The following is a 55,673-nucleotide window of genomic DNA, read 5'->3' as shown; positions in this document are numbered from 1 at the left end:
CGATTTCGCCGAGACCGCCCAGCGCGACGATGCGCAGGCCCCCGTCGGCCAGCGGCGGCGGGTCCGCAAGGTCAGGATGCGGATGGCTCATGATCTACCCGCCTGGTGACATAGTGTGCGCAAAACTTCCTTGTCCTCCCCGTTCTATATGTCGGTCAACTTCACCCCGCCGGCCACCAGGCAGGCCCGCAGCTCGGCGATCTGCTTGTCATCCGCTTCCACGAGCGGCAGCCGTACCGGCCCTGCGGGCACCCCGACGAGGCCGAGGGCCGCCTTTGCCATGATCGCCCCGCCGGCGCGCTGCATGATGCCGTCGACCACCGGGATCAGCTGGCGGTGGATGGCCTGCGCCTGCTCGGCGTGGTTGTTTCGGTACAGCTGGATCATCTGGGCCAGCTCCGCGCCGACCACGTGCCCGACCACGCTGACGAACCCGGCTGCCCCCACGGCCAGCCAGGCCAGGTTGAGCAGGTCGTCGCCCGAGTAGAAGGCCAGCCCGGTGGCGAGCATGACCTGCCCGGCGGCGAACAGGTCCCCCTTGGCGTCCTTGACGGCCACGATGCGGTCGTGCTGCGCGAGCCGGATCAGCGTTTCGGAGGCGATGGGTACCCCGCTGCGCCCCGGAATGTCATAGAGCATCACCGGCAGCCTGGTGGCGTCGGCCACCTGCGTGAAGTGCTGGTACAACCCCTCTTGAGGAGGCTTGTTGTAGTAGGGCGTGACCACGAGCAATCCATGGGCACCTGCCCGCTCTGCGGCCTTCGCCAGTTCGATGCTGTGATGGGTGTCGTTACTGCCCGCCCCCGCGATGACCATCGCCCGGTCGCCCACGGTTTCCAGCACCGCCTCGAGGATACGAGTTTTCTCCTCGTCGGAGGTGGTGGGACTCTCGCCGGTGGTCCCGCTGACGATGAGGCCGTCGTTGCCCTGCTCGTCCACCAAGTAGGCGGCGAGCCGACACACGGCCGCATAGTCGACGGCGCCGTCCGCGGTGAACGGCGTGACCATCGCGGTCAACATGCGGCCGAACGGTGCATCCATGGTTCCAGTGGGCGATGCCATAGTGCGAACGCTACCCGGATTCCCCAAACCCCAATGACAGCGCCACCCCGATAGTGGGCTCTGCTGGGGTTTTATAGCCATCTGTTACGCCGCTCCAGGCGGCTGGATCGCCGCCACAGCCGGTCACCTGGGCTGAAGCGCCGTCACACGTTGCCCGCCACCACGAACCAAGCTGCTCCGCCACAAGCCAAACTGCTCGCCGCCACCAACCATCCACGTTGCTCGCCGCCAGACCAAGCTGCTCGCCGCCACAAGCCATCCGCATTGCTCGCCACCACAGACCAAGCTGCTCGCCACCAGACCAAGCTGCTCGCCACCACCAACCATCCAGTACGGCGGAGCCGACCTGCCGCCTCCCACCCCGTGCGTTGCCGCCGATCGTGAGGCGCTTCTCACGTCGGACGTGGTACTCACCGACACGACGCCCCTTACCCACCTAAGTGGTCAGCACACCCACCACAGGAGACGCGCACTCGGTCACACCCCAGCACCCGAACCGCTCCCCCAACAAGTCGTGGACCACCCCTCGACAAGCCGCGGACGATCCCGCGACAAGCTGTTGACCATCCCGAAACAAGCCGCAGACGATCCCGCGACAAGCCGTTGACCATCCCGAAACAAGCCGCGGCGATCTCGCGACAAGCCAAGGACCATCCCTCAACCAGCCGCGGGACCATCCCGGCAAACCCTGCCCAACCCCCATCACCCAGACGGACCGTGACCTGGGGGTTTCTGGCATGGCAAAGCCCGGATACCGGGGGACCGGATCCTGGAGGCAGGGGTTTCGGGTAGTACGACCAGACAGGCCCGGGAATTGGAAGAGGTCGCCGATATGTGCTCGGGGGTACACACATCGACGACCTCTACCGGAGAATCGGTCGCCCTTACACCGGCGTTACAGGGTTTCACGGACAATTTTCCGCCATCGCAAAGTTGGTGCTCCAACACTCGGCGATGACGGATGGTTACCTGCCGAATACGGCAACATGGGGCAACGCCTCACACGAACCCCAGGGATGCACTAGTGGCCACCTCCGATCCGGTCTACCTGCGCGTCGTCGAAGACATTCGGCGGCAGATCAACGACGGCACCCTCCTCCCCGGAGCGCCCATCCCCTCACGGGCGCAACTCACTCGCAAATACCAGGTTGGCGAGACCGCGGCGCGTCACGCGTTGCGTGTGCTGGCCGCCGAAGGTCTCATCATCGGCCGCGTGGGCTCCGGCCATTACGTTCGGGAACAGCTGGAGCTGTCCCCTCTTCACCGCTGGCGGTTTCTCGACCACCCTGCCCCTTTCGCCGCCGACCTGCAGTCGCAGGGACGGCGTGTGACCTGGGACTGGCACAGCGAGCCCGCCGAAGCCGGGCCGGAGATCGCCCGGCGGTTGCGGGTGGGCGAGGCCGTCATGGTCTCGCGCACGCGTTACGTCTTTCGCGGCGACGGCAAGCCGCTGCAACTGGCCATCTCCTATGAGCCGATCGAGTTCGCGGCGCACTCGGAGGAGGAACGGCGCAGCCTGGTGACCCGGATGTCCGCACATGGAATCAAGCTCACCGAAATCGTGGAGAGTGTGCGCACCCGCGTGCCGCGCCCCACGGAGAGTGACGCCTTGGACCTGCCCGCCGGCGTTCACGTGCTCCACGTCGAACGCACCCACTGGGCAGGCGACCGCCCGGTGGAGACGAGCGACATCGTGATCCCCGGTGACCGATTCCAAGTGGTTTACAGCATGCCCATGTGATTCATCGGACCTCAACGCAATCAAGTCTAGATCGTGCAGCATTTCGTGGTTATCGTCACGATAATACCTCCGATGTATGGAGTGGCGATGAGCCCACGAGTACTGGCGGGAACGACCATGATCGCGGCAATGCTGGTGGCACCTCCGGCGGGGGCAGACATTCGGGCCGGAGGTGCACCGGCGGGCACAGATGTTCCGGCCACCCAACAGACCCAGGCAGCCAAGGGCGCTCCGCCTTCCAGAGGGATCCCCGTAGCTGCAGGTGCCCCGATCCCCATAGCTGCGCCGGTCCCCAGAGGGATCCCCATAGCTGCACCGGCCCCCAGAGGGATCCCCATAGGCGCACCGGCCCCCAGAGGGATCCCCATAGGCGCACCGATCCCCAGAGGGATCCCCATAGGCGCACCGGCCCCCAGAGGGATCCCCGTAGGCGCACCGATCCCCAGAGGTGGCCCGGCAGACGCCGGCACACCTGCCCCAAGAGGCGTATCAACAGACACACGTCATGAACTGCCGGCAAGCATGACCCCCACCGCCCCAACCAGCGCGAATTCCACGAATCCCCACCAACCCACGAACGCCGCGCCGTACACGCTGTGGTTCGACGAGCCCGCGCCCGACTCCACCAGCGGCTGGGAGCAGCGGTCGCTGCCCATCGGCAACGGCGCCCTCGGCGCGACGGTGTTCGGCGGGGTGGCGGCGGAACGACTGCAGTTCAACGAGAAGACCCTATGGACCGGCGGACCAGGAGTCAGCGGCTACAACTTCGGCAATTGGGACACACCACGGCCAGGCGCGCTCGAGGCGATCCGCGACCGCATTGGGAAGGAAGGCGGCATCAAGCCAGAGGACGTCCTAGCCGCTTTGGGCCACAAGTCCGACTCGCCGCGTCACCGCAGGTTCGGCGCGTATCAGAGCTTCGGGGACGTCCGGCTGACCTTCCAGCAAACCGCCGAAGCAGTGGAATACCGCAGATTTCTGGATATCTCCCGCGCGGTGGCCGGAGTCACGTACACAGTGGGAGATACGCGGTTTACCAGGGAGTACTTCGCTTCCGCACCGGATGGCGTGATCGTCGGCCGGCTGACGGCGGACAAACCCGGCAAGCTTGGCTTCACAGCCGCCATCCCCACTCCGGCCAACCGCACCAGAACCGCCACCGCCACCAACGGCCGCATCACGGTAAGCGGCGCCCTGACCGGCAACGCCATGCGGTACGAGACACAACTCCAACTGATCAACCAGGGCGGCGTGCGCACAGACGGACCGGACGGCTCGGTGACGATAGCCGGCGCCGACGAAGTGATCTTCATCCTGGCCGCAGCCACCGACTATGCCCCGACATATCCGAAATATCGTGGCGAAGACCCGCACACCAAGGTCACCACGCAGATAGACAGAGCAGCCGCCACAGGGTACGAAACCCTCCTCGCCCGACATCAGACCGACTACCGCGCGTTGTTCGACCGGGTGAAGGTGGATCTGGGCGGTGTGATGCCGGCCGTACCGACCGACGAGCTTCTAGCCTCGTACGGCACGGCAGCGCCGGCCGATCGTGCCCTTGAGCAGCTCTATTTCCAGTTCGGCAGATACCTGCTGATGTCCTCCTCCAGGCCGGGTTCACTCCCCGCCAACCTGCAAGGTGTCTGGAATGTCCATGAGGCGCCACCCTGGCAGTCGGACTACCACGTCAACATCAACCTGCAGATGAACTACTGGCCCGCGCAGATGACCAACCTCAGCGAGACGTTCGAGCCGTTCGCCCGATATGTCGAGGGACTGCGTGAGCCGGGACGGATAACGGCCCGGCAGATGTACGGCGCGGGCGGGTTCGTCGCCCATCACGCCTCCAATGTTTTCGGCCACACCGGCGCCTGGGATCACCCCGCCTATTTCTTCCCCGAATCCGGCGCGTGGCTGGCCACGCAGATGTACGACCACTACCGCTTCACCCGCGATCGGGCCTTCCTCGAGCGCACCGCCTATCCGCTGATGAAGGAGGCGGCGCTCTTCTGGCTGGACTTCCTGCGGACCGACCCGCGCGACGGCAAGCTCGTGGCCATCCCGAGCCGCTCGCCCGAACTCGGCCCGTCGGTGGCCGGCGCGTCGATGTCGCAGGAGATCCTGTGGCAGTTGTTCACCGAGGTCAGGGATGCGGCGCTGCTGACCGGCGACCCGGCGTTCGCCGCGAAGGCCCACAAGACGCTCAAGAAGCTGGATCCCGGTCTCCGCATCGGAAAGTGGGGCCAGCTGCAGGAGTGGAAGGAAGACCGCGACGATCCGAACGAGACGCACCGCCACGTCTCTCACCTGTACGCGCTGCACCCGGGCTACCAGATCTCCCCACGCACCACCCCTGAATACGCTGAAGCCGCCAAGGTATCCCTGAACGCCCGTACCGACGCGGGCACCGGATGGAGCAAAGCCTGGAAAATCAACTTCTGGGCACGCTTGCTGGACGGCAACCGCGCCCACAAGCTCCTCGGCGACCAGTTGAAGACGAGTACGTTGCCCAACCTGTGGGACACGCACCCGCCCTTCCAGATCGACGGAAATTTCGGCGCAACTGCGGGTATGACCGAGATGCTGCTCCAATCCCACCTGGACCTAATCGATCTGCTCCCCGCCCTGCCCGCCGCCTGGCCCGAAGGCTCGGTGGACGGCCTGCGGGCGAGAGGCGCCTACACGGTCGGCCTGACCTGGAAGGCCAACAAGCCCACCGAAATACGCCTAACCAGCGATAAGTCCGGGCTCGCCGCCCTCCGCCATGACATCTTCCGCTCCCCCGTCCGCGTCTTCCTGGGGCCCCGCCCCATCCCGGCGGTCCGCCACGGCGACAAACTCCTCATCCCCACCAAGCCCGGAGCAAAATATCGGATCGTACCCACGTGAATACTGTCGGTGGCGGTTGATAGAAACTGTACGTGCTTGTCAACGACCTGCCCCCGCACGAGCGTCCACGCGAGCGGCTCATGGCCGCGGGCGGCGCGGCCCTGGCCGACCGTGAGCTGCTCGCGGTCCTGCTCGGCTCCGGCTTTCGCGGGTCCGGCGCGGTCGAGCTCGCCACCCAGGTCATCGAGCACTGCGGCGACCTGGGCGAACTCGCCCGCGCCGACCCGCACCGCCTGCTCGCCGTCCCGGGCATCGGCCCCGCCAAGGCCGCCCGGGTCGCCGCCGCCTTCCATCTGGTACGGCGGGCACAGTCGGGCCCCGAACGCCCGAAAATCTCCGGTACCGCCGACCTGGCCGCCATCACCGCCCCCATGCTGCGCGGCCTCACCCGGGAACGCCTCGTCATCGTGGTCTGCGACAACCAGGGCCGCGTCCTTCGCCGGACCGTGCTGACCGAAGGCGGCGCCGATCACACCCCGTTCCCGGTCCGGGAGATCATCACCACGGTCCTCACGATGGGCGGCGCCACATTCGGCGTGGCCCACAACCATCCCACCGGCTCTCTGACCCCCAGCCAGGCCGACCTCGCCGCCACCGCCCGCCTGACCGAAGCCGCCGCCACCGTCGGCCTGCGTTTCCTCGACCACCTCATCATCACGGACACCGCCTGGCGCCGCATTCCCCTGGAGACACCGGTCGACCAGCCACCGTGACCCCCAGAAGATCAGAAGAACACCACGGTGCCGGCGTCCACCCGGCGGCGGAACGTCCACCACATCCAGGTTTGCATGATCGCCAACACCGGCACCACCACGAGAAGGAACCCGCCCAAGACCCGCAATGTCGCCACATCCGCAGCGACCCCCGACATGCTCCCAGCCAGCCGAACCCCCACCGTCACCGCCGGAGACGCAGTCGCGAAGGCGGTCAACGCGACGGCCGCGCCGTACCACGATCGAGACAGCACGGCCGGGACGGCGAGGAGTCCGGCGGCGGCGAGCACCCCGAGCGCGGCCATGAGGACACGCGTGCCGAATCCCGAGCCAGGCACCACGAGCTGGACAAGTGACGCGAAGCCCAGCAGAACGGCGGCAGGGCGGGCCAGGCGGACGGCCAGACCGGCGGGACCGGCAGCCAGCGAAGCGGGGTAGCGGACGGAGAGGAAGGCCGCGCCATGGGTGGCGAACAGCAGCACCATCACCACCGCCCACAGGGCGGCGTCCAGCCCGGCGACGAGCCAGCGGCCGGTCAGCGGCGGCGGCCCGGTCAGCAGCGTGCCGACGAGCAAGCCCCAGAACACGGCGAACACCCAGCTCGAGGAGGTCAGCATCGTGTCCCAGCCGCGGCGCCAGCGCGGGGACGGCCGGCGGCTGCGGAACCAGATCGCCGCATCACGCACCACCCAGATGAGCAACCCGGCCACGATCAGCAGATACAACCCGCCCAGCAGATGATCCTTCATCACCGGGAAGGCCCCGGCCAGCACACCGCCGACGGCGACCAGCCACACCTCGTTGCCCAGGAAGAACGGCCCGATGGAGGTGAGCGTGACGCGCCGCTCGTATTCAGTGCCGCCGAGCCGGCGCAGCAGCATCCCGGCGCCGATGTCGAATCCGTCCACCACGAAATATCCGGCGAACAGCAGGCCAAGCAGGATCGGCCAGAGGAGTTCCATGGGTCGTCTCCTTCAGAAGGTGTGGACGCCGGCGCGCTCGGCGGCGCTCACCCGGTCGAGGGTGGACCCGAAGAGCTCGTCGTCTGGGCCCTTACGGACAAAGCGCACGATCAGCAGATAGTCCACGACCGCCAGCGTGCCGAGCACCAGCGTGAACCCGACGAAGGAGATCAGCACGACGGCGGCCGGGAGGTCGGAGACGGCCTTCTCGGTGGTGAGCAGGCCGTAGACGGTCCACGGCTGACGGCCGACCTCGCGCACCAGCCAACCGGCGATCACGGCGACGAACGGCAACGGGACCATGGCCACGAGCACGTACAACGGGACGCGCAGCCGTACCACCCAGTTACGGAAAAGCAGGACCAGCAGGACCAACAGGACGAGCACCATCAGGAAGGAGCTGTTCATCATGATCTGGTACGGCACGGCGATCCAGGAAGGCGGCGCCCAGTCGCCGGGTCCGAACTGCTGAGCCAGAGCCTGCCGAACGGCGGCCAGGCTCCCGGGCTCGGGCTGGAGCTGGGCCAGTTTGGCGGGCTGGTTCTGCTCGATCACGACCTCTTGCAGGAAGCCCCAGTGAATGACGGCGAGCGCGCCGATCACTGCGGCGATGAGCCCCCAGCGCATCGACCGGCGGAAGAGGTCCACTTCGGTGGTGCGCTTGATGAAGTGCCAGGCGCTGACCCCGGCCACGAACAATCCGCCGGCCAGGACGCCCGCCGAGATCACGTGGAGCAGCGTGTCGGTGAGGCTGCTGTTGGTCAGGAGCGCGCCGAAGTCGGTGAGGTATGCCTGGTCGCCGCGGATCTCGTAGCCGACCGGGTGCTGGAGGAACGCGTTGGCGACCATGATCCAGAAGGTGGAGACGTAGGCGGTCAGCGCGACCAGCCAGATCAGGGTCAGATGGATGCCCTTGCGGATGCGGTCCCAGCCGAAGATCCACATGCCGAGGAAGGTGGCCTCGGCGAAGAACGCGATGACCGTCTCCAGCGCCAGCGGTACCCCGAAGACGTTGCCCGTCACCTTGGACAAACCACTCCAGTTCAGCCCGAACTGAAACTCCATCACCAGCCCGGTGACGATGCCGACCGCGTAGTTGACCACATAGATCTTGCCCCAGAACTTCGTCATGCGGCGATAGACCGGATTGCCGGTGATCACGTACGCGGTCTGCATGCCCGCCACGAACAGAACCAGTCCCAGCGTCAACGTGACGAAGAGGAAATGGATCGAGGTCGTCGTCGCGAACTGCAGCCTCGACAGCAGCAGGTTGTCCATGGGCCAGCAGCCTGTCAGCCCAGGCCGGACGGGTCGTCAGCCCGCAGAAGACTTCCCCGGCTACCGCACCGGGCGCAGCGGCGAGGGCCGGCTACTCCCCCTGCGGTATCCGGCGCTTGCGGGGGGTGACGAGCCCGGACTCGAAAGCGATCACCACGAGCTGGGCCCGGTCGCGGGCGCGCAGCTTGATCATGGCCCGGCTGACGTGGGTCTTGGCGGTGGCCGGGCTGACCACCATGCGCTCGGCGATCTCCTGGTTGGACAGGCCCGCTGCGACCAGCGCGACCACCTCGCGCTCGCGGTCGGTCAGCACGTCCAGCTCGGGGGTCGGGCGGTCGTCGGTGACCTTGGCCGCGTACTCGTCGATCAGGCGCCGGGTCACGCCCGGGGTGAGCAGCGCCTCGCCCTCGGCCACCACCCGGATCGCCTGCAGGAGCATGGCCGGTTCGGTGTCCTTGACCAGGAATCCGCTGGCGCCCGCGCGCAGGCTCTTGAAGACGTACTCGTCGAGCTCGAACGTGGTCAGGATGACCACGCGCACCCCGTCCAGCCGGGGATTCTCGGCGATGCGGCGGGTGGCCTCGATGCCGTCCATCTCCGGCATGCGCACATCCATGAGAACGATGTCCGGCCGCGACGTGACGGCCAGTTCCACTGCGCGGCGGCCGTCTGCGGCCTCGCCCACGACCTCGATGTCGGGCTCGAAGTGCAGCAGCGCCCGCAGGCCCGCCCTGATCAACGGCTGGTCGTCGGCCAGCACCACCGTGATCACGCCGCCAGCTCCCTGAGCGGCAGCCGGGCCGTGACCATGAAGCCGCCTCCGGGCACGGGCCCGGCCGCGAAGGATCCGTTCAGGGACATCGCCCTCTCCCGCATGCCCACCAGGCCGTTCCCCTCACCCGGCATCCCGCCGACGCCGTCGTCGCGTACCTCCACCAGCAGCTCACCAGCCTCCCGGCGCACCGACACCTCGGCGCGGGCCGCTCCGGCGTGCTTGATGATATTGGTCAGCGATTCCTGAATGATCCGATATATCGCCAGATCGATGCTCTTGGGGAGTTCGCGGGATTCCTCCGGAAGGCGGAGATCCACGTCGATGCCGGCCGAGCGTGCCCGCCGTACCAGCTCGGGAAGGCGATCCATGCCCGGGGCCGGAGCGAGCGGCTCGCCCTCCCCCACATCCCGCAGCACCCCGAGCGCGCCCCGCAGCTCGACCAGGACCTCCTTGCTGACGCGGCGAATGTCACCCAGCGCCCGGCGCGCCTGCTCAGGATCCCGATCAAGCAGATGCTCCGACACGCCCGCCTGCAGGTTGATGACCGAGATGCTGTGGGCCAGCAGATCATGCAGTTCCCGGGCGATCCGCAGCCGCTCCTCCGTCACCCGCCGCCTGGCCTCCTCTTCCCGGGCCCGCTCGGCCTCCGCCATCCGCGCCCGCTCGGCCCGCACCTGCTCCTGCCGGATACGCGACATTTCCCCAATAACCAGGATGGCGATGAGCATGGTGACAAACCACACGGTGCCCTGCACACCCGGCTCCCGCATCCCCAGCCACCCGAGAACCAGCGTGCCCACCAGCCAGACCAGCATCCCGGCGACCCCGGCCACCCGATGCCCCCGGCCCACCGCAGTGAACAGGGCAATAATGGGCGGAATCGCCGCGGCGCCACCGGGAAAGTCAAGCCCCTGATACGCCAGCGAACCCGCAAGCACCACCACGACCGTCGCCACCGGAGCCCTCTGCCGGGCCATCAGCGGCAACGACATCCCGACCAGCAGCACCAGCCCCAGCCACAGGGGCAGCGGGCCGGGCGGCGACTCCCGGGCGATGAACACGGTCCCGACGACGGTGACGCCACTGACCGCCACGGCCAGGACGACGTCCATCGGGATTCGGCGGATCATACGAACACTGTAGGCGCTGCTCTCCGGCTCCCGGCTGAGCCGTACACGCGGAATCGGACGGCCGGAAAGGCCCGGCATCAGACCTGAGGCCGTACATCAGACCTGAAGGCCGTACATCAGACCTGATGGCCGAGCGCGGCCGGCTGCGCTGACACGCCCAGCGGTGGCTGCACAAAACACTCTGACGCCCGCGCAGTAGCTGGCGAACCGGACCGATGCCGGTGACCTGGATCCGTTCCGATTCACGGCCAGGGAACACGGCCGAACATTGACGTCGGCCGTAGCCGACAGCACCGCCGGCCACGGCGAGCGCAGCAGCGAACGGACCGACTCCCGCATCGGTTACCGGCAGCGCGAGGGGGACACCCGCGCCGGAGCGATCGACCTCGCGATTGCCAACTCCGGCAAGGCTCCTACGATCCGGACCGGCTGCTGGAACCGCACAGCCGCGGATGGTCACGCTGGTGCGTACCACCACGTCGACCAGCCCACCGCCGACCAAGTCCGCGTCCAGTCCGCCTGGGTCATCGACGCCCTCGAAGGCCACCCTCCTGTAAGCACCCGGACGCCCACGAGGGCCTGCACGAAACCTGGCGGCAGAGTCCATGGACATGACCCGGCGGGTTCCGGGTGGCCAGGTCTCCACAGGTGATCAACCCGGAGATGACGCGGAGACCTGGCCACGACTCATCGGTAGTCGTGGGCGGGCAGGCCATCCCACCCACGACCACCCCTTGGGCCACCCGCACTCCGGTAGCCCATGGCCGCGCCGGGACTCCCGAGGGAGAGGAGTGCCCAGCGCAAAGCCCCAGTGTCGGCAGCAGCCGAACCCCAGCACCGGGAGGCTGGTTGTACCGCGGCCCGGGGCACAGCACGCAGACCTGGCCCCGGTGTCGCAGCCCCCGTGGGCTTGGGGAGCCCACCCAACAGCTCAAACACCGCGGTCGTGGACGGGCCCGGCTTCCAACACCGCCCACGACCGCTCAGGGCTACCCGGTCGGTGCAGCCCTGCGAGCGCCGAAACCATAAAGGGGATAGCTTCGGCGCTACCACTAAAGCGACTCCGGGACGCCCCGATCAGACCCTCGCCCGAAGCCGCCGCTCTCATGCCGCGACAACCCGCTAGTACACCTCACCCCGGAGCAACCGTCTCCACACCGGCCACACTCTTGCTGCTAGCAGCCACGGCGTCTCGTACACCACCACGGTCTCCTCGCTCAGGCGGATCACGTGCCGAATGAACATCAACCCTCCGCCCTGACAGAGCTCATAGAACTCGGTCTGGCAGTTCGAACAGGTGGTATCCCGCACTCGCACCCAGTCCGCCCGTGGGCGTTCTTCGTGCCACTCGATCTCCTGTGCCCCCGGAACCAGAGGCTTCCTGTGAAGCCCTCCGCATGGAAAGCCATCATCAAAAGCTTCCGCCATTAGCCGCACCCGCCCAAGCGCACCGATCAGGTGATGCCTAACTATAAGCCTTGCCGTATGCATAGGTCTAGTCAGACGTATCTATAGGGTCAAGTGAGCGTCTGCTTTGTGCATGCATGTACGCTTTCGCCTATAATCCATGTGTGCTTGACCGAGACGGGCCCGTACCTATCTACAAACAGGTCGCCGACGAGATCCGCAAGAAGATCGAAAGTGGCGAGCTGCCCGCAGGCTCGCCCGTGCCCAGCGAGGCCAAGCTCGAGAGCGACTACAACATCGCCAGGACCACCGCGAGACGTGTCGCCCGCGAGCTACGCGAGCAAGGCATGGTCTACACGATCCAAGGCGAGGGCACTTTCGTCGGAGAGCCAGGCGTACCACGCCAGCCGCGGAAGACGCCGATCTACCAGAAGATCGCCGCAGACATAGCCGACCGCATCCAGCGCGGCGAGATCGCCCCGAACCGCGCGATCCCCGGCGAGAAGGCCATGATGCAGCAGTACGGCGTCGCCAAGGTGACCGCTCGCCAGGCGGTTGCCCTGCTCCGCGAGCAGGGCTGGGCGTTCACCGTGCCCTATCGAGGCACCTACGTCGCCGATCCCGCGGACTGGCCGATCAACAAGTCCGGCTAGCTCCTATCCACTGGTCCTATCACCTGTATACCCTTGACCCATGCTCGACCCTGAGGGTGTAACCCATATCTACATCCAGCTCGCCTCGATACTCCGAGGCCGGATCGCCGCCTCACCTCCGGGCACCCCGGTGGCGAGCGAAGCCGAGCTGCAGCAGGAGTTCCGGATTGCACGCTCCACCGCGCGAAGGGCCATTCAGGTCCTTCGCGAAGACGGCCTAGTGCACACCATCCCCGGCGACGGCACCTTCGTCGGGCCCCCAGGGCAGCCACGCCACATGGAGTATTGGCCGGCCTATCAGCGCATAGCCGCCGGAATCACCGAGCGCATCCTCGCCGGGTCCCTGCTGCCGAACCGCCGCATCCCCAGCGAAAAGGTGCTGATGGAGCAGTACGGCGTAGCCAAGGCGACCGCCCGCAAGGCAGTGGCGCATCTGCGCGAACAGGGATGGGTCTTCACGGTGCCCTCCCGCGGCACGTACGTCAGCCCTCAGGAGACCTGGCCTAAGACGTGACCAGGCGGAGGTGGATGCAGACGATCTCGGTGTCGTCGTTGACCTCGTGGCCTTCGGCGGTCCAGAAGCGGTGGTGGGCTTCGCGCCAGTGTTCGATCGAGCGGAATCCCTCCCCCTCCGCCTCCGCGAACTCCCAGGGGACCGCGGCGAACGGCATCACCGAGAGACCCACGACCTCGACCTCGCCCACCCGGCCGCCGTCGTCGTCGACGAAGACGAGGTGTTCGCCGATGTGCTCGAGTTCCTCGCCCTCGGCGCGGTAGTCGGCCTCCAGGTGGCCGGCGGTGGCCGTCTTCCGGCCGGCCAGGACCAGGGCGTTCAGTTCGGCGCGCAGCGGGCCGGGGCTGCCGAGCTCCAGCACTCTGAGGTTGTCGATGCGTGGCCACATGGCACGCATTATCGGCCGGTGGAGGGCCACGAGCGCAACGCGATTTCCGCCATGGCGGTCAGGTCGTCCCGGGTGGCGCCGGCAGCTGCTTGTACGGCGATGCCGTCGGTCAGCGTCATGACGAAACGGGCCAGGGCGTCGGGAGATGCGGCCGGACTTCCACACCGCCGTCCGCATCCACCGGGTGCTGGCCGCGATCGAGACGGCCGCGCGCACCGGTCCGTCACCTGCTGAGCAGTTCGAGCGGATCGTCCGCCGGCCAGAACGCGTCAACCCCCGGCTCGGCCAGCACCGTCACGGCCCCGGCATCGGTCTGCAGGCGCCGGAACTCCATCCTGACCACCCGTTCCTCGTCGTCAAAGCCGATGTGGACGGCCGCGTATCCCACCATCCGCCACCGGAAGGGCAGCCGCTCCTCCCCGAACACCACCGAAGACGACCGCAGCTCACCGCTCCCGTCGGCCCCGAAGTGAACCTCGTCCCCGAGCAACACCCCGGCGGTCCCCAATGCCGACCGCCACGTCCCGACCGGCCCGTGCGTCAACGCCCATTCCACACCCCGGATGTTAGAACACCGGGATGATCTCCTCGGGATCGATGAAATCCACCTGGACCCCTTCAAGGTCCAGCTCGGGGATGGCGGGGAAGGCGATCCCCCACCGCTCGACGATCGCGCGGACGCGGGCCATCGCCTGCCGCCAGTTCTCCGCCTGCTCCTCGTACGAGAGCACCCCGAGCCCGGCCGTACGAGCATGATCCATCAGCACGCGATGGTTGTTGAGGAAGTACGGCGGCAGCTCCCAGAACCCCTCCGGCGGCTCCCACAGGATCATCGACAGGAACACGAACCCGGCCCGGAGCTGCCGGGTGATCAACGTCTTGACCTCCTCGGTCAACCCGGGCCACTCGTTCTCCAGGATGGTCATGCAAATCTGCAGATGCCGGGATTCATCCCGCCCGATCCGCTGGAACATCTCCGCGAACACCGGATGCCGCGTGCCTGACGCCATGCCCCGGAACAGGGTCGAGGCCGCCATCTCGCCCATCATGAAGCTGGTGAACAGCACAGGCAGCGAGTACTTGCCGACGGCGGCGGTGTATCCGGTCCAGTACCGCCCGCCGTTGTGGTAGAGCCACCCGATGTTGTTGTGCGCGGCCTGTTCGAGGCCGTCGGCGGGCGTCCAGTCCAGGGGGCCGCCTGGCCACAGCCGGGCGATGACCCGCTGGCAGCACTCCTCGTGGTTCATCTCATCGCGGGTGATGGAGAAGAAGCACTTCCGGACGGGATCCTCCTCGTGCTTCTCGAACGCCTGGATCGTGGCCCGGGCGAAGACCGCCGGCCCCGAGGCGTCGAAGTTGGCGAGCACGGCGAACCAGTACATGATCCCCAGCCGCTGCTCCCGGGTGAAGTCCGCGGCCACGAGGCCGTCCCAGGGCAGGTCGGCGGGGTTCCAGAGCATGGTCTTCGACTTCTCGTAGATGGCCGCGAGTTTCTCGGTCTCCACGCGCCATTCCATCGGGTAGATGTTCGGCTGCGGGATCTCCGGCGCGGGCCAGAAGCCGCCTTCGGGCACGGTGAGGTCGGCCATGTGACACCTCCGACTCTCATCGTGCGCGCTGGTGTCATGTGATTCAAGTACGGGCGCGCTGGGTCAGGGCCACGCACACGAGTACGGCCAGCGCCGCGGCAACCGTGACCCACCCGAAGCGTTCACCGAGGAGAACCCAGGCCCACACCAGCGTGAGCAGGGGCTGGGTGAGCTGGGTCTGGCCGGCGCGGGCGATCCCGCCCTGGGCCAGACCCGCATACCAAGGGATAAATCCTAGAAACATCGAGATAAGTCCGACGTAGGCGAAACCGGCCACCGCCTCGCCGCTCCACAGCACCGGGGTGGTCGCCGACAGCACCACGGTCACCGGCAGGGTCACGGGCAGCGACAGCACCAGGGCGTAGGAGATGACCTGCCACCCGGGCACCGACCGGGCCAGCCGCCCGCCTTCGGTGTACCCGACGGCCGCGGACAACAGGGCGGCGACCAGGAGCAGGTCGGCCCAGGCCGCGGTGGCGCCGCCAGTGCGGGTGAAGGTGAACGCGGTGATCGCGACGGCGCCGGCCGTACACGCCACCCAGAACAACGGCCGCGGGCGCTCCCCCGCGCGCAGCACCGCGAAGGCGGCGGTGGCGGCGGGCAGCAGGCCGATGACCACGGCGGAGTGCGCGGTCCCGGCGCCCATCGCCAGCGCGAGGCCGCTGAAAACCGGGAAGCCGAAGACGACGCCCAGCGAAATCAGCGCATAGGACCGCCACAACCGTCGCGGCGGCAACAGCGGCACACCCGCCGCCCGCAGGCAGATCAGCGCGATCACCGCCGCCAGCGCCGCCCGGCCGATCGCCACCAGCCACGGGTCGAAGCCGCGCATCGCGAAGACGGTCGCCGGGAACGAGCCGGAGAACGACAGAACCCCCAGGAAGGCCAAGGTCGTCCCGCGCCGGGCCCGGGAGACCGCTACTCCAGGAGCGACGATAGCGCTATTCTGTGTACTCATGAACCACGATAGCAGTATCGCCCACATAGCCGCGATGCTGCGCGAAGAGGTCGCCAGGCTCCAGCCGGGCGACCGCCTGCCGTCCAGCCGGGAGATCATGCGCCGCCACGGCGTCAGCCCGGTCACGGTGTCGCGGGCGATCGGGCAGCTCACCGCCGAGGGACGGGTCGTCACCAGGCCGGGCGCCGGCGCGTTCGTGGCTCGCCGGACCACGGCGAATCCGGCCACCGAACCGGACATGTCCTGGCAGACCGTCGCCCTGGGCGACCGGGTCGTCGACGACCAGGCGGTGACCTCGCTGCTCGCCGCCCCGCCCGACCACGTCATCCCGCTGACCGGCGGCTACCTGAACCCTGCTCTGCGCCCCTCCAAGCAGCTCGCCGCCGCGGCGAGCCGGGCCGCCCGCAGGCCGGACGCCTGGGCGATGCCGCCGCTGACCGGCCTGCCCGAGTTGCGCCGCTGGTTCGCCCTCCAGGCCGGCGGGGACGTGACCGCTGCCGACGCGCTCATCGTCAGCGGCGGGCAGTCCGCCCTCTCACACGCGTTCCGGTCCCTGGCCGCACCCGGAACCCCGGTCCTGGTCGAGACGCCCACGTACCCCGGCGCACTGGCCGCGGCCAAGGCAGCCGGGCTGCGCGCGACAGCCGTACCCATGGACCGCGACGGCGTGCGGCCCGACCTGCTCGCCGAGGCGTTCGCCGTCACCGGAGCGCGGGTGTTCTACTGCCAGCCCACGCTGCACAACCCGACCGGCGCGACGCTCACCCGCGAGCGGCGCGAGCAGGTGATCAGCGTGGCGCGGGCGGCCGGGGCGTTCGTGATCGAGGACGACGTGCTGCGTTACCTGGCCGACCAGGCGCCGCCGTCCCTGGTCGCGCTCGACCCCGACGGCACGGTCGTGCACGTCAGCTCGCTCACCAAGATCCTCGCCCCGAGCCTGCGGGTGGCCGCGGTGGTCGCCCGCGGCCCGGCCGCGCACCGGCTGCGGGCCAGCCAGCTCGTGGAGTCGTTCTTCGTGGCGCGGCCGCTGCAGGAGACGGCGCTGGAGTTCGTCGGCTCCCCCGCGTGGGAGCGCCATCTGCGCACCGTGCACGCCGAGATCGCCGTCCGCCGCGACACGCTCGCCACCGCCCTCGCCGCCCGCCTGCCCGCCGCCGAGCTGCACCTGCTGCCGCGCGGCGGCAAGCACGTCTGGGTACGGCTGCCGCCGCACGTGAACGAGTCCGCCCTGGTCGAGGCGGCCTACCGCAACGGTGTGCTGGTCAGCCCGGGACGCATGTACTACCCGTCAGAGCCGCCGGGCCCGCGGCTGCGGCTCACCTTCATGGCGGCGGCACACGCGAGCCAGGTGGCCGAGGGGGTACGCCGCCTGGCCGAGGCCATGGACGCCGGCTAAGGATCCGGCGTGGCACGGACGACGGCCTGGTCGCCTCTCGGCCCGAACAGGTGCAGGATCTCCACGGCGTTCGTGTCCGCGGGACCGAACCAGTGCGGCTCGCTGGTGTCGAACTCGGCCACCTCGCCGGGCCGCAGTGTGAACTCCCGCGTGCCGAGAATGACGCGCAGCTCACCCGCGAGGACATAAAGCCACTCATAGCCCTCATGGGTCACCAGCTGCGGCTCGCGGGGCGCCAGCACCTGCTTGAACACCTGCACGCGGCCCGGGTACTGCGTCAGGGGCACGAGGACGCTGCCCCGCCTCCGGCGCAGGGGTCGGAGATGCACCCGAGGATCACCGCTGGCCGGCGCCGCCACCAGTTGGTCGAGTGCGACGCGGTGGGCCCGTGCCAGGGGGATGAGCAGATCCAGCGTCGGGCGCCTTTTGCCGGATTCCACCCGGGACAGCGTGCTCACCGAGATCCCGGTCGTGGCCGCGAGCGTCTCGAGCGTGAGTCCCCGTTCCCGGCGCAGCCTGCGCAGCCGTGGCCCGATGTCGTCGAGGATCCGCTCCAGCTCCGCGTCCATGGATCCAGTTTTGCAGTCTTCGCAAACTTCGTGGACGGTCGGCCTCCCCTGGTCCGAGCCTTGCCGGGCAGTGTTCCCGGATGTGCGAGGTGGACCGTGACCGTTCAACCCCTGTTGAGTGCGCGCAGGCGCTGGACGGTGCTGGCCGTCTGCTGTCTGAGCATGTTTCTGGTGGGCCTGGACACCACCATCGTCAACGTGGGCCTGCCGGCGATCGGGCGCGGCCTGGACGTCGGGATGCGCGGGCTCGAATGGATCGTGGACGCCTACACCCTCGTCATGGCCGCGCTCCTGATCTCCTCCGGCGCGCTCGCGGATCGTTTCGGCCGCCGGCGGGTGTTCCAGTGCGGGCTGGCGGTGTTCGGCGTGGCGTCGCTGGTCTGCGCGCTCGCCCCGTCGGCGGGGGTGCTCATCGCGGCCCGTGCCGTGCAGGGTGCCGGCGCCTCGATGCTCAGCCCCGTGGCCCTCGCGATCGTGGTGAACGCGATGCCGGACCCGAAGGAGCGGGCACAGGCGATCGGTGTCTGGGCGTCGGTGTTCGGGCTGAGCATGGCCGCAGGTCCCGTCACGGGCGGTGCTCTGCTCGCGGGGCTGGGCTGGCAGTCGCTGTTCTGGGTCAACGTGCCGGTCGTCGTGGCCGCCCTGGTGCTCAGCGCGGTGTTCGTACCGGAGTCCGGGGCGGGGAAGCAGCCGCGGCGGCTCGACGTGCCCGGCCAGGTTCTGCTGATCGTCGTCATCGGAGCCGTGGTCGGCGTCCTCATCGAAGGGCCGCGCATCGGCTGGACCTCCCCCGTGGCGCTGGCGGGGTACGCCGGGGCCGCTGTGGCGACGGTCGCGTTCGTGCGGGTCGAGTGGCGCCGGCGTGAGCCGCTGATGGATCTGCGGCTCTTCGGGCGTCCGGCCTTCGGCGGTGCCGTCCTGGGCGCGGTGGCGGTCTTCGTCGCCCTGAGCGTGACGCTGTTGCTGACCACGCTCTACCTGCAGCACACCCGGGGATGGGCGCCGCTGGCCGCCGGGATGGCGACCCTGCCCTTGGCCGCCGGAGCGGCTGTTTGCGCGCCGTGGTCCGGCCGGCTGACCGGCAGCAGGGGGCCGCGGCCGCCGCTGCTCCTGGCCGGCGGCTTCATCACGGCCGGTGGGCTCTGCCTGACCGGGCTCACCCCGGACACCGGCGTGCCCCTGCTTCTGACGGCCTACGCGCTCATCGGCATCGGCTTCGGTTTCGCCAACGCTCCGATCACCAACACCGCGGTCGGCGGCCTGCCGCCCGCTCGCGCCGGCGTGGCCGGGGCGATCACCTCGACCGCCCGGCAACTCGGCTCGGCTCTCGGCGTCGCCCTGGCCGGCGGCCTGGTCACGACCACCGGCCCGGAGGGAATCGCGCACGCCTCCCGCCCGGGCTGGATCCTGGTCGCCGCCTGTGGAGCACTCCTCTTCCTCGTCGCCCGCGTGTCCGGCCGCAATACCTAGACCAGCACGCGGGCGGCGTGCTCCAGGATCACCTGAGCCACTTTCTCCGGCGCCCGGTCCTGGGCGGTGTGGCCCTGGCCGGGCAGGACCACCCGGGTGGCGTGCGGCAGGGTCCGCTCCAGTGCGTCGAGCCGCTCTCCCAGGTGGGCGGGGCTGCGGTCGCCGCCGAGCAGTACGACGGGTTCCCTGATGCCCGCGTAGTCCCGGAGCCGGTTGCCGAGGGCTTCGATGGCCAGAAGGTCGTCGATCTGCCGGGGGGCCAGGCGGCGGAGCCTGGGGATCACGGTAACGGCGAGGGCGCCCAGGGACGCCTGCCAGGCTGGGACGCGGACGACGTCGCGGAGGAAGACCCGCATGGCGCTCGTCATCTGGCCGCGGTCCCTGGCCAGGCGGGCGCGTTCGGTGGCGGCGCCGCCCAGCGTGGTGTCGACGATGACGGGCGGCTCGTAGAGGACGCCGCCCGCGAACGAGCCGGCCAGCAGGCACTCCAGGGCCAGCACCGCGCCCGAGGAGTGCCCGACGACCAGGACCGGGCCGGCCATGCGAGCGGCCACGGCCAGCGCCGCCTCGGCCTCCTGCGCCATGCTCGCCGCAGGCCCCCGCGACGGCTGGTACTGCAACCGGCACGGCACCTCGACCGTGTAGTGGGGACGGAGCAGGGCGGCGACCTTGCGCCACATGAACCCGTCGTCCAGCCCGGCGTGCAACACGAGAATCCCGGACATCCCAGCCTCCTTAGCACTGCTAAGGACGAATTTAGCACTGCTAAGGTGAGGTGTGAACAAGAAGCTGACCCGGCAGCTGCTCATCGAGACCGGGCTCCGCCTGCTGGACGAGACAGGGCTCGACGGCCTGACCGTGCGCAGGCTGGCCACCGAGCTGGGCGTGCAGTCACCCGCCCTCTACTGGCACATCACCACCAAGCAGGACCTCCTGGACGGCATGGCCGACGTCATCGTGCTGGCCGCCGGCATGGGCCCCCCGAAACCCGGCGAATCCTGGCAGGACTGGCTCATCCGCCGCGCCCGCGCCTACCGCGCCAGCCTGAAGTCCCATCGGGACGGCGCCCGGCTGGTCGCCGGCGCCACGAGCCTCAGCCAGGAGGCGATCGACCTGTTCGAGGAGGAACTCGACGCCATGGTCGCGGCCGGCTTCACCCCCGGCCTGGCGCTGCGCACGATCAGCGCCCTGTCCCACTACACGCTCGGCGTCGTCCTGCGCGAGCAGACCGAGGGCCGGGGACGCTGGGACGGCACGCCCGGGCCCACGTTGCGCGCCGCCGTCGCGGGGACGGGCGGCGCGCTGAACGAGGCGACCTTCGAGCACGGGCTGCTCGCCCTGGTCAACGGGACGGCTCAGGCGCTGGCGAACACCTCGTAGTGGGAGACGGTCCGCTCCCGGTCGACCAGGTAGGCGTCGTCGTCGGGATAGAAGACGGCCTGGGAGGGCTGTGCCCCGGCGAACGCCTCGATCGCCTCCCACGACTCCCAGAACGAGATCAACAGGAACTCGGTCCGGTCCCCGTCGTCGCGCCGCGTGAACCGCACCCCCAGGTTGCCCGGCGTGGCGGTATAGCCGGGAAAGCCGGTGCGCAGCAGGTAGTCCTCGTAGGCGGAGGCGTCGGCCGTGCGGGTCCAGCCCCGCCAGATGCGGACGATCATCGATCGCTCCTCTCCAGATTAGACACCACCCATCACGCTACAGTGGTTTCATGCTGGAGCTCGTACGTGATTTCGTGAACACCTACGACGTGGAGACCGACGCCGACGAGCTGACCTCACCCGCCGAGCTGGCCCTGTGGCTGCGCGAGCGGGGCCTGGCCGCGGAGGGCGACCGGGCCGTCGACGACGACCTGACCACCGCGATCGCGCTGCGCGAGGCGCTGCGGGCCGGGCTGCGCCGCGCGGCGCCGGTGGACCTTCCCGGGCTGGCGCTGCGGGTGACGATCGACGGCACGCCCCGGCTGGCGCCGATGAGCGCCGGCGTGCCCGGCGGACTGGCCACGATCGCGGCAGCCGTACTCGATCCGGGCTGGGAGCGCCTGAAGGTCTGCTCGGAAGGCACCTGCCAGTGGGCGTTCATCGACGCCTCCAAGAACCGTTCGCGCTCTTGGTGCTCGATGAAGGTCTGCGGCAACCGCACGAAAACCCGTGCATATCGGGCGAGGAAGCATGGTTCGCGTCGTCTCCAAGGCTCAAACACCGATACGGTGTAACTCGTGCCGTGTGGCATGACGGCAGGCGAAGGAGCGGGCCGAAAATGGCAGACGTAGGCGTCCGGGCGGCCCGGCGCGAGGATGTGCTCCAGGTTGCGAACGTTCAGGTCCGCGCCTGGCGCTACGGCTACCGGGAATTTCTTCCCGAGGGGCCGCTTGAGCAGATGACCGGTCCGGCGGCCGAGAAGATGTGGCTGCGCCAGTGGGACGAGGCGATCGTCGCCCCGCCCACACCCCGGCACCGGGTGCTCGTGGCGGTCGAGACCATCCTCGACACCGAAGGCTTCCCCGCGCTGGGCGTCGGCGGCCACGGCGCACCCGCCACCCCGCGCGGCGGCGAGCGCGTGGTGGGCCTCGCCTCCCACGCCCCGGCCGAGGACCCCGATCTCGACCCGACCGTCGTCGCCGAGATGCTGACACTCCTGGTCGACCCCGACTTCGTCCGCCGCGGGCACGGCAGCCGCCTGCTCAACGCCACCGTCGACCACCTGCGCGAGGACGGCTTCCGCCAGATCGTCACGTGGGCCTTCGCCGACAACTACGCGGTGCTCGGCTTCCTGGAGTCGGCCGGGTGGGGCGAGGACATGGCAGAACGCGTGCTCGACATGGGCCGGCCGATCCGCATGGTCAGGCTCAGCACGGACATCAGCTAGAGGTACTAGGAGAACATGGCAACCCCCGGCCAGTGGATCGCCGGTGCGCGTCCGCGCACCCTGCCCAACGCCGTCGTCCCGGTCATGGTCGGCACCGGCGTCGCCTTCGGACTCGGTGACGTCAACTGGTGGCGTGCCGTCCTCGCCCTCCTCGTCGCGCTGCTGCTGCAGATCGGCGTCAACTACGCCAACGACTACAGCGACGGCGTGCGCGGCACCGACGACCGCCGCGTGGGCCCGATGCGCCTGGTCGGCTCCAAGGTCGCCACGCCGCGGCAGGTGCTGGTGGCCGCCCTGGGCTGCTTCGCCGCCGCCGCCGTGGCCGGGCTGGTCCTGGTCGTCCTCACCCAGGCGTGGTGGATCATCCTGGTCGGCGCCGCCGCGATCGCCGCCGCCTGGTTCTACACCGGCGGCACGACCCCGTACGGCTACCGCGCCCTGGGCGAGCTGGCGGTCTTCGTCTTCTTCGGCGTGGTCCCGGTGGCCGGCACGACCTTCGTCCAGGTCGAGTACATCTCCACGGTCGCCCTGGCCGCCTCGGTCCCGATCGGCCTGCTGTCGTGCTCGATGCTGGTGGTCAACAACCTGCGCGACGTGCACACCGACGGCCCGGCGGGCAAGAAGACGCTCGCCGTCGTCCTGGGCGCCGAGCGCACCCGGGTGCTGTACGCCGCCTGCCTGGTCGTCCCGTTCATGGCGGTGCTGGCGATGGTGACCGTTTCGCCGTGGGTGGCGCTGGCATTGCTGGCGGCCCCGCTGGCGATCGCGCCGATCCGCACCGTGCTGGGGGGTGCCGTCGGCCCGGCCCTGATCGGGGTCCTCCAGGCGACGGGCAAGCTGCAACTGGCGTTCGGACTGCTGTTCTCCGTGGGGCTGGCGCTCATCTAGCGGGCGCTAGTCGAGCCCCGTCTTGCCGGGCGTCCAGTAGGGCTTGGTGATCACATTGCGGCGCGGCCAGCCGCGCTCGTTGACCAGGTGGGCTCTGACCAGCTGGATCGTGCGTGCCTCGCCGGCCAGGTAGGCGAGGCCGGGCTCGGATGGAAGGTCGAGTGCCGCCACCGCGCCGGCCAGTTCGCTGGAGGAGGCGGCGCTCCTGCCCTCGCGGAAGGTCCAGGTGATGCCGTCCGGAAGGGGCAGGACGTCCTCGGAGGTGTCGACCTCCACGACCCCGTGGAACGGCTCGCTCAGATGGCGCAGCATCGCGCCGAAGGTGACGCTCGCCGTCTCGTCTCCGGCGAACACGTGGTACGGCGCGGCCCGGGTGACGAAGGTGCCCTCCGGACCTTTGAAGGAGACCTCGTCACCAGGCTGAGCGGCACGGGCCCATTGGGCACCGGGTCCTTCGCCGTGGTCGAGCACGAGCAACTCCAGCCCTGTGCTGTCCAGATCCCAGATCGAATACGTACGCAGCATGTCGCCGGGGCGGCGCCAGACTTCCCGTATATCGCCGACCAGGATGCGCACATGCTGCCCCGGCGTCCAGGACAGCCCGGCGAGGGCGGGCCCTTCCAGCCTGATCAGGCGCATGCGCCGCGTGGACATCCCGATCTTCGCTACGGTGGCGGTGACGAGCAGCCGGTCGATAACTAGCTTCCCGATATTCACACTTTGGATCTTAATCTCAACGGCGCTCTGCGCGTCTAGATATATCGTGATCTTTTTGTATTCGCCGACAAGCCCACTCGAGCAAGCTCGTATATTCGGATAAATGCCCAGGTCAGCCCTGTTTGGTTCACTGAGGGAAATACCTGCCTGGGAGGATGCCATGGAGCAACGCGGGATCGAGCTGGTCCCCGCCGGAGAGAGGTATGGGCGCCCGCGTGACCTGCTCTTCCTGTGGACCGGCACGACGATGGGCATCTTCACCCTCGTCTACGGCACCACGGTCGTGGCCGCCTTCGGGCTGAGCTTCTGGCAGGCGGTGGCCGCCATCCTCGTCGGCAACCTGCTGGCCTTCCCGCTCGTCGGGCTGACCAGCCTGCAGGGCCCGGCCACCGGCACCTCCACCATGACCGTCTCCCGCGCCGCCTACGGCCCGAAGGGCGCCCGTCTGCTCAGCTTCTTCGGCTGGCTCAACATGGTCGGCTTCGAGGCCGGCGGCATGGTGCTGATCACCTTCGCCGCGCTGTCCCTGCTGGGGCAGACCGGCATGGACACCAGCAGCCTCGGGCTCAAGGTCACCGTCATCCTCGTCGCGGCGCTCATCCAGCTCGTGCTGCCGCTGATCGGCCACGCCGCGGTGATGAAGGCCCAGAAGTACTTCACCTGGATCTTCGTGCTGCTCTTCGGGCTGATGGCGATCCTGGTCGGGCCGAAGGTCGACGTCTCGGCCGGAGGCGGGGCGGACTTCACCACGTTCACGGTGGCCGTCGCCCTGATCATGTCGGCGGGCGGGCTGTCCTGGGGGCCGCTGGGCGGCGACTACTCGCGTTACCTTCCGGCCGGCTCCTCCAAGAAGGCGGTGTTCGGGTACGCCTTCCTGGGCGGCTTCCTGCCGTACGTGCTGCTGATGACCCTCGGCGCGGCCGTCGCGACCGTGGTGAAGGACGCGGCCGACCCCATCTCCGGGCTGCCGGGGGCGCTGCCGTCCTGGTTCGTGGTGCCGTACCTGCTGCTGGCCATCGTCTCGTTGTTCGCGGTCAACACCACCGACCTGTACTCGTCGGGGTTGAACCTGCAGGCCGCCGGCATCAAGGTGAAACGATGGGTGGCGGTGGTGGCCGACCTCGTCCTGTGCGTGGTCATCACGTACGTGGCGGTGACGTCGGAGAACTTCAACACGATGCTCAACACGTTCCTGGGCCTGCTCATCATCTGGCTGGCGCCGTGGGCGGGCGTGTACGTCACCGACTGGCTGCGCAGGAAGGGCCGCTACGACGCCCGCGCGCTGTTCGACGAGGACGGCCCCGGCCAGGTCCGCTGGGCGGCCATCATCGCCCAGGTCGCGGGCATGGCCGCCGCAGCGCTCTGGATCAACTCCACCGCCTTCTCCGGCTGGATCTCCCAGGCCACGGGCGGCACCGACTTCAGCATCTTCGCCGGGTTCCTGGTGGCCGGTGCGGTTTACGCCGTGCTGGACCGCGGGCCGGTATCCGTTCCTGTTCTCGAGGGGGCTCGATGACACTGCTCGACGTGGCGTACGGCAGGCGGCCGGCTGACACGATCATCACCAACGGCACGCTGGTCAACGTCTTGACGGGCGAGGTCTACCCCGCAGAGATCGGGATATTTCAGGATCGCATCGCCGCTGTCGGGCCCAGCCTTCCCCTGGGGCCCGACACCCGGGTGATCGACGCCGGAGGCGGGTACCTGGTCCCGGGCCTGATCGACGGGCACCTGCACATCGAGTGCAGCAAGCTGTCCGTCTCCAGTTTCGCCGATCTGGTCGTGCCGCTCGGGACCACGAGCGTGGTGTCGGGGCTGGACCAGGTGCTCGTGGTCGAGGGCCTGCCCGGAGTCCGGAAATTTCTGGATGAGTCGAAGAAAACCGGGATGCGGATCTGGTGGGGCGCCCCCGCGAAAGCGCCGTACACCGTGCCCCAGAGCACCGTCGGCTTCACCTTCGGCCCCGACGAGCACCGCGAGGCCCACACCTGGCCCGAGTGCGTCGGCGTGTGGGAAACCGTCCAGGAGATGGTCGAACACGGCGACCCGGCGGTGATGCAGGCTCTGGAACTGGCCGAGAAGCACCGGCTGCCGGTCTTCGGCTGCGCGCCCCTCTCGGACGCCCGCCGGATCGCGGGCCTGGCCGCCGCCGGGATCCGGCTCGACCACGAGTCCTACTCCCACGAGGAGATGCTGGAAAAGCTGCGCCAGGGTATCTACGCCATCGTGCGCGAATCCTCGGTGGCCCACTTCCTGGAGGAGAACATCCAGGTCGTCGGCAAGGCCGGCGCGCGCAGGGTGGCCTTCTGCACCGACGACGTGCACGCCGCCGACGTCCTGGCCGGTGGGCACATGGACAAGCTGGTGCGCATGGCGGTCAAGGCCGGGGTGGACCCGGTCACCGCCATCCAGATGGCCACGGTCAACTGCGCGGAGATGTACCGGATCGACGACAAGGTGGGCAGCATCGCGCCCGGCCGTTTCGCCGACGTGCTCATCGTCGACTCCCTGGAGGACTTCCGGGTGCGCGAGGTGGTCTCCGCCGGCAGGCTGGTCGCCCGCGAGGGCCGCATGCTCACCCCGACGATCCCCCCCGCACGCGGCGAGGTCACGAAATTTCCTGTTAAAACGGTCACTGCCGACGACTTCGCCCTGCGCAGCGACGAAACCCAGGTGAACGTGCTGGCCATCGGCTTCACCGAGCAGGTCTTCGTGCGCAAGCGCCGCGACGTGACGCTGCCCGTCGTCAACGGCGTCGTCGAGCCCTCGGTCGAGCAGGATGCCCTCCTCGTGACCGTCGTCGAGCGGTACGGCAAGGCCGGCAACATGCCCGTGGCCGTGGTCAGCGGCATGGGCATCCGCGAAGGCGCCATCGCCACCAGCGCCGCCCCGGACGACAACAACATCATCTGCGTCGGCGCCTTCCGCGCGGACATGGCGGTCGCGGTCAACGCGGTCAGCGAGATGGGCGGCGGCCAGGTCATCGTGGTGAACGGCGAGGTCCGCGAGCGGCTGCCGCTGCCGATCGCCGGCATCGTCGCCGACCTGCCCGCCGCCGAGATGGCCGTGGCCGAGCAGCGCCTCGACGACCTCGCGCGCGAGCTGGGCTGCACGCTGCCGGCGCCGCTGATGTACCTGTTCTTCCTGTCCATCACCGCGATCCCCGACTACGCCGTGACCGATCTCGGCCTGGTGGATTGCGTCAACCTCGAGATCGTGGAGGTCATTCAGTGAGTGAGTTCATCGCCGGGCTGCCCAAGTGCGAGCTTCACCTGCACATCGAGGGGACGCTGGAGCCGGAGCTCAAGTTCGAGCTGGCCCGGCGCAACGGGATCGCCCTGCCGTACCGGAGCGTCGAGGAGATGCGGGCGGCCTACGACTTCGACTCCCTGCCGTCGTTCCTCAAGATCTACTACGAGGGCATGGGGGTGCTGCGCACCGAGCCCGACTTCTACGACCTGGCCATGGGATACCTGCGCAGGGCCAAGGAGCAGAACGTCCGGTACGCGGAGATCTTCTTCGACCCGCAGGCGCACACCTCGCGCGGCGTGCCGTTCGACGTGGTGATCCGCGGGCTGCGGCGGGCGCTCATCGACGCCGAGAGCCAGCTCGACGTGCGGGCCCAGCTCATCATGTGCTTCCTGCGCGACTTCCAGGCCGAGTACGCGATGGCGACGCTGCTGGAGTCGCTGCCCTACAAGGAGTGGATCGCCGGCATCGGCCTGGACTCCGATGAGAAGGGCAACCCGCCGGCCAAGTTCGCCGCGGTGTACGAGCGGGCGCGGCAGGAGGGGTACCTGCTGACCATGCACTGCGACGTGGACCAGGACAATTCTGTCGAGCACATCCGCCAGGCGATCCAGGACATCGGGGTCAACCGGGTGGATCACGGGGTGAACATCCTGGAGGACCCGCGGCTGGTCGACGAGATCCTGGACAAGGGCATCGGGCTGACCTGCTGCCCGATCTCCAACGGCTACGTCACCGACTCGATGAAGATCGAGGGCATCCGCAAGCTGCTCGACCTGGGCGTCCGGGTCACGATCAACTCCGACGACCCGGCCTACTTCATGGGTTACGTGGCCGAGAACCTCGAGGTGCTCAACTTCCCCGAGGAGGATCTCAGGCAGCTGCAGCGCAACGCCTTCGAGATCACCTGGCTGCCGCGGCACGTCAAGGACGCCTACCTGGCCGAAGTGGACGCCTACGCCCCTTAGTTGCTAAAAACAAGTATGGGGAAACGGGAGTACGGGCAGTACTGCGGCCTGGCGCGGGCCCTCGAGATGGTCGGCGAACGCTGGGCCCTGCTCATCGTCAGGGACCTGTTCGTGGGCCCCCGCCGCTACACGGACCTGCGCAAAGGGCTGCCCAAGATCCCGACCAACATCCTCTCGGCCCGGCTGAAGGAGATGGAGGCGGCGGGGATCATCCATCGCCGCGTCCTGCCCCGGCCCGACGGCTCGGTCGTCTACGAGCTCACCCCCTCCGGCCGCGAGCTGGAGCCGATCGTGCTGATGCTCGGCCGCTGGGGCGCCCGCGCGCTCGGCGAGCCCCGGCCCGGCGAGATCATCACGCCGGAGCTGCTGATCATGGGCATCCGCAGCGCTTTCCGCCCCGAGGCCGCGCTCGGCGTCCGGGCGGGCTACGAGCTGCGGATCGGCGAGATCGTGCTGGCCATCGTCGTGGAGGACGGCTCGCTGACCGTCAACGAAGGCCCCGCCGTCCGCCCGGACCTGGTCATCGAGGCCGAGCCGCAGTTCAAGTCGGTGCTGGCCCGCGAGCTCACCCCCGACGAGGCGATCGCCGCCGGGCACGTGCGCCTGACCGGGGACCCGGGCCTGCTGAAGCAACTGATCGAGATGGTGCACCTCTAGCGCATGCGCACGGCCAGCATGAAGTCCACGCGTTCGTCCCAGGAGTTCAGCGAGCGGCCGGTGAGCTCTTCGACGCGCTTGATCCGGTAGCGCAGTGTGTTGACGTGCACGTGCAGGCGTTCGGCGGTGGCGGTCCAGTTGCCCGACTCCTCCAGGAACGCCTGGAGGGTCTCCAGCAGGTCCGTCTGGTTGGCCGCGTCGTAGGCTTCCAGCGCCCCCAGCAGCCGCGTCCGGAACGACCGCCGCAGATCCGGCGGAATCGCCGCCAGCAGCGTGCGGTGCGAGCTCACGTCGTCACCGGTGATCACGCTGACCCGCTCGCCGCTCAGCGCCGCCAGCGCCCGCGCGTGCCTGGCCTCCTCGATCAGCCCGCTGAGCGCCGCCGGTCCGGTGGTCACGTTGCTGACGCCCAGCGCGATCCGCCCCTCGCCCAGCCCCGCCTCCAGCCGCCGCGCGCCGGCCAGGACGTGCTCGGTCAGCTCCCGCGCGGTGTTCCCGGCCAGCGGCACCAGCGCGATCGCCGCGCCGTCGGCCGCGGTGACGATCCCGGGCGCGAGCGGCCGCAGCAGCTCATCGAGTACGGCGACGCCCACGTCGTCACCGCCGGCCACGGACAGGGCGACCACCAGCAACCCGTGCTCGGTCTCCACGTGCAGCGTGTGCAGCCGGGAGACCACGCCGGGCAGCGCCGCGTCCCCGGATTCCAGCAGCTCCAGGAGCTGGTCGAACACGCGCCGCTCGATCCGCTGGGCCGCCTCCAGCCGGGAGCGCTCCAACGCCACCAGCGCCGCCAGCTCCACGACGAGATCCTCGTTGTCGCCCTGCGCCTGCTGGCCGGCGTAGGCCAGGAACCAGTTCGCGATCCGGTGCGGGGCGCCCTTGCTGATCGGGAAGACCGACAGCCCGCCGACCATCCCCGGCAGGTGGCGGGCGGTGAGGAAGGTGCGGGCCAGGCGGACGCGCTCCTCCTCGGACAGCGGCTGGGAGCCGACGACGACCCGGCCGGTCGGCGACATCACCCAGCAGGGCACGTCCAGTTCCCCGGCGACCGCGGTGACCACCTTGGTGAGGCTGCCGCCGTCCACCAGCGTGCTGGCTAGGCGGCGGCGGGAGCCGTACCGGCTGCGGGGCGCGCTGCCGAGCTCGGTGATCAGCGTGCGCAGGACGTGCTCGGTGACGTGGCTGAAGGGCACCTCGACGGGCAGGGTGAGCAGGGGCAGCCCGGCCTCGGCGCAGGCGTCGATCAGGTCGAGGGGGACGCCCTTGAGCGCGGTGCCGGAGACGAGCGCCGCCACATCACCCAGCGCCTTCACGAAATTTCGGGATGAGTCGGCGCCGGTGTGCCAGGTCAGCTCCGTCAGCACCAACTCCCCCGGCTTCACGAACCTGGACGGCTCGGCCAGGTCCGTCGTGGACACGCCGCGCACCTGCCGGTCGAGCAGATCGTGCCCGGTCAGCACCTTCAACGCGAGGTGATCGGCCTGGACCAGCTCCCTCAGCCGCATGGCCAGCCCTCCCGGCGCCAGGCGGCATCCCAGAACATCCACTCGAACCGGGCCGTGGTCAACGCCTTCTCCAGCAGCCGCTCCCGCTCGTCGGCGCCGAGCGGCAGCCCGTCGAGCAGGTCGAGGGCCTCGGCCACGGTCTCCTGGTATGCCTGCGCGCCGTACGTCTCGATCCACCAGGCGTAGAGCGGATCCGGCGACGAACGCCGCAGCAGCGCCTCCCCGATCCGGGCGTAGAACCAGTAACAGGGCACCAGCGCGCCCAGCGCCTCGCCGAAGGTCCCCAGCGAACAGGTCCGGACCAGGTAGGACGCGTAGCCGACGGTCGCCGGACCCGCGGGCACCTTGCGCGCGTCCGCCTCCTCCAGCCCGAACGCCGCCAGCAATTCGGCCACCAGGCTGTGCTCGACCTCGACCGTCATGGCCGCGTCGCGGGCGAAGGTCTGCACCGCCGCCGGATCCGGCGCCCGCGCCGCCACGGCCGCCTGCGCGCGAGCGTAGTCGGGCAGGAAATGCGCCTCCTGCACCACATAGTGGCGGAACGCCTCCCGGGGCAACGACCCGTCGGTCAGTCCCGTGAGGAACGGGTGGGCCGCGATCTGCTCATAGACCCCGCCCACGACCTGCCACAACTCTTCACGGAACCGGCTCACCCACCCAGGCTATCGACCCAGCTCGGCCCGCATCACCACGCGCGGGGCCACCTCGATGCCGAGGTCCCGCTCATGCTCGACGATCTTGCGCACCTCGGGCCCCCACGCCGCCGCGTCCAGCGTGGCGAACCCGTGCCGCGCGTACCACGGAGCGTTCCACGGCACGTCCCGGAACGTCGTGAGCGTGACCGCCGGCGCCCCCACGGCCCGCGCATGATCGAGCACGGCCGCCACGAGCCGCCCGCCGATCCCCTGCCGCATCCGCTCCGGATGCACCGCCAGCTGGTCGAGATGGACATTCCCGTCGGCCCAGCCGACCATCGCGAACCCCGCCGCGGGCTCACCCTCGACCAGCACGGAACCGAGGTCACCCGCCTCCTCGACCATCGTCGTGCCGGGCGGAAACTCTATCCCCACCTGCACGAACAGCCCGTCCGCCGCCTGCTCGACCTCGACCAGCCGGGCGAGCTCCCCCGGTTTCGCCCATCGCACCATGGCGACACGGTCTCATGTTCCACCGCACTGTGTCGCGTGCGTTTAGTGTGATGATCGCGTACCTGGCTTGTGCGGAGCCGGGAACCCCTCCGCACGGCGTGCCCGCGTCCCGGACGCGGGCACGCCGTCCCAGGGGACACTCAGAGGTCGAGCAGGTGCTCCAGCCCGACGGTCAGCCCCGGCACCTCACGCACCCGCCGCACGCCCAGCAGCACGCCCGGGGTGAACGCCGCCCGGTTCATCGTGTCGTGCCGGATCGTGAGCGTCTCGCCGTCACCGCCCAGCAGCACCTCCTGGTGGGCGATCAGGCCGGCCAGCCGTACCGCGTGAACGCGCACGCCGCCGACGTCCGCGCCGCGCGCGCCGTCGAGCCCGGTGGTGGTCGCGTCCGGCATCGGCGCGGAGCCCGCCTTCGCGCGCGCCTCGGCGATCAGCTCAGCCGTACGGCGGGCGGTGCCGGAGGGGGCGTCGGCCTTGTTCGGGTGGTGCAGCTCGACGATCTCGGCCGACTCGAAGAAGCGGGCGGCCTGCTGGGCGAAGTGCATCATGAGCACCGCCGCGATGCCGAAGTTGGGGGCGATCAGGCAGTTCGTCGCCGGGAACCGCTCCAGCCACCCGCGCACGGCGGCCAGCCGTTCCTCGTCGAACCCCGTCGTCCCCACCACCGGATGGATTCCGTGGGAGATGCACCATTCGAGGTTCTTCATGACCACGTCGGGGTGGGTGAAGTCCACCACCACCTCGGCGCCGGTCAGGTTCTCGATGTCGTCGCCCTGGTCGACGGCGGCCACGAGCTCCATGTCGGAGGCCGCCTCGACCGCCTTGCACACCTCGACGCCCACCCGTCCGCGAGCGCCCAACACCCCAACTCTGATCACGCGCTCACTTTACTAAGAGTTACGGCAGGCCGCCCCCGCGCCACCCGCCTCACCGACGTTCCCCAAGAACGCGCAAGCCCCGCACCGCCACAGGCCGTGCGGGGCTTTCAGCACGTTGTCAGGCGATCGCCGGGGCGAAGTCCTTGTCTCCGTACGGCCCGATGACCGCGAGGGTCAGAGGGCGTTTGAGGACGTCGGCGGCCACCACCGCGATCTCTTCCGGGGTCACCGCGTCGATCCTGGCCAGGACCTCGTCCACGGACATGAGCTCGTCGTAGACCAGCTCGTTCTTGCCGATCCTGGACATGCGCGAACCGGTGTCCTCCAGGCCGAGGACCAGCCCGCCGCGCATCTGGCCCTTGCCGCGGACGATCTCCTCGGCGCTCAGGCCCTCGTCCACCACGCGAGCCACCTCGTCGCGGCAGATCTGGAGCACGTCGTCGATCTTGGAGGGCAGGCAGCCCACGTAGATCCCGAACTGGCCGGTGTCGGCGTAGGCCGAGGTGTAGGAGTAGGCCGAGTAGGCCAGGCCGCGCTTCTCCCTGATCTCCTGGAACAGGCGCGAGGACATGCCGCCGCCCAGCGCCGCGTTCAGGACGCCCAGGGCGAAGCGGCGATCGTCGGTGCGCGACATGCCGGTGGTGCCGAGCACCAGGTTGGCCTGCTCCGTCGGGCGGTCGATCACCCGCACGCCGGAGTGGGTCGCCGCGCCCGGGCCGCTGGTGCGCGGCGGGGCGCACTCCAGCGAACCGCCCAGGGCGCCGGCCCGCTCGTAGGCGCGGGCCACCAGCTCCACCACCTGCTCGTGGCGGATGTTGCCGGCGACGGAGACGACCGTGCGCATCGGGCGGTAGTAGCGCTGGTAGTACTCGAGGATGCGCTCACGGCCGAGCGCGTTGATCGAGTCGACCGTGCCCAGGATCGGGCGTCCGATGGGCGAGTCGCCGTACAACGCGGCCGAGAACTGCTCGTGCACCACGTCGGACGGGTCGTCGTCGTGCATGGCGATCTCTTCGAGGATGACGCCTCGCTCGGACTCGACGTCCTCCGCGGTGATCAGCGAGCTGGTCACCACGTCGGCGAGCACGTCGACCGCGAGCGGCAGGTCCTCGTCGAGGACCCGCGCGTAGTAGCAGGTGTACTCCTTGGCGGTGAAGGCGTTGATCTCCCCGCCGATGCCCTCGACGGACGCCGAGATCTCCATGGCGTTCCGCGTGGGCGTGCCCTTGAACAGCAGGTGTTCCAGGAAGTGGGTGGCCCCGGTGTGCTCGGGGGCCTCGTCACGCGAGCCGATGCCGACCCACATGCCGACCGCGACGGAACGCACGGTCGGCATGGTCTCGGTCACCACGCGCAGCCCACCGGGGAGGACGGTGCGCTGGACGACCCCGGCACCGTCCTTTCCAGGATGCAGCGTGGTAGTCGTCACGAGTTCCGGTCGTCCTCCGTGTTGCGCACCGTGCGGGTGCGCGTGCGGGTACGGCGGGGCTTGTCGTCACGCGGCTTGTCCTCGGCCGCAGCGGCGTCGGCCTCGGCCGGGGCGCCGTCGGCGGGGGCCGCGGCCTTCTCCTCGGCCTCCTTCTCGATGACCTCGACCGGGACCAGGGAGAGCTTGCCCCGGCCGTCGATCTCGGCGATCTCGACCTGGATCTTCTCCCCGACGCTCATGACGTCCTCGACGTTCTCGATGCGCTTGCCGCCGTGCAGCTTGCGGATCTGGGAGACGTGCAGGAGGCCGTCCTTGCCCGGCATGAGCGAGATGAACGCGCCGAAGGCGGCGATCTTGACGACCGTGCCCAGGTAACGCTCGCCCACCTCGGGCATGTGCGGGTTGGCGATGGCGTTGATCGCGGACCGGGCGGCCTCGGCGGACGGGCCGTCGGTGGCGCCGATGTAGATCGTGCCGTCGTCCTCGATGGTGATCTCGGCGCCCGTGTCGTCCTGGATCTGGTTGATCATCTTGCCCTTGGGGCCGATGACTTCGCCGATCTTGTCGACCGGGACCTTGATGGTGATGATGCGCGGCGCGGTCGGGTTCATCTCCGCCGGGGAGTCGATCGCCTCCTGCATCACGTCGAGGATGGCCAGGCGCGCGCCCTTGGCCTGCTTCAGCGCGGCGGCCAGGACCGAGGCCGGGATGCCGTCGAGCTTGGTGTCGAGCTGGAGCGCGGTGATGAGGTCCTTGGTGCCGGCGACCTTGAAGTCCATGTCGCCCATGGCGTCCTCGGCGCCCAGGATGTCGGTCAGGGTGACGTAGGTGTCGCCCTCGCCGATGAGACCCATCGCGATGCCGGCGACCATCTCCTTGAGCGGCACACCGGCGTCCAGCAGCGCCATCGTGCTGGCGCAGACCGAGCCCATCGAGGTGGAGCCGTTGGAGCCGAGCGCCTCGGAGACCTGGCGGATCGCGTAGGGGAACTCCTCGCGGGTCGGCAGGACCGGGATGAGCGCCCGCTCGGCCAGCGCGCCGTGGCCGATCTCGCGGCGCTTGGGCGAGCCCACGCGGCCGGTCTCACCGGTGGAGTACGGCGGGAAGTTGTAGTTGTGCATGTAGCGCTTGGTCCGCTCGGGGTTGAGCGTGTCGATGACCTGCTCCATGCGCAGCATGTTCAGCGTCGTGATGCCGAGGATCTGGGTCTCGCCGCGCTCGAACAGCGCCGAGCCGTGCACCCTCGGGATCACGTGGACCTCGGCGCTCAGGGCGCGGATGTCCTTGGTGCCGCGGCCGTCGATGCGGATGCCGTCCTTGACGACGCGCTCGCGCATGAGCTTCTTCATGACCGAGCGGTAGGCGGCCGACAGCTCCTTCTCGCGGCCCTCGAAGCCCTCGCCGAGCTTGTCCAGCAGCACGCCCTTGATGCGGTCGAGCTCGTTCTCGCGCTCCTGCTTGCCGGCGATGGTGAGCGCGGTGGCCAGCTCGCTCCTGATCGCGCCCTCGACGGCCTCGTAGGCGTCTTCCTGGTAGTCGGGGAAGACGGGGTACTCGGCGGTCTCCTTGGCGGCGACCTTGGCGATCTTGTTCTGCGCCTCGCACAGCACCTTGATGAACGGCTTGGCCGCGTCGAGACCCTGCGCGATGGTCTCCTCGGTGGGCCCGACGGCGCCGTCGGCGACCAGCTTCAGCGTGTCCTTGGTGGACTCGGCCTCGACCATCATGATGGCGACGTCGCCGTCGTCGAGCACGCGGCCGGCCACGACCATGTCGAAGGTGGCCTTCTCCAGCTCCTGGTGGGTCGGGAAGCCCACCCACTGGCCGTCGATCAGCGCGACGCGCACGCCGCCGATCGGACCGGAGAACGGCAGCCCGGCCAGCTGCGTGGACAGCGAGGCGGCGTTGATGGCGACCACGTCGTACAGGTGCTCGGGGTTGAGCGCCATGACGGTGGCCACGACCTGGATCTCGTTGCGCAGGCCCTTGACGAACGAGGGGCGCAGCGGGCGGTCGATGAGGCGGCAGGTGAGGATGGCGTCCTCGGAGGGACGGCCCTCACGGCGGAAGAACGAGCCGGGGATGCGGCCCGCGGCGTACATGCGCTCCTCGACGTCGACCGTGAGCGGGAAGAAGTCGAAGTTCTCCTTGGGCGACTTCGAGGCGGTGGTCGCGGACAGGACCATCGTGTCGTTGTCGAGATAGGCGACAGCCGAACCGGCGGCCTGGCGGGCCAGCCGCCCGGTCTCGAACCGGATCGTGCGCGTGCCGAACGCGCCGTTGTCTATGACGGCTTCGGCGGTGTGGACACCCTCCACGGGGGACCTCCTTGGTCGGTCGGTCTCCCGCGCCCTCTTTACTCACCGGCACCCTCGTTAGGTGCAGCGCCGGTCTTCGATCGAAGCGCCCGGTTCCTGACCGGAAGCCACTACCGAGGACCGGCCCGCAGGCGTCGCGGGTCGCATGGTGCTTGACGGACGCGGGGGCTCTCAGTGTCTCTGATCTTCAGTTGTGTGGCCCGGCGCGACTCGCCGGTGCCCATATGAGAAGGGAGCGGCCACCGGGCCGCTCCCTTGCCATTCTATCGACGCAGGCCGAGCCGCTCGATGAGCGTACGGTAGCGCTGGATGTCGGTGTTCTGCAGGTACTTCAGCAGGCGACGCCGGCGCCCGACGAGCAGAAGCAGGCCACGACGGCTGTGGTGGTCGTGCTTGTGCGTCTTCAGGTGCTCGGTGAGCTCGCTGATGCGCTTGCTGAGCAGCGCGATCTGCACCTCGGGCGACCCGGTGTCGCCGTCAGCGGTCGCGTACTCGGCGATGATTGCCTTCTTGGCAGCGGTGTCGAGGGACACGGCTCTCCTTCAATCTACGGACACGCGGTGAATGGATCAGGTGACGCGAGCGACCATGCGTGCCTACAGTCGCCGCAACGAAGGCATCGTGCGGGCAGCGCGACGCGCCGCCGAAACAGAGCCGACACCACAGGCTACCACCAGTTGACAGCCCGCGTACTCCGCGTGATCTCACAGACTGTTAACGAAGCGCCGGGCGTCGTCCTCGCCCATCCCCGTCTCGCCGCGCACGAGGAAGACCGCCTGTTCGGTACGGCCGGCCGCCTTCATGTCCCGCACCCGCCACGCGAGATCCTTCTGGTCCTCCTGCTCGGCCGCCAGGCGGCGCAGGCGGCGCAGGCGTCCGCCCATGATCTGGAGAACCGCGATGACGGGCGCCGCGAGGAGGATGGCGAACGCGATGATCCAGAGAAGTAAGGCGTCCATGGCCGCATAGTAGTTAGCCGGTGATCCGCCGGGCTTCGTCGACATCCGCGTGGATCTGGGCGATCAGCGCCTCGATGGAGTCGAACTTCGTGTTCGCCCGGAGGCGGGCAGCGAAGTCCACGGCCACGTGCGCGCCGTACAGCTCCAGGTCGTCGCGGTCGAGCGCATATGCCTCGACCGTGCGCGGCACGCCCTCGAAGGTCGGGTTGGTGCCCACCGAGATCGCCGCGGGCCAGCGGCTGCCCTCGTACAGGGCCGGCAGGTTGCCCACGGCCACGCACTGCAGCCAGCCCGCGTACACGCCGTCTGCGGGAATCGCGGTGTGCGGCGGGGTCTCCACGTTGGCGGTGGGGAAACCGAGCTGGCGCCCGCGCTGGTAGCCGCGGACCACGACGCCTTCCACCCGGTGCGGCCGGCCGAGCTCGGCGGTGGCGGCGGCGACCTCGCCCTCGGCCACCAGTTCCCTGATCACGGTCGAGCTGACGCCCTCCACCAACGGCACGACTTCTACCGAAAAATCGTACTTCGCACCGAGTTCTCGCAACGTCTCCACGTCGCCGGCCGCCTTGTGGCCGAAGGCGAAGTTCGCCCCCACCACGACCGCCTGCGCCCCGAGCCGGTCGGCCAGCACCTGCTCGGCGAAGTCCCCCGGGGACAGCCGGGACGCCTCCAGCGTGAACTCCAGCACCTCCACCTCGTCCGCGCCCGCCGTACGCAGCAGCTCGGCCCGGCGGCGCGCGGTCGTCAGGCGGGGCGGGTGGGACCCGGGCCTGACCACTTCGGCGGGGTGCGGCTCGAAGGTCAGCGCGACCGCGCGCAGCCCGCGCTCCCCGGCCACCTCGGCGGCTCGCGCGAGCACCCGCTGATGCCCGCGGTGCACGCCGTCGAACACGCCGATCGTGACGACGGACCCTCCAGAACGCTGCACGCCCGGCCCCATTCGTTTCCGTGACCACTCAACAGCGTCAAGCCTGCCATGCCCGCCGGGTTCACCTGTCATCGAGGGGTAGCATCGTCGCATCATGCCTCGATACGCGCTGCTGATCCTGCCTGCCTTCAACCGGGTCTACGGTGAGGCATCCATCCGCCTGACCCGATCCGAGCTGGAGGTCTTCGGCCGGCGGGCGCTCCGGGCCGAGGTCGCGGAGGTGGCCGAGGAGGTCGTCGGCGGCGTGCCGTACGTCTGCTTCGAGACCGCCACCCCGCTGGACGAGCACGACGTGGCGCTGCTGTCGAACCTGTCGTCGGTCTACGCGCTGTTCGGCGTCGAGGGCGAGCTGCTGCGCCCGCTGAGCGTGGCGCCGCTGGACAAGCTGAGCAGCGACCTGCTGACCATCCAGAAGTACGCCGGCAAGACCAACGAGCACTTCACCAAGCTGCTGCTCAACGTGACCGTGCTGGCCACCGACTTCCCGCTCGGCGGGCATCTGTCGCTGTTCGACCCGATGTGCGGGCGGGGCACCACGCTCAACCAGGCGCTCATGTACGGCTACGACGCCTACGGCATGGACGTGGACGGCAAGGACTTCGAGGCGTATTCCGGGTTCCTCAAGAAGTGGCTGCGCGACCGGCGGCTCAAGCACACCGCCGAGACGGTCCCGGTCCGGCGTGACCGGGCGCTGATCGGGCGGCGGCTCAACGTCACCTTCGCCGCCACCAAGGAGGCGTTCAAGGGCGGCGACACGCAGCAGGTGGGCGTGGTCAGCGCCGACACCCTGCGCGGGCGCGACTTCTTCAGGCCGCGCTCGTTCGACGTGATCGCCACCGACGCCCCGTACGGCGTGCAGCACGGCAGCCGGAGCGGGGGCGGCGGCCTGTCCCGCAGCCCGCTGGAGCTGATCCGCAGGGCGGTGCCCGTCTGGGCGGAGCTGCTGAAGCCAGGGGGCGCGATGGGCATCTCCTGGAACACCTACGGCGGCAGCCGCGACGACCTGGCCGGGATCCTGGAGGGGTCCGGGCTCGAAGTCCAGAAATTTCCGGACTTCGAACACTGGGTCGACCAGGCCATCGTCCGCGACATCATGGTCGCCAGAAAACCCGCCTGACACCCACCAATGCCACGCCATTCCGGACATGTCGCCCGGAGTCGGGCGCGTGAAAGCGGCGGGTCTGACCGGAAGCGGCCCAGGGCTAGCGCCGGTCAGGCGGCGGTGAAGACGGCCAGGGGCTTGGCGGTGCGGCCCTGTTCCTCGACCAGGGCGAGCAGTTCGCCGTCCGGCCCGAACACCCCGATCGGCCCCTCGCCCAGCCCGGCCGCGGCCAGCCGTCCGCCGTGGGAGACGACCCGCGCCTGCTCGGCCGTCACGTCCATCCGGGGAAAGGCCGCCGCCACCGCCTGCCCGATCGGCAGCACCACGCACTCCTCGGCCAGTTGCTCGATCGTCCGCGCGGCCGACAGCTCGTAGGGCCCCACGCGGGTCCGCCGCAGATACGTCAGATGCCCGCCGACCCCGAGCCCGTCGCCCAGATCCCGGGCCAGCGAGCGAATGTAGGTCCCGGACGAGCACCGCACCGTGGCATCGACGTCCACCACGTCGTCGTGCGCCCGCACCGCCGTCACCTCGAAGGCGTGCACCGTCACCGGCCGCGCCTTCAACTCGACGTCCTCACCGGCCCGCGCCCGCTTGTAGGCCCGCTCGCCGTTCACCTTGATCGCGCTCACCTGCGGCGGCACCTGCATGATCGGCCCGGTCAGCGCCGCCACCCCGGCGTGGATCGCCTCCACCGCCACCCCGCCGGCCGAGGTCGTGGCCAGCAGCTCGCCCTCGGCGTCGTCGGTGCTGGTCGAGACGCCCAGCCGGAACGTCGCCTCGTACACCTTCTCGGTCAGCGCCAGGTGCCCCAGCAGCCGGGTCGCCTTCTCCACCCCGATCACCAGCACGCCGGTGGCCATGGGATCCAGCGTGCCCGCATGCCCCACCCGCCGCGTGCCGGCGATGCGGCGCAGCTTGCCGACGACGTCGTGCGACGTCCACTCGGCCGGCTTGTCCACGATGATCAAGCCGCTCTCGGCCATCAAGCCTTCCTCGGAAGTAGTGCCCGGATGTTGTCCATGGTCGCCTCCACGCTCTCGTGCGAGGTGAACCCGGCGGCGCTGCGATGCCCGCCACCGCCCAGCGCGGCGCAGACGGCCGCCATGTCCACGGCGCCCTTGGACCGCGTCGACACCTGCCAGGCGCCCAGGTCGTCCTCCTTGAGCACGACGGCCACCTCGGCCTCGTCGGTCCGCCTGACCACGTCGATGATGGCCTCCACCTCCTCGTACGGCAGGCCGTACGCGGCCCGGTCGAGGCGCGTGACGTAGGTCCAGATCAGCCCGTCCTCCAGGGTGACGCGCTCCAAGGCGGCGCCGAGCACCTTGAGGTAGCCGAACGGGGAACGGTCCCACAGCTCCCGGGCGATCTCGTCGGTGCGCAGCCCGGTCGCCACGAGCCGGGCGGCCATCTCGTGCGCCGACGCGGTCGTGGAGGAGTGCCGGAAGGAACCGGTGTCGGTGACCAGCCCGGCATACAGGCACGTGGCCACGTCGCGGTCGAGGCCGCCGCCCAGCCGGTAGATCAGCTGCTCGGCCAGGACGGCCGTGGCCGCCGCGTCCGGGTCGATGATCCCGATCGTGCCGAACCCGGTGTTGGACGGGTGATGGTCCATGACGACGACCTCGCGCGCCTTCCCGGCGTTGACGGCCAGCAGGCCGAGCCGGTCGAGCGTGGACGAGTCGAAGGTGATCATCAGGTCGGGCTCGGCCGGGTAGCCGGCCGGCGGCACGAGCAGGTCCTGCCCGGGCAGGAAGCGCAGCAGCCGCGGCACCGCGAAGTTCCGGTCGCCGAAGGAGGCCACGACCCTCTTGCCCATCGAGCGCAGCACCAGGCCGACGGCCAGCATCGAGCCCAGCGCGTCGCCGTCGGGCGAAACGTGGCAGGCCAGGGCCACCTCGTCGGCCTGCCGTACCAGGGAGAGCACCCGGGTCCAGGCCGTCTCCCCCACGGCCTGGCCACCGGGACGCTCCGCCGTACCGCCGAGAACGCGGGCCGGGGCGCCCCGGGAAGGGCGCCCGCGAGCTCCGTCGCGCACGTCGGGCGTCATGCTGTCGAGTGCCCCGCGTGGTCGGACGGCTCGTCTTCGTCCGCGTCGTCCGTGTCGGGCTTCTTGTAGGGGTCGGCGTCGCCGGCGTAGGTGGCGTTCTCCGCCTGGCGGGCGAGTTCCTCGTCCTTGGCGCGCGCGGCGTTGATGAGGTTGTCGAGCTGCCGGGCGCTGTCGGGCAGCGGGTCGTGCTTGAACGTCAGCGTGGGCGTGAAGCGCACCCCGGTCTGCTTGCCGACCTCCGAGCGGATGATGCCCTTGGCGCTCTCCAGCGCGGCGGCGCTGTCGGCCCGCTCGGCCTCGGAGCCGAAGACCGTGTAGAAGACCGTGGCCTCGCGCAGGTCGGCCGTGATACGGGTGTCGGTCACGGTCACGAAGCCCAGGCGTGGGTCCTTGATCCGCCGCTCCAGCATTTCGGCGACGATCTGCTGGATGCGGTCGGCGAGCTTGCGCGCTCGTGCGGCGTCCACCATGTCAAAGTCCCCCTTTGTCTCACTCTTCGTCGTTGTAGATCCGCTGCCGGGCGGACAGCAGCTCGATCTCGGGGCGATAGGCCACCAGGCGTTCGCAGGCGTCCAGGACCTCTTTGCAGTTGGCCGCGGAGGACGAGACGACGGCGACGCCGATCTCCGCTCTGCGGTGCAGGTCGAGGTGTCCGGTCTCGGCCGCGGCCGCACTGGGGTAGCGCCGCAGGACCTCGGCGACCAGGGGACGCACGACAGATCGTTTCTGCTTCAGCGAGCGCACGTCGCCGAGCAGGATGTCCAGGGTCAGAGCACCCACATACATCGTTGGCAACCACCGCTTTGCTCGAGTTCAGAACGCACGCCCGGCTGCGCTGCGGTGGAAAGCCAGGCCGGGCGCGCGAGGGGCGCCCGGCGGATGGTCCGCCGGGCGCCCGGCCACGTGTTACACGCGCGGCTTCTCCCGCATCTCGAACGTCTCGATGACGTCGTCGATCTTGATGTCGTTGTAGCCGACACCGATACCGCACTCAAAGCCCTCGCGGACCTCGGTCGCGTCGTCCTTGAAGCGGCGCAGCGACGACACCGTGAGGTTGTCGGCGACGACGACACCGTCGCGGATGATCCTGGCCTTGCTGTTGCGGACGATGACGCCCGTGCGGACCAGCGAACCGGCGACGTTGCCGATCTTCGGCACCTTGAAGACCTCGCGGACTTCGGCGGTGCCCATCTGCACCTCTTCGAACTCGGGCTTGAGCATGCCCTTGAGCGCGGCCTCGATCTCCTCGATCGCCTGGTAGATGACCGAGTAGTACCGAATGTCGACACCCTCGCGCTCGGCCAGGTCGCGGGCCCGGGGCTCGGGCCGGACGTTGAAGCCGATGATGACCGCGTTGTCGTCGGCGACGGCCAGGTTGACGTCGTACTCGGTGATGGCGCCGACCGCGCGGTGCAGGACACGGAGCCTGACCTCTTCGCCGACGTCGATCTTGAGCAGGGCGTCTTCCAGGGCCTCCACCGAACCGGACACGTCGCCCTTGATGATGAGCTTGAGCTCGTCGACGCTGCCCTTCTCGAGGTCCTTGAAAATGTCCTCGAGGCTGCGGCGGCGGCTGGACTTGGCCATGTCGGCGCTGCGCTTGCGCGCGGCGCGCTGCTGGGCGATCTGGCGAGCCATCCGGTCGTCGGTGACCACGATGAAGTTGTCACCGGCGCTCGGCACGGCCGTCAGACCCATGACCAGGACCGGACGCGACGGGTCGGCCTCTTCGACCGGCTCCATGTTGTCGTCGAGCAGCGCCCGGACGCGGCCGAACGCCTCGCCGCAGACGATGGAGTCGCCGACGCGCAGCGTGCCGCGCTGGACCAGGACGGTCGCCACCGGACCGCGCCCCTTGTCGAGGTGCGCTTCGATCGCGATGCCCTGAGCGTCCATCGTCGGGTTGGCGCGCAGGTCGAGCTCGGCGTCGGCGGTCAGGATGATCGCCTCGAGGAGCGCGTCGATGCCGGTGCCGTTCTTCGCGGAGATGTCCACGAAGAGCGTCGAGCCGCCGTACTCCTCGGCCACCAGGCCGTACTCGGTGAGCTGGGCGCGGACCTTGTTGGGGTCGGCGCCCTCCTTGTCGACCTTGTTGACCGCGACCACGATCGGCACGTCGGCCGCCTGGGCGTGGTTGAGCGCCTCGATGGTCTGCGGCTTCACACCGTCGTCGGCCGCGACCACCAGCACCGCGATGTCGGTGGCCTTGGCGCCTCGGGCACGCATGGCGGTGAACGCCTCGTGACCCGGGGTGTCGATGAAGGTGACCTTGCGGTCTTCGCCCTCATGGGTGGTCTCGACCTGGTAGGCACCGATGTGCTGGGTGATGCCACCGGCCTCGCGGGCGACCATGTTGGTCTTGCGGATGGAGTCCAGCAGCTTCGTCTTACCGTGGTCGACGTGACCCATGACGGTCACGACCGGCGGACGCGCGGCCAGGTCGGCCTCGTCGCCCTCGTCCTCGCCGAACTCGATGTCGAAGGCCTCGAGGATCTCGCGGTCCTCCTCCTCCGGGCTGACGACCTGGATGTTGTAGTCCAGTTCCTGGCCCAGAAGCTGCAGCGCGTCCTCGTTGACCGACTGCGTGGCGGTCACCATCTCGCCCAGGTGCAGCATGATCTGCACGAGCGAGGCGGGGTTCGCGCCGATGCGGTCGGCGAAGTCGGACAGCGACGCGCCGCGCGGGAGGCGGATCGTCGCACCGTTGCCCCGCGTGACCTGCACGCCGCCGATCGCCGGCGCCGACATGTTGTCGAACTCCTGGCGCCTCTGCCGCTTGGACTTGCGCCCACGCGTCGGACGGCCGCCGGGGCGACCGAAGGCGCCCGCCGTACCGCCGCCGCGGCCACGACCGCCGCCGCCACCGGGACGACCGGCGAAGCCGCCGCCGCCACCGCCACCGGGACCACCGGTGCCCGTGCGGGGACCGCCACCGCCGCCGCCACCGGGACGACCGGCGAAGCCGCCGCCGCCACCGGGACGACCGCCGCCGCCACCCGGACGGCCGGCACCGCCGCCACCACCGGGACGGCCACCGCCGCCGCCGGGGCGACCGCCGCCGCCACCGCCGCCACCGGGACCGGAAGGACGGCCCTGCGGCATCATCATCGGGTTCGGCCGCGGCCCGCCGGGACGGGGGCCACCGGCGCCGGGACCCGGACGCGGACCTGCGGCGCCGGGCGGACCCGGACGCGGGCCGGGAGCGGGACGGTCGCCGCCGGGACGCGGCGGACGCGGCATCCCGCCATCGCGCGGCGGGCCGTCACGACGGTCGCGCGGACCGCCCTGGCCACCGTCGCGGCCACCGGGACGGTCGCCGCCGGGACGGCGGTCAGGCCGGGCCTGGCCCATGCCGCTGGCGTTGGACGAGAACGGGTTGTTGCCGGGGCGCGGGCCGCGCGGGCCCGGCTTGGGACCGGGACGCGGGCCGCCGCCGGACTGTGCGCCCGGGCGCGAGCCCTGCTGGCGCTCACCCGAGGGACGCTCACCCGAGGGGCGCTCACCCGAGGGACGCTCGCCCGAGGGCCCGCCGGGACGCGGCGCGGGACCGGGCTTGGGACCGCCGGGACGCGGCGCGGGACCGGGGCGCGGGCCGGGCGTCGGCCGCGCGGAGGTGCCGCTGTCGAAACGGGCCTGCGGAGCCTCGGGGCGCGGGGCCTCGGGCTGCGCGGGCGCCTGCTGCTGCTGGTGCGGCATCGGAACCGGACCAGGACGCGGGCCCGGCTTCGGGGCCGGACCGGGCTTGGGCCCCGGACGCGGGGCAGACGGAATCGGCGCCTCTGCGCCATTGCCGGCCTGGCTGTCAGCCGGCCGGGGAGCAGCCCTTGGCGGCTGCGGCTTGTTGGACGACGAACCGCCGCCCCTGCTGGACCCACCCTTCGATGCGCCCAGAGCTTCGGTGAGCCTGCGGACCACCGGCGCCTCTATGGTGGAGGACGCCGAGCGGACGAACTCCCCCATTTCCTGGAGCTTGGCCATGACGACCTTGCTCTCGACGCCGAACTCCTTAGCGAGCTCGTATACCCGGACCTTCGCCACTGCACTCCCTTACTCGGCCCGGGAGGCTGGCTGTGCCGTCCGGACCGTCGTTAACTTGACGTCTTCATCGCCGCGTGCTCATCAGGCGCTCATAGCAATCTGACTCCGCCCATCAACTCGGCGTCCTACATGACATTTCGTGGTTCTCCTCTTCCAGGTGGGCCCGCACGCGCGAGACGTCAAGCGGCCCCGGCACGCGAAACGCGCGCGGAAACGCTCGGCGACGCTCGGCAAGCTCCAGACAACTCGGGTCGGGATGCAGGGAAGCACCCCGGCCGGGAAGCTGTCCTCGCAGGTCAGGGACCACATGATCCCCGGCCAACACCAGTCGGAGCAGCTCGGACTTAACCGTTCGAACCCGGCAGCCCACACATGTTCTCTGTGGAGCCGCCCGGCCACCATATTCCAGCTTACCGTGTTGACGCATCTACGGAACCGGCGGCGTCCTCTGCCTGTGCGTCGGAGCGGATGTCGATCCGCCACCCCGTGAGGCGGGCGGCGAGCCGGGCGTTCTGCCCCTCCTTGCCGATGGCCAGCGAGAGCTGGTAGTCGGGCACGATGACGCGCGCCACCCTCCCCTGGAGATCCAGAACCTCGACGTGGGAAACACGCGCCGGCGACAGGGCATTCCCGACGAACTCCGCCGGATCTTCCGACCAGTCGATGATGTCGATCTTCTCGCCGTGCAGCTCGGTCATCACGTTGCGCACCCGCGAGCCCATCGGCCCGATGCAGGCGCCCTTGGCGTTGACACCCGGCTTGCGCGACCGCACCGCGATCTTGGTACGGTGGCCCGCCTCCCTGGCCACGGCGGCGATCTCCACGGTGCCGTCGGCGATCTCGGGCACCTCCAGCGCGAACAACTTCTTCACCAGGCCGGGATGCGTGCGCGAGAGCGTGACCGACGGGCCCTTGTGACCCTTCTTCACCTGCACCACGTAGGCGCGGATGCGCTCGCCGTGCACGTAGTCCTCGCCCGGCACCTGCTCCTGGTGCGGGAGCACCGCCTCGATCTTGCCCAGGTCGACCAGCACCACACGGGGATCCTTGCCCTGCTGGATGACGCCGGAGACCAGCTCGCCCTCGCGGCTGGCGAACTCACCGAAGTTGATCTCGTCCTCGGCGTCGCGCAGCTGCTGCAGGATGACCTGCTTGGCGGTCGTGGCCGCGATCCGGCTGAAGTTGGACGGGGTGTCGTCGAACTCCCTGACGACCTCCTCGCCCTCCTCGTCGAGCTCCGCCGCCCAGATGGTGACGTGCCCGGTCTGCCGGTCCAGCTCGGCCCGTGCCTTCTGGGCCGAGCCCTCGGTGCGGAAGTAGGCGATCAGCAGCGCGTCCTCGATCGCCTTGACGACCAGGTCGAAGGAGATGTCCTTCTCCCGCTCCAGGCTGCGCAGGACGCTCATGTCGATGTCCACGAGGCTCCCCCTTAGCCTTCGCCGCCGTCGACGTCTTCGTCGTCCAGCCGGCGGAATTCCACCTGCACCCGTCCGCGGGTGAGGTCCTGATAGTCCAGACGGCGCTCGGCGCCGTCCACGGAGAGATCGACTCCGCTCTCGTCCGCGGCCGTGATCCGGCCCTCCACGACGGAGCCGTCACGTAGTTCGGCCTTCACCAGCCGCTTGGCCGCGCGGCGCCAGTGGCGCGGCTCCGTCAGCGGGCGGTCCACTCCGGGAGAGGACACCTCGAGCGTGTAGGCGGCACTGCCCATCGCGTCGTCGTCGTCGAGCGCGCTGGAGACGGCCAGGCTCACCTCCGCCACGTCGTCGAGGCTCACGCCGCCGTCGCGGTCGACGATCACGCGCAGCAGGCGGCGCTTGCCTGCCGTGGTGACCGTGACGTCCTCCAGATCGAGACCCTCAGCGCCGACGACGGGCTCCAGGAGCTTCATCAGGTGGTCGCGGGATGATGCGCTGCCCATATCGACCTCCCCTATTGTCATGTTTCACAGCCGGGCGTACCTCGCCGTCGGCTCTAGGTCGGTCGTGGCTGCCTTACGGCACCCGGCCAGCGACGACAGTTGACACCCTATCCGGCTCAGGGCACGAAACGAGCGCCACTCGGCACGCTCGCGTGACGAGCCGCTGGTGGCGGCGACAGCGGGCGCGAGCCCGTACGATGCTATCTGCGTCCTGTTTCCCGGAGGTCTCACCCGTGCGCCGTCCACCGTCCCGCCGTGCCGTACTCGCGGGCGGGGCGAGCCTGGCGGCCCTGGCCGGATGCAGCACCCCCGGCGCCACCGAGCGGCCGGCGCCCAAGCCGGAGGATCCCGAGCACGTCCTGATGCGCGAGCTGATCGCCGACAAGGAGCGCACGATCGGCCTCTACACCACGCTCATCGCCTCGGGCGGCAAGAAGCTCGCCCCCTTCCGCGACCGGCACCGGGCCCATCTGGACGAGCTGCGGCGCCGCTTTCCCGCCGCCGGCACCCTGCCCGCAAGCCCGTCGACCGCCCCGCCGTCGCCGCCGCCGAAGGTCTCGCTGACCCGGCTGCGCGACGTCGAGCGCAAGGCCGCCGCGTTGCGCCCGCGCCAGCTCGCCGACGCCTCCCCCGCCCTGGCGCAGCTCATCGCCAGCATCGGCGCCTGTGAAGCGCTGCACGCCCTGTCGCTGCCGAGGTCGCTGTGAACGACGTCGAACGGCTCCGCAAGGCGCTGTCCGCCGAGCACGCGGCCGTCTACGCCTACGGCCTGATCGGCGCCCGCACCACCGGCTCCCTGCGCACCAGGGCCACGGCCGCCTTCGACGCCCATCGGGCCCGCCGCGACCAGCTCCGCGGGCTCATCACCGCCCGCCAGGGCACTCCGGCCGAGCCGGAGGCGTCCTACGCGCTGCCCGTCACCCCCGGCAACCCCACCGAGGCGGTACGGCTGGCCGTCCACGTCGAGCAGGCCATCATCGTCACCTATCTGGAGCTGGCCGCCTGCGACGACGGGGCGCTGCGCCGGTACGCGGCGCTGGCCATGCAGGAGGCGGCCACCCGCTGCTACGGCTTCCGGCCGTCGGTGACCGCCTTCCCCGGCATGCCCGCCGCCGTCAAGCCCTCGCCGTCGCCGTCCGGCTAGTAGTAGTGGCGGCGCCGGCCGCGGCCCAGCGTCTTGGTGACGTGCAGGCCGCCGGGCAGGCGCACGGAAAGGTGGCGGCGTCCGTCGGGAGTCGTGGACACGTGGAAGCGGCGGTTGCCGAAGCTGTGGCCGACACCGTGGCGCGAGAGGTTGATGCGGAAGGGGCCTACCTTGATGGACTTCCGGTAGTGCCAGCCCATGGAACCCTCCTCGGGATCGGTTACGTTCTGGCAACGAACGATCCGGTAAGGAGAGTTCCACGGCGGCTCCGCCGTACCGGAAGGGCTAGGAGCAGGCGGCGAGGACGCGGTCGGCGGCCTCGGACAGCGGGATCTCCTCCTTGGTGCCCGAGGCGCGGTCGCGCAGCTCCGCGACGCCCGAGGACAGGCCGCGGCCGATCACCACGATCGTGGGCATGCCCAGCAGTTCGGCGTCCTTGAACTTGACGCCGGGCGAGACGCTCGGGCGGTCGTCCACCAGCACGCGCAGGCCCTTGGCGGTCAGTTCCTCGGCGAGCTGCAGGGCGACCTCGACCTGGTTCTCCTTGCCGGTGCCGACGATGTGCACGTCCGCGGGCGCCACCTCGCGCGGCCAGACGAGGCCGAGCTCGTCGTGGGCCTGCTCGGCGATGACGGCGACGGCGCGGGAGACGCCGATGCCGTAGGAGCCCATGGTGATGCGGATGGGCTTGCCGTCGGGGCCGAGGGCGTCGAGGCCGGCGGCGTCGGCGTACTTGCGGCCGAGCTGGAAGATGTGGCCGATCTCGATGCCGCGGTCGATGGTCAGGTCGCTGCCGCAGCGGGGGCAGGCGTCGCCGGCGCGCACCTCGGCGGCCTCGATGGTGCCGTCGGGGGTGAAGTCGCGGCCGGCGACCACGTTGACGGCGTGCTTGCCGGGCTCGTTGGCACCGGTGACCCAGGCGGTGCCGGTGACGACGCGGGGGTCGACGAGGTAGCGGATGCCGAGGTCCTTGAGGACCTGCGGGCCGATGTAGCCGCGGACCAGGCCGGGGTGCTTGGCGAAGTCCTCGGCCTCGAAGATCGCGGGCTCGCCGGGGGCGAGGGACGCCTCCAGGCGCTTGAAGTCCACCTCGCGGTCGCCGGGCACGCCGACGACCAGCGTCTCGACCTTGTCGGAGCCGGGGGTGGTGATCTTGACGACGACGTTCTTGAGGGTGTCGGCGGCGGTCACCCGGATGCCGTGGACCGCGGTGAGGTGGTCGACCAGCGTCTCGATCGTGGGGGTGTCCGGGGTGTCCAGCACCTGCGACGCCGCCGCCTCCTCGATGGGGCGGGCGGCGGGCGCGGGCGTGGTGACGGCCTCGGCGTTGGCGGCGTAGCCGCAGGAGTGGCAGGCGACGAACGTGTCCTCGCCGGTGGGCGTCGGGGCCAGGAACTCCTCCGAGGCCGAGCCGCCCATGGCGCCCGAGGTCGCGAAGACGATCTTGTAGTGGATGCCGAGGCGGTCGAACGTCTTGATGTATGCCTCGCGGTGCTGCTCGTAGGAGCGCTTGAGGCCGTCGTCGTCCAGGTCGAAGCTGTAGGAGTCCTTCATGAGGAACTCGCGGCCGCGCAGGATGCCGGCGCGGGGGCGGGCCTCGTCGCGGTACTTCGTCTGGATCTGGTAGAGCGTGACCGGGTAGTCCTTGTAGGAGGAGTATTCGCCCTTGACCATGTCGGTGAAGAGCTCTTCGTGGGTGGGGCCGAGGAGGTAGTCGGCGCCCTTGCGGTCCTGCAGGCGGAAGAGCGTGTCGCCGTACTCGGTCCAGCGGCCGGTGGCCTCGTAGTACTCGCGGGGCAGCAGGGCGGGGAAGAGGACTTCCTGGCCGCCCATCTTGTTCATCTCGTCGCGGATGACGGCCTCGACGTTCTTCAGCACCTTCATGCCCAGGGGCAGCCAGGAGTAGATGCCGGGCGCGACGCGGCGTACGTAGCCGGCGCGGACCAGGAGCTTGTGGCTCGGGACTTCCGCGTCTGCCGGGTCGTCCCGCAGGGTGCGAAGAAACAACGACGACATGCGCAGCAACACGGCTACTCCTTGTTTGGACCGGTAGATGAAGGACTACAGGCTATCGACTCGGCAGGCCGTACCGCGCCCTGTTAATCCTTGCGGCCGGGCGGTCAGGAGACGGCGCGCAGGACGAGGAGGGCGAGGGCGCCCGCCAGCACGGCGGTGGCGGCCAGCGCGCGCAGCCGTCCCTTGGTGGTACGGCGCAGCGCCACGACGGCCGCGACCGTCAGCAGGCCGATGGTGAGGGCGGGACCCGGCCAGAACGTGATCTCGGAGTCGATGAACCCGGGCGTCGACCGGTCGACCACGTCGGCCAGCAGGATGCCGCCGATCCCTCCGGCGGCCAGGTCGCCCCAGATGTCGTCACGCCTGGTCAGGTAGCCGAGCATGCCGAGGCCCACGACCAGCACGAGCAGCACGTTCATGCCGGCGGGACCGCCGCCGACCACGTCGATGTTGAACTCGCCCTGCAGCGCGCTGCCGCCCATGGCGGCCACGAGCGACGACACCGTCGCGAGGAACGTGGTCAGCAGCGCCCATCCGAAGCCGGCGCTCGTGGCGCCCAGGGCGATCGACAGCGCCAGGTAGACGTAGGGGTCGTAAAGATCCCAGAGCAGCACCGGCCCCTTGTCGGAGACGAGCATGCCGAGAAGGCCGACGACCAGTCCCCCGAGGAAGGCGGTCAGCACATGGCGTTCGATACCGCGCTGGCGCCGGTCGTATTCGGCGAAGTCGGCATAGTCCACGGCGGACGTTTTCTTCTCCATCTCCATTCCCAGGCCACCCTTTCCCCCAGTAACCCCTAAAGGCGGCCATTACTCACAGTATGCGGACTTACAGAAAAGGCAAAATTCGGTCAACCGAAGCTAACGTTCAAGCAAGTGCTTGGTTAGTCTGCTGGGCATGGATCTGCTGCGCGGCACCGTCCGGTCGTACCTGTCCCGCCGGCCCTCCGCGACGTGGGCCGACTTCGCCCAGGCCCTGGGCGTGGCCGGCCTGGCCGTCCCCGAGGAGTACGGCGGCGCCGGATGCGGGCCGGAGGAGGTCGCGAGCGTCGCCCGGGAACTGGGGCGGGCCCTGTCGCCCCAGCCGTTCCTGCAGACCGCGGTGCTGGCCGTGGAGGCGCTCAAGCGCGACGGGGACCGGGAGGCCCGCGAACGCCTCCTCCCCCCGCTGGCCGAGGGCTCCACCACCGCCACCGTCATCTTCGCCTCCCCCTCCTACCTTCCCGGCCCCACGCCCCAGAACCACCTGGAGCTGGCGAACGGGTCGTTGTCCGGCGAAGCGCCCTATGTCCTGGAGGGCGATCTGGTCCTCGTCTATGCCGGCGGCCACCTGGCAGAAGCCCGTCCAGCCGCGCGGGAGCCGTACACAACCATGGACACCACGCGGCCCCTGAGCAGGCTCGTGTTCGACAGGACGCCCGCCACGATCCTGGGCGGGGACGCCCATATGGAGGAGGTGCGCGCGCTCGGCATCGCGGCCCTCGCCGCCGAGCAGGCGGGCGGGGCGGAACGCTGCCTGGAGGCCGCGGTGGAGTATGCGAAGCAGCGGCGGCAGTTCGGGCAGCCGATCGGGGCGTTCCAGGCGATCAAGCACAAACTTGCCGACGTCGCGCTGCTGGTGGAGTCGGCCCGGTCGGCGGCGCTGGCCGCGCACGAGTCCGCGACGAACGCCGCCATCGCCGGCGCGTACTGCGGCGACGCCTACCTACGGGCGGCCGGGGAGAACATCCAGGTCCACGGGGGCATCGGCATCACCTGGGAACACGACGCCCACCGCTACTTCAAGCGGGCCACCTCAGACGCCCGGCTCTTCCGGACACCCAGGGAGCACCGGGAACTCCTGGCCCGGGAACTGTTCTAACCTCCGCCCCGGCCCAGGAGTTGTTCCAGCCCGTGAAAGCGCCGGGAGCGGCCCGGGGACCTTGGCCCAGGACACGGCCGGCCGCTCCAGCCCCACCCCGGCGGCCTGCTCCAGGACACGGCCGGCCGCTCCGGCCCTACCTCGGGCACTTGCCCTTCTCGCCCCGCCCAGAGACTGCTTACCCTTCTTGCCCCGTCCCGTGGACAGCTGATCGCTCTGACCCCACTCCGAGGGCAGCCGGCCATCCTTGCCCCATCCGGGGGACGGCTGACTGCTCTCGCCCCATCCCGGGGACCGCTGACCGCTCTGGCCCCGCCCTGGGGACGGCCGGCCGTTCTTGCCCCGGACACACCGGGAAGGCGGCCCAGGATCGCTCCAGTCCCCCGGAACGCCGGGAGCGGCTGGTGCTAGCCGCCGAGCAGTTCCTCCCAGGGCTGGCGGGCGTTGGTGCGGCGGCTGGTGTCGAGGGCCTCGGCCAGGCGCCAGAAGCCGGGCCGCGCCTGCATGCGGACGCGGCCCATGGGGTCGATGGCCCGGAGCTCGAAGCGCACGCCCATGACGTCGAGGACGGCCGTGGCGTCGCCGCCCGGCCCGGCCTCGGTCACCAGGCTGCCGTCGAAGTCGGGGTCCCGGACGTGCTCGGCCAGCAGCGCCGCCACCTCGGAGGCGTAGGGGCCCTCGCGCCACTCGATGTGCCAGCAGTGGTCGGACCCACGCCACCAGGTCAGATCCCTGCACGATTCGATGAAGTCGGCCTTGGTCGCCAGGACCGCCATCACCCGCCCGAATGCCTCATACCGCCGGGCGCTGGAAAGCTCGTCGTCGCTCGACCGCGTCCGGCGGAATCCCCTCATGTGTGGGAGGGTGCCATCTTTCTGCCGCCGCAGCGCGTGCTTTCGCCTCACGATCAATCACTCTGATCGCCGGAACCCCGATCCCGCAACCCCCATCACTTCCCGCCCGGCAACCGCCCTGATAGTCTCTACCAAGCGAGCGCTTGGTTAATTGGGAGGATGGATGCGGATCAGCCTCGGTTACGAGCTGGAGGTTCGCGGGCGCACCCGCGAGGTCGAGCAGCAGGCGTTCCGGAACGTGATCGACCAGGTGGTCCTCGGCGATCACCTCGGCTTCGACACGGCCTGGTTCGTCGAACACCACTTCACCAGGGGTTTTTCCCACTCCTCCGCCCCCGATCTGGTGCTCGCCGCGATCTCGCAGCGCACCGAGCGGATCCATCTGGGCCTCGGCGTGGTGTTGCTGCCGTTCCAGTCGCCCATCCGTACGGCGGAGCGGGTGGCCACTCTCGACGTGCTCAGCGGCGGGCGGGTGGAGTTCGGGACCGGACGGGGCGCCTCTCCGCTGGAGTACCAGGCGTTCCAGAAACCGTTCGAGAAGTCCCGGCAGATCTGGGAGGACTCCCTGGAGGCCACGCTGGCCATCTGGGCCGCCGACGGGGAGCCGGTCAGCCGGTCAAACGAGTTCTTCGAGATACCGGACGTGTCCGTGTATCCGAGACCGGTGCAGGAACCATATCCACGTGTGTGGGTGGCGTCCACATCCTTGGAAGGCTACCTGGCGGCTGCCAAGCACGGCTACAACCTGCTCGGGATGACGATGCTCAAGGGCATCGACGACGTTGCCACCGACATCGCGAAATACCGGGAATGCCTGGCCGACCACGGCTTCGACCCCGACAGCCGGCGAGTCGCCCTGATGATCCCCTGGTACGTGGGGGCCGCCCGGGAAGAGGCGGCCGACGCCGTCCTGTGGTACATCCGGCGCCAGGTCAACCTCGTCACCCCGCCCGACTACTACGACGCCCGGCACGCCACCCACCGCGTGCTCGGCCAGCTCGCCGCCGGGATGCCGCCGGAAGAGGCCATGGCCACGCTGCGCGAGCACCTCATGGTCGTGGTGGACGACGTCGAAGGCTCCCGCAAGGCGGTCTCCCGCATCGCCGAGGCCGGGGCCACCGACCTCATCCTGCAGTGCCAGGTGGGCGGCCTCGCCCACGACCTGGTCACCGAGTCGATGCGCACGTTCATGACGGAGGTGATGCGGTGATGCACAGGATCACCTGCGACGATCCGGCCGCCACCGGCTGCACGGAGGTGATGCGGTGATGCGCTGGCTCACCCGCGACGACCTGGGCGCCGCCGGTCGTTCGGCATCCGGGCTGCTGGTCGTCTCCCCCGACGCGGCGAGCGTCTTCCCTCTGGGCGCCGAGGACCGTACGGCTGCCGCCGCGCTGACCGGCGACGCGTTGCGGGCCGCGGGCGTCGGCACCCGCGACCGGGTCGTGGTGGCGCTTGCGGAACCCGCGGGCTCCCTGTGGGCCGGAGCCGCCGCGAACGTGGCCGCCGCGGCCGCCTCCGTGGGCCCCCGGGGCCGGATGCGGCTGCACCGCACCCTGGCCACCGTGGGCGCCACCGCCCTGGTCGCCACGCCCACCGGCGCCATGGACTTCCTGGCCCGCCTCCATCTGGAGTTCCTGCTCGACCCTCTCGACCTGGGACTGCGCACGATCGTGCTGACCGGCGAGATCGCCTCCAAGCGCACCCTGACGCACCTGGCGAAGGAGTTCGACGCCGCGGTGACCGAGGTGTACGCCAATCCGTTCAGCGGGGCCGCCTTGGCCTGCCGTACCTCGGAGGAGGAACCGTTCGCGCCCCTGGCGGACGGGACGCTGGCACTCGCCGCCCCGGCCAGGGACGAGCTCGTGGCCGACGGGCTCGCCGAACTGGTGATCATGCCGCAGGGGCACGGCACGCTGGGTGACACGGTCCTGCGCACCGGGCAGGCGTCGCGGGCCGGGCTGGACCCGGCGCACACGATCGGCGAGCACGTGCTGGTGCGGGGCGTCTGGGTGTCGCTGACCAGGATCCAGAAGGCGCTGGCCAAGATCGACGGGGTGACCGGCTGGACGCTGGGCGTCAGCCGCCAGGGCACGCTCGACGCGGCCGCGCTGACGGTCAGGTTCGGACGCGAGAGCCTGATCAGGAACCCGATGTGGAAGTCACGCATCCAGCAGGCCGTCCACGGGCTGACGCCGGTGCAGATCGGGGTGGAGGTCGCGCCGGAGGTGTCCGAGACGGTCACGAGCGGGACGGTGAAGGACCTTCGCGGCCAGCATCTCGGCCACCGCAGCCTGGTCGGCTGAGGAGGCGCGATGGAGAGTGTGCCCGCGTGGGGGACGCTCCCCCGCATGCTGCGCGCACAGGCCGCCGCCCACCCCGGCGCGCTCGTGGTGGACGGTGCGGTACGGCTGACCATGCGCGACCTGCGTGAGCAGGCCGCCGCCGTCGGCCGCGGCCTGATGGCACTGGGCGTGGGGCCGGGCGACCGGGTGGCGATCTGGGGCCTGAACGACGCCTCCTGGGTGGTGCACGCCTTCGGCATCTGGGACGCGGGCGGGGTGATCGTGCCGCTGTCGGCCCGGTACAAGGGGTTCGAGGCGGCCGAGATGATCACCAAGACGGGCGCGGAGGTGCTGGTCGTCGGTGAAGGACCCGGTGGGGCGGCGCTGGGCG

Annotated in this window: 57 protein-coding genes and 1 pseudogene (2 of these 58 running past the window's edge); 23 read left to right on the top strand and 35 right to left on the bottom strand. The window is 69.8% G+C overall.

Annotation, left to right across the window (positions count from 1 at the left end; translation table 11 throughout):
* On the bottom strand, window positions 1-91 hold the start of the coding sequence (locus tag FVE25_RS44530) for a ribonuclease J (protein WP_157253569.1). It extends 1,595 nt beyond the left edge of the window; 91 of the gene's 1,686 nt are visible here — the first part of the coding sequence; it begins with the start codon at window positions 89-91; its stop codon lies beyond the left edge, outside the window.
* Window positions 92-144: 53 nt separating this feature from the next.
* Window positions 145-1,062 carry a 4-hydroxy-tetrahydrodipicolinate synthase gene (dapA, locus tag FVE25_RS44525; RefSeq protein WP_157253568.1) on the bottom strand — a complete coding sequence of 306 codons (918 nt, stop codon included), beginning with the start codon at window positions 1,060-1,062 and terminating at the stop codon, window positions 145-147.
* 1,024 nt (window positions 1,063-2,086) lie between these two features.
* Here dapA and FVE25_RS44520 point away from each other — a divergent pair.
* The 3 genes from FVE25_RS44520 to FVE25_RS44510 all read left to right on the top strand — a co-directional run bounded on the left by FVE25_RS44520 (window position 2,087) and on the right by FVE25_RS44510 (window position 6,408).
* Window positions 2,087-2,803 (top strand): GntR family transcriptional regulator, encoded by a 717-nt coding sequence (locus FVE25_RS44520; protein WP_157253567.1) that lies wholly within the window; start codon window positions 2,087-2,089, stop codon window positions 2,801-2,803.
* A gap of 522 nt (window positions 2,804-3,325) precedes the next feature.
* Complete coding sequence (locus tag FVE25_RS44515; protein WP_157253566.1) at window positions 3,326-5,695, top strand: glycoside hydrolase family 95 protein; 2,370 nt, start codon at window positions 3,326-3,328, stop codon at window positions 5,693-5,695.
* Between the two features lie 32 nt (window positions 5,696-5,727).
* The gene (locus FVE25_RS44510; RefSeq protein WP_157253565.1) at window positions 5,728-6,408 is read left to right on the top strand and encodes a JAB domain-containing protein; all 681 of its coding nucleotides are present in this window, start codon (window positions 5,728-5,730) and stop codon (window positions 6,406-6,408) included.
* Between the two features lie 11 nt (window positions 6,409-6,419).
* On the opposite strand, the gene FVE25_RS44505 is transcribed toward FVE25_RS44510, so the two are convergent.
* The 4 genes from FVE25_RS44505 to FVE25_RS44490 form a co-directional block, all read right to left on the bottom strand.
* Entirely contained in the window at window positions 6,420-7,370 is a 951-nt protein-coding gene (locus tag FVE25_RS44505) for a cytochrome d ubiquinol oxidase subunit II (protein ID WP_157253564.1), read from the bottom strand.
* Between the two features lie 12 nt (window positions 7,371-7,382).
* Window positions 7,383-8,648, bottom strand: a complete 1,266-nt coding sequence (locus FVE25_RS44500) for a cytochrome ubiquinol oxidase subunit I (RefSeq protein WP_157253563.1) — start codon at window positions 8,646-8,648, stop codon at window positions 7,383-7,385.
* A gap of 91 nt (window positions 8,649-8,739) precedes the next feature.
* Entirely contained in the window at window positions 8,740-9,420 is a 681-nt protein-coding gene (locus FVE25_RS44495) for a response regulator (RefSeq protein WP_157253562.1), read from the bottom strand.
* Window positions 9,417-10,553 (bottom strand): sensor histidine kinase, encoded by a 1,137-nt coding sequence (locus FVE25_RS44490; RefSeq protein ID WP_157253561.1) that lies wholly within the window; start codon window positions 10,551-10,553, stop codon window positions 9,417-9,419. The genes FVE25_RS44495 and FVE25_RS44490 overlap by 4 nt, the downstream gene beginning before the upstream one ends.
* Before the next feature lie 295 nt (window positions 10,554-10,848).
* Here FVE25_RS44490 and FVE25_RS54085 point away from each other — a divergent pair.
* From FVE25_RS54085 to FVE25_RS44480, 3 genes and pseudogenes are all read left to right on the top strand, one after another.
* A pseudogene (locus FVE25_RS54085) lies at window positions 10,849-11,003 on the top strand (transposase); the annotation flags it as partial.
* Window positions 11,004-12,124: 1,121 nt separating this feature from the next.
* The gene (locus FVE25_RS44485; protein ID WP_246268429.1) at window positions 12,125-12,613 is read left to right on the top strand and encodes a GntR family transcriptional regulator; all 489 of its coding nucleotides are present in this window, start codon (window positions 12,125-12,127) and stop codon (window positions 12,611-12,613) included.
* 40 nt (window positions 12,614-12,653) lie between these two features.
* A complete protein-coding gene (locus FVE25_RS44480) occupies window positions 12,654-13,127 on the top strand; it encodes a GntR family transcriptional regulator (RefSeq protein WP_157253559.1) in 474 nt (157 codons plus the stop codon).
* Here FVE25_RS44480 and FVE25_RS44475 read toward each other — a convergent pair.
* The 4 genes from FVE25_RS44475 to FVE25_RS44455 all read right to left on the bottom strand — a co-directional run bounded on the left by FVE25_RS44475 (window position 13,117) and on the right by FVE25_RS44455 (window position 16,062).
* Window positions 13,117-13,515 (bottom strand): ASCH domain-containing protein, encoded by a 399-nt coding sequence (locus FVE25_RS44475; RefSeq protein WP_157253558.1) that lies wholly within the window; start codon window positions 13,513-13,515, stop codon window positions 13,117-13,119. The genes FVE25_RS44480 and FVE25_RS44475 overlap by 11 nt on opposite strands.
* Window positions 13,516-13,738: 223 nt before the next feature.
* Window positions 13,739-14,071 carry a hypothetical protein gene (locus FVE25_RS44465; RefSeq protein ID WP_157253556.1) on the bottom strand — a complete coding sequence of 111 codons (333 nt, stop codon included), beginning with the start codon at window positions 14,069-14,071 and terminating at the stop codon, window positions 13,739-13,741.
* A 10-nt stretch (window positions 14,072-14,081) separates the two neighbouring features.
* Window positions 14,082-15,104, bottom strand: coding sequence for a hypothetical protein (locus FVE25_RS44460; RefSeq protein ID WP_157253555.1), 1,023 nt, complete (start codon window positions 15,102-15,104; stop codon window positions 14,082-14,084).
* A 43-nt stretch (window positions 15,105-15,147) separates the two neighbouring features.
* The gene (locus FVE25_RS44455) at window positions 15,148-16,062 is read right to left on the bottom strand and encodes a DMT family transporter (RefSeq protein WP_157253554.1); all 915 of its coding nucleotides are present in this window, start codon (window positions 16,060-16,062) and stop codon (window positions 15,148-15,150) included.
* Between FVE25_RS44455 and FVE25_RS44450 the strand changes: the two genes are divergently transcribed.
* Window positions 16,061-17,458, top strand: coding sequence for an aminotransferase-like domain-containing protein (locus FVE25_RS44450; RefSeq protein WP_181019911.1), 1,398 nt, complete (start codon window positions 16,061-16,063; stop codon window positions 17,456-17,458). The genes FVE25_RS44455 and FVE25_RS44450 overlap by 2 nt on opposite strands.
* On the opposite strand, the gene FVE25_RS44445 is transcribed toward FVE25_RS44450, so the two are convergent.
* Entirely contained in the window at window positions 17,455-18,027 is a 573-nt protein-coding gene (locus FVE25_RS44445) for a helix-turn-helix domain-containing protein (protein ID WP_157253553.1), read from the bottom strand. The two genes, FVE25_RS44450 and FVE25_RS44445, sit on opposite strands and share 4 nt — an antisense overlap.
* Before the next feature lie 96 nt (window positions 18,028-18,123).
* Between FVE25_RS44445 and FVE25_RS44440 the strand changes: the two genes are divergently transcribed.
* The gene (locus FVE25_RS44440) at window positions 18,124-19,497 is read left to right on the top strand and encodes an MFS transporter (protein ID WP_246268428.1); all 1,374 of its coding nucleotides are present in this window, start codon (window positions 18,124-18,126) and stop codon (window positions 19,495-19,497) included.
* Here FVE25_RS44440 and FVE25_RS44435 read toward each other — a convergent pair.
* Window positions 19,494-20,222: an alpha/beta fold hydrolase gene (locus FVE25_RS44435; protein WP_157253552.1), complete on the bottom strand. Its 729-nt coding sequence runs from the start codon at window positions 20,220-20,222 to the stop codon at window positions 19,494-19,496. The genes FVE25_RS44440 and FVE25_RS44435 overlap by 4 nt on opposite strands.
* Window positions 20,223-20,274: 52 nt before the next feature.
* On the opposite strand from FVE25_RS44435, the gene FVE25_RS44430 reads away from it, so the two are divergent.
* Complete coding sequence (locus FVE25_RS44430; protein ID WP_157253551.1) at window positions 20,275-20,877, top strand: TetR/AcrR family transcriptional regulator C-terminal domain-containing protein; 603 nt, start codon at window positions 20,275-20,277, stop codon at window positions 20,875-20,877.
* Here the strand turns inward: FVE25_RS44430 and FVE25_RS44425 are convergent.
* A complete protein-coding gene (locus FVE25_RS44425; RefSeq protein WP_157253550.1) occupies window positions 20,853-21,158 on the bottom strand; it encodes an antibiotic biosynthesis monooxygenase family protein in 306 nt (101 codons plus the stop codon). The two genes, FVE25_RS44430 and FVE25_RS44425, sit on opposite strands and share 25 nt — an antisense overlap.
* A gap of 50 nt (window positions 21,159-21,208) precedes the next feature.
* Between FVE25_RS44425 and FVE25_RS44420 the strand changes: the two genes are divergently transcribed.
* The 3 genes from FVE25_RS44420 to FVE25_RS44410 are packed head-to-tail and all read left to right on the top strand — an operon-like array spanning window position 21,209 to window position 23,253.
* Entirely contained in the window at window positions 21,209-21,712 is a 504-nt protein-coding gene (locus FVE25_RS44420) for a CGNR zinc finger domain-containing protein (protein WP_157253549.1), read from the top strand.
* Between the two features lie 44 nt (window positions 21,713-21,756).
* Entirely contained in the window at window positions 21,757-22,365 is a 609-nt protein-coding gene (locus tag FVE25_RS44415) for a GNAT family N-acetyltransferase (RefSeq protein WP_157253548.1), read from the top strand.
* Between the two features lie 15 nt (window positions 22,366-22,380).
* Window positions 22,381-23,253: a 1,4-dihydroxy-2-naphthoate polyprenyltransferase gene (locus tag FVE25_RS44410; RefSeq protein WP_157253547.1), complete on the top strand. Its 873-nt coding sequence runs from the start codon at window positions 22,381-22,383 to the stop codon at window positions 23,251-23,253.
* A 6-nt stretch (window positions 23,254-23,259) separates the two neighbouring features.
* On the opposite strand, the gene FVE25_RS44405 is transcribed toward FVE25_RS44410, so the two are convergent.
* On the bottom strand, window positions 23,260-23,970 hold the full coding sequence (locus FVE25_RS44405) for a siderophore-interacting protein (RefSeq protein WP_219825921.1): 711 nt from the start codon (window positions 23,968-23,970) through the stop codon (window positions 23,260-23,262).
* A 160-nt stretch (window positions 23,971-24,130) separates the two neighbouring features.
* Here FVE25_RS44405 and FVE25_RS44400 point away from each other — a divergent pair, with 160 nt between their 5' ends.
* Genes FVE25_RS44400 through FVE25_RS44385 form a run of 4 tightly spaced genes read left to right on the top strand, consistent with a single transcriptional unit; the run spans window position 24,131 to window position 28,844 of the window.
* A complete protein-coding gene (locus FVE25_RS44400; protein WP_246268426.1) occupies window positions 24,131-25,486 on the top strand; it encodes a purine-cytosine permease family protein in 1,356 nt (451 codons plus the stop codon).
* Window positions 25,483-27,204, top strand: coding sequence for an adenine deaminase (locus FVE25_RS44395; RefSeq protein ID WP_157253545.1), 1,722 nt, complete (start codon window positions 25,483-25,485; stop codon window positions 27,202-27,204). The genes FVE25_RS44400 and FVE25_RS44395 overlap by 4 nt, the downstream gene beginning before the upstream one ends.
* Window positions 27,201-28,187, top strand: a complete 987-nt coding sequence (add, locus tag FVE25_RS44390) for an adenosine deaminase (protein WP_157253544.1) — start codon at window positions 27,201-27,203, stop codon at window positions 28,185-28,187. Before FVE25_RS44395 ends, add begins: the two co-directional genes overlap by 4 nt.
* A gap of 15 nt (window positions 28,188-28,202) precedes the next feature.
* Entirely contained in the window at window positions 28,203-28,844 is a 642-nt protein-coding gene (locus FVE25_RS44385) for a winged helix-turn-helix transcriptional regulator (protein ID WP_157253543.1), read from the top strand.
* Here FVE25_RS44385 and FVE25_RS44380 read toward each other — a convergent pair.
* The 9 genes from FVE25_RS44380 to FVE25_RS44340 all read right to left on the bottom strand — a co-directional run bounded on the left by FVE25_RS44380 (window position 28,841) and on the right by FVE25_RS44340 (window position 38,021).
* Complete coding sequence (locus FVE25_RS44380; RefSeq protein ID WP_157253542.1) at window positions 28,841-30,349, bottom strand: PucR family transcriptional regulator; 1,509 nt, start codon at window positions 30,347-30,349, stop codon at window positions 28,841-28,843. The two genes, FVE25_RS44385 and FVE25_RS44380, sit on opposite strands and share 4 nt — an antisense overlap.
* Window positions 30,340-31,002: a TenA family protein gene (locus tag FVE25_RS44375; RefSeq protein WP_157253541.1), complete on the bottom strand. Its 663-nt coding sequence runs from the start codon at window positions 31,000-31,002 to the stop codon at window positions 30,340-30,342. The genes FVE25_RS44380 and FVE25_RS44375 overlap by 10 nt, the downstream gene beginning before the upstream one ends.
* Window positions 31,003-31,011: 9 nt before the next feature.
* On the bottom strand, window positions 31,012-31,497 hold the full coding sequence (locus FVE25_RS44370) for a GNAT family N-acetyltransferase (protein WP_157253540.1): 486 nt from the start codon (window positions 31,495-31,497) through the stop codon (window positions 31,012-31,014).
* A 140-nt stretch (window positions 31,498-31,637) separates the two neighbouring features.
* On the bottom strand, window positions 31,638-32,375 hold the full coding sequence (gene dapB, locus FVE25_RS44365; RefSeq protein ID WP_157253539.1) for a 4-hydroxy-tetrahydrodipicolinate reductase: 738 nt from the start codon (window positions 32,373-32,375) through the stop codon (window positions 31,638-31,640).
* A gap of 118 nt (window positions 32,376-32,493) precedes the next feature.
* A complete protein-coding gene (locus tag FVE25_RS44360) occupies window positions 32,494-33,804 on the bottom strand; it encodes a M16 family metallopeptidase (protein ID WP_157253538.1) in 1,311 nt (436 codons plus the stop codon).
* On the bottom strand, window positions 33,801-36,122 hold the full coding sequence (locus FVE25_RS44355; protein ID WP_157253537.1) for a polyribonucleotide nucleotidyltransferase: 2,322 nt from the start codon (window positions 36,120-36,122) through the stop codon (window positions 33,801-33,803). The genes FVE25_RS44360 and FVE25_RS44355 overlap by 4 nt, the downstream gene beginning before the upstream one ends.
* Before the next feature lie 263 nt (window positions 36,123-36,385).
* Complete coding sequence (gene rpsO / locus FVE25_RS44350) at window positions 36,386-36,655, bottom strand: 30S ribosomal protein S15 (protein ID WP_157253536.1); 270 nt, start codon at window positions 36,653-36,655, stop codon at window positions 36,386-36,388.
* Between the two features lie 171 nt (window positions 36,656-36,826).
* The gene (locus FVE25_RS44345; protein ID WP_157253535.1) at window positions 36,827-37,081 is read right to left on the bottom strand and encodes a hypothetical protein; all 255 of its coding nucleotides are present in this window, start codon (window positions 37,079-37,081) and stop codon (window positions 36,827-36,829) included.
* 13 nt (window positions 37,082-37,094) lie between these two features.
* Window positions 37,095-38,021: a bifunctional riboflavin kinase/FAD synthetase gene (locus tag FVE25_RS44340; protein WP_157253534.1), complete on the bottom strand. Its 927-nt coding sequence runs from the start codon at window positions 38,019-38,021 to the stop codon at window positions 37,095-37,097.
* Between the two features lie 82 nt (window positions 38,022-38,103).
* Between FVE25_RS44340 and FVE25_RS44335 the strand changes: the two genes are divergently transcribed.
* Window positions 38,104-39,126 (top strand): TRM11 family SAM-dependent methyltransferase, encoded by a 1,023-nt coding sequence (locus FVE25_RS44335; RefSeq protein WP_157253533.1) that lies wholly within the window; start codon window positions 38,104-38,106, stop codon window positions 39,124-39,126.
* 95 nt (window positions 39,127-39,221) lie between these two features.
* On the opposite strand, the gene truB is transcribed toward FVE25_RS44335, so the two are convergent.
* The 8 genes from truB to rimP all read right to left on the bottom strand — a co-directional run bounded on the left by truB (window position 39,222) and on the right by rimP (window position 47,123).
* Window positions 39,222-40,097 carry a tRNA pseudouridine(55) synthase TruB gene (truB, locus tag FVE25_RS44330; protein ID WP_157253532.1) on the bottom strand — a complete coding sequence of 292 codons (876 nt, stop codon included), beginning with the start codon at window positions 40,095-40,097 and terminating at the stop codon, window positions 39,222-39,224.
* Window positions 40,097-41,164 carry a DHH family phosphoesterase gene (locus FVE25_RS44325; protein ID WP_157253531.1) on the bottom strand — a complete coding sequence of 356 codons (1,068 nt, stop codon included), beginning with the start codon at window positions 41,162-41,164 and terminating at the stop codon, window positions 40,097-40,099. Before FVE25_RS44325 ends, truB begins: the two co-directional genes overlap by 1 nt.
* Window positions 41,161-41,634, bottom strand: coding sequence for a 30S ribosome-binding factor RbfA (gene rbfA, locus FVE25_RS44320; RefSeq protein ID WP_157253530.1), 474 nt, complete (start codon window positions 41,632-41,634; stop codon window positions 41,161-41,163). Before rbfA ends, FVE25_RS44325 begins: the two co-directional genes overlap by 4 nt.
* 19 nt (window positions 41,635-41,653) lie before the next feature.
* Window positions 41,654-41,950 (bottom strand): DUF503 domain-containing protein, encoded by a 297-nt coding sequence (locus FVE25_RS44315; protein WP_157253529.1) that lies wholly within the window; start codon window positions 41,948-41,950, stop codon window positions 41,654-41,656.
* Window positions 41,951-42,070: 120 nt separating this feature from the next.
* Entirely contained in the window at window positions 42,071-45,202 is a 3,132-nt protein-coding gene (gene infB, locus FVE25_RS44310) for a translation initiation factor IF-2 (RefSeq protein ID WP_157253528.1), read from the bottom strand.
* Window positions 45,203-45,314: 112 nt separating this feature from the next.
* Window positions 45,315-45,629 (bottom strand): YlxR family protein, encoded by a 315-nt coding sequence (locus FVE25_RS44305; RefSeq protein WP_157253527.1) that lies wholly within the window; start codon window positions 45,627-45,629, stop codon window positions 45,315-45,317.
* The gene (nusA, locus tag FVE25_RS44300) at window positions 45,613-46,620 is read right to left on the bottom strand and encodes a transcription termination factor NusA (protein ID WP_157253526.1); all 1,008 of its coding nucleotides are present in this window, start codon (window positions 46,618-46,620) and stop codon (window positions 45,613-45,615) included. The genes FVE25_RS44305 and nusA overlap by 17 nt, the downstream gene beginning before the upstream one ends.
* An 11-nt stretch (window positions 46,621-46,631) precedes the next feature.
* Window positions 46,632-47,123 carry a ribosome maturation factor RimP gene (gene rimP / locus FVE25_RS44295; RefSeq protein WP_157253525.1) on the bottom strand — a complete coding sequence of 164 codons (492 nt, stop codon included), beginning with the start codon at window positions 47,121-47,123 and terminating at the stop codon, window positions 46,632-46,634.
* A gap of 233 nt (window positions 47,124-47,356) precedes the next feature.
* Between rimP and FVE25_RS44290 the strand changes: the two genes are divergently transcribed.
* Both FVE25_RS44290 and FVE25_RS44285 read left to right on the top strand, forming a co-directional pair.
* A complete protein-coding gene (locus FVE25_RS44290; RefSeq protein ID WP_157253524.1) occupies window positions 47,357-47,830 on the top strand; it encodes a hypothetical protein in 474 nt (157 codons plus the stop codon).
* The gene (locus tag FVE25_RS44285; protein WP_157253523.1) at window positions 47,827-48,267 is read left to right on the top strand and encodes a ferritin-like domain-containing protein; all 441 of its coding nucleotides are present in this window, start codon (window positions 47,827-47,829) and stop codon (window positions 48,265-48,267) included. Before FVE25_RS44290 ends, FVE25_RS44285 begins: the two co-directional genes overlap by 4 nt.
* Here the strand turns inward: FVE25_RS44285 and FVE25_RS44280 are convergent.
* From FVE25_RS44280 to FVE25_RS44270, 3 genes are all read right to left on the bottom strand, one after another.
* Window positions 48,264-48,467: a DUF4236 domain-containing protein gene (locus tag FVE25_RS44280; protein WP_157253522.1), complete on the bottom strand. Its 204-nt coding sequence runs from the start codon at window positions 48,465-48,467 to the stop codon at window positions 48,264-48,266. The genes FVE25_RS44285 and FVE25_RS44280 overlap by 4 nt on opposite strands.
* Window positions 48,468-48,552: 85 nt before the next feature.
* On the bottom strand, window positions 48,553-50,295 hold the full coding sequence (locus FVE25_RS44275; RefSeq protein ID WP_157253521.1) for a proline--tRNA ligase: 1,743 nt from the start codon (window positions 50,293-50,295) through the stop codon (window positions 48,553-48,555).
* A 92-nt stretch (window positions 50,296-50,387) separates the two neighbouring features.
* Window positions 50,388-51,044, bottom strand: coding sequence for a hypothetical protein (locus tag FVE25_RS44270; protein WP_157253520.1), 657 nt, complete (start codon window positions 51,042-51,044; stop codon window positions 50,388-50,390).
* Window positions 51,045-51,180: 136 nt separating this feature from the next.
* On the opposite strand from FVE25_RS44270, the gene FVE25_RS44265 reads away from it, so the two are divergent.
* Window positions 51,181-52,143, top strand: a complete 963-nt coding sequence (locus tag FVE25_RS44265) for an acyl-CoA dehydrogenase family protein (protein WP_157253519.1) — start codon at window positions 51,181-51,183, stop codon at window positions 52,141-52,143.
* Between the two features lie 407 nt (window positions 52,144-52,550).
* Here the strand turns inward: FVE25_RS44265 and FVE25_RS44260 are convergent, their stop codons facing one another.
* Window positions 52,551-52,997 carry a hypothetical protein gene (locus tag FVE25_RS44260; protein ID WP_246268424.1) on the bottom strand — a complete coding sequence of 149 codons (447 nt, stop codon included), beginning with the start codon at window positions 52,995-52,997 and terminating at the stop codon, window positions 52,551-52,553.
* A 163-nt stretch (window positions 52,998-53,160) separates the two neighbouring features.
* Between FVE25_RS44260 and FVE25_RS44255 the strand changes: the two genes are divergently transcribed.
* The 3 genes in view from FVE25_RS44255 to FVE25_RS44245 are tightly spaced (at most 58 nt apart) and all read left to right on the top strand, a layout consistent with a single transcriptional unit that may run on beyond the window.
* Window positions 53,161-54,207 (top strand): LLM class flavin-dependent oxidoreductase, encoded by a 1,047-nt coding sequence (locus FVE25_RS44255; RefSeq protein ID WP_157253517.1) that lies wholly within the window; start codon window positions 53,161-53,163, stop codon window positions 54,205-54,207.
* A gap of 58 nt (window positions 54,208-54,265) precedes the next feature.
* Window positions 54,266-55,303: a phenylacetate--CoA ligase family protein gene (locus FVE25_RS44250; RefSeq protein ID WP_246268422.1), complete on the top strand. Its 1,038-nt coding sequence runs from the start codon at window positions 54,266-54,268 to the stop codon at window positions 55,301-55,303.
* A 9-nt stretch (window positions 55,304-55,312) separates the two neighbouring features.
* Window positions 55,313-55,673, top strand: the beginning of a protein-coding gene (locus tag FVE25_RS44245) for an AMP-binding protein (protein WP_181019910.1). It continues 1,232 nt past the right edge of the window; 361 of the gene's 1,593 nt are visible here — the first part of the coding sequence; it begins with the start codon at window positions 55,313-55,315; its stop codon lies off the right edge, out of view.

The sequence above is a fragment of the Nonomuraea typhae genome, from assembly GCF_009760925.1.
Classification (GTDB): Bacteria; Actinomycetota; Actinomycetes; order Streptosporangiales; family Streptosporangiaceae; genus Nonomuraea; species Nonomuraea typhae.
This window is presented reverse-complemented; position numbering and strand designations above follow the sequence as displayed.

Excerpts from the sequence above, each read along its gene's own strand:
- dapA (WP_157253568.1), bottom strand. The coding sequence starts at position 1,062 with ATGGCATCGCCCACTGGAACCATGGATGCACCGTTCGGCCGCATGTTG.
- FVE25_RS44460 (WP_157253555.1), bottom strand. The coding sequence starts at position 15,104 with ATGGCCGACCTCACCGTGCCCGAAGGCGGCTTCTGGCCCGCGCCGGAG.
- FVE25_RS44410 (WP_157253547.1), top strand. The coding sequence starts at position 22,381 with ATGGCAACCCCCGGCCAGTGGATCGCCGGTGCGCGTCCGCGCACCCTG.
- FVE25_RS44260 (WP_246268424.1), bottom strand. The coding sequence starts at position 52,997 with ATGAGGGGATTCCGCCGGACGCGGTCGAGCGACGACGAGCTTTCCAGC.
- FVE25_RS44475 (WP_157253558.1), bottom strand. The coding sequence starts at position 13,515 with ATGTGGCCACGCATCGACAACCTCAGAGTGCTGGAGCTCGGCAGCCCC.
- FVE25_RS44380 (WP_157253542.1), bottom strand. The coding sequence starts at position 30,349 with ATGCGGCTGAGGGAGCTGGTCCAGGCCGATCACCTCGCGTTGAAGGTG.
- FVE25_RS44315 (WP_157253529.1), bottom strand. The coding sequence starts at position 41,950 with ATGTATGTGGGTGCTCTGACCCTGGACATCCTGCTCGGCGACGTGCGC.
- FVE25_RS44450 (WP_181019911.1), top strand. The coding sequence starts at position 16,061 with ATGAACCACGATAGCAGTATCGCCCACATAGCCGCGATGCTGCGCGAA.
- FVE25_RS44370 (WP_157253540.1), bottom strand. The coding sequence starts at position 31,497 with ATGGTGCGATGGGCGAAACCGGGGGAGCTCGCCCGGCTGGTCGAGGTC.
- FVE25_RS44385 (WP_157253543.1), top strand. The coding sequence starts at position 28,203 with ATGGGGAAACGGGAGTACGGGCAGTACTGCGGCCTGGCGCGGGCCCTC.
- FVE25_RS44400 (WP_246268426.1), top strand. The coding sequence starts at position 24,131 with ATGGAGCAACGCGGGATCGAGCTGGTCCCCGCCGGAGAGAGGTATGGG.
- FVE25_RS44420 (WP_157253549.1), top strand. The coding sequence starts at position 21,209 with ATGCTGGAGCTCGTACGTGATTTCGTGAACACCTACGACGTGGAGACC.
- FVE25_RS44490 (WP_157253561.1), bottom strand. The coding sequence starts at position 10,553 with ATGATCCGCCGAATCCCGATGGACGTCGTCCTGGCCGTGGCGGTCAGT.
- FVE25_RS44305 (WP_157253527.1), bottom strand. The coding sequence starts at position 45,629 with ATGCGTCAACACGGTAAGCTGGAATATGGTGGCCGGGCGGCTCCACAG.
- FVE25_RS44280 (WP_157253522.1), bottom strand. The coding sequence starts at position 48,467 with ATGGGCTGGCACTACCGGAAGTCCATCAAGGTAGGCCCCTTCCGCATC.
- FVE25_RS44395 (WP_157253545.1), top strand. The coding sequence starts at position 25,483 with ATGACACTGCTCGACGTGGCGTACGGCAGGCGGCCGGCTGACACGATC.
- FVE25_RS44435 (WP_157253552.1), bottom strand. The coding sequence starts at position 20,222 with ATGTCCGGGATTCTCGTGTTGCACGCCGGGCTGGACGACGGGTTCATG.
- FVE25_RS44445 (WP_157253553.1), bottom strand. The coding sequence starts at position 18,027 with ATGGACGCGGAGCTGGAGCGGATCCTCGACGACATCGGGCCACGGCTG.
- FVE25_RS44340 (WP_157253534.1), bottom strand. The coding sequence starts at position 38,021 with ATGGGGCCGGGCGTGCAGCGTTCTGGAGGGTCCGTCGTCACGATCGGC.
- rbfA (WP_157253530.1), bottom strand. The coding sequence starts at position 41,634 with ATGGTGGACGCCGCACGAGCGCGCAAGCTCGCCGACCGCATCCAGCAG.
- FVE25_RS44425 (WP_157253550.1), bottom strand. The coding sequence starts at position 21,158 with ATGATCGTCCGCATCTGGCGGGGCTGGACCCGCACGGCCGACGCCTCC.
- FVE25_RS44265 (WP_157253519.1), top strand. The coding sequence starts at position 51,181 with ATGGATCTGCTGCGCGGCACCGTCCGGTCGTACCTGTCCCGCCGGCCC.
- rimP (WP_157253525.1), bottom strand. The coding sequence starts at position 47,123 with ATGGGCAGCGCATCATCCCGCGACCACCTGATGAAGCTCCTGGAGCCC.
- FVE25_RS44325 (WP_157253531.1), bottom strand. The coding sequence starts at position 41,164 with ATGACGCCCGACGTGCGCGACGGAGCTCGCGGGCGCCCTTCCCGGGGC.
- FVE25_RS44515 (WP_157253566.1), top strand. The coding sequence starts at position 3,326 with ATGACCCCCACCGCCCCAACCAGCGCGAATTCCACGAATCCCCACCAA.
- FVE25_RS44480 (WP_157253559.1), top strand. The coding sequence starts at position 12,654 with ATGCTCGACCCTGAGGGTGTAACCCATATCTACATCCAGCTCGCCTCG.
- FVE25_RS44270 (WP_157253520.1), bottom strand. The coding sequence starts at position 51,044 with ATGGAGAAGAAAACGTCCGCCGTGGACTATGCCGACTTCGCCGAATAC.
- FVE25_RS44415 (WP_157253548.1), top strand. The coding sequence starts at position 21,757 with ATGGCAGACGTAGGCGTCCGGGCGGCCCGGCGCGAGGATGTGCTCCAG.
- FVE25_RS44335 (WP_157253533.1), top strand. The coding sequence starts at position 38,104 with ATGCCTCGATACGCGCTGCTGATCCTGCCTGCCTTCAACCGGGTCTAC.
- FVE25_RS44345 (WP_157253535.1), bottom strand. The coding sequence starts at position 37,081 with ATGGACGCCTTACTTCTCTGGATCATCGCGTTCGCCATCCTCCTCGCG.
- FVE25_RS44250 (WP_246268422.1), top strand. The coding sequence starts at position 54,266 with ATGCGCTGGCTCACCCGCGACGACCTGGGCGCCGCCGGTCGTTCGGCA.
- FVE25_RS44255 (WP_157253517.1), top strand. The coding sequence starts at position 53,161 with ATGCGGATCAGCCTCGGTTACGAGCTGGAGGTTCGCGGGCGCACCCGC.
- truB (WP_157253532.1), bottom strand. The coding sequence starts at position 40,097 with ATGGCCGAGAGCGGCTTGATCATCGTGGACAAGCCGGCCGAGTGGACG.
- FVE25_RS44500 (WP_157253563.1), bottom strand. The coding sequence starts at position 8,648 with ATGGACAACCTGCTGCTGTCGAGGCTGCAGTTCGCGACGACGACCTCG.
- FVE25_RS44505 (WP_157253564.1), bottom strand. The coding sequence starts at position 7,370 with ATGGAACTCCTCTGGCCGATCCTGCTTGGCCTGCTGTTCGCCGGATAT.
- FVE25_RS44455 (WP_157253554.1), bottom strand. The coding sequence starts at position 16,062 with ATGAGTACACAGAATAGCGCTATCGTCGCTCCTGGAGTAGCGGTCTCC.